The organism is Acidobacteriota bacterium (genome assembly GCA_018001935.1).
GTDB lineage: Bacteria > Acidobacteriota > JAAYUB01 > JAAYUB01 > JAAYUB01 > JAGNHB01.
The window spans coordinates 1-45,383 of record JAGNHB010000047.1 but is presented as its reverse complement, the minus strand read 5'-3'; the positions used below and the strand labels follow the sequence as shown (position 1 = coordinate 45,383).

Sequence of the window (45,383 nt, the reverse complement as noted above, 5' to 3'; positions counted from 1 at the left end):
CCTTTCTATAGAATAAGGCCTTCTTTAGAGGCCGGGCTATAGAGTTTATTACCGCCTCTCCGCGGATGGGGCTGGCCCAATCCCTGACCGTTGCTCTTGGCCTTCTTCCTCACCGGTGCGGAGACCCCGCGATCGACGGCGGCCCCCCGGGCATCAGACGCCCCTGGATCCGGGCCGCCAGGCGCAGTTCCTCCTCCATGGCGCTGCGGGCCCGGAGACGGCGGATCTCCACCCGGCGCACCCCGAAAAGGAGGGCCCCCGCCAGAAGCAGGAGGGCCCCGCGGAACCACCACGTGGTCCAGTACGGCGGCCGGATCTCGAAGTGAACGCTGGCGGGACCGAGGCTCCAGACCCCTTCCGGGTTGCGGGCCATGACCCGGAACGTGTAGCTCCCCGGGGGCAGGAACGGGATCGTGACGACCCGGTGCCGGGTCTGGATCCAATGCTCCGACAAGCCTTCCAGGGTGTAGCGGTAGACCACGCTCTCGGGGGCGCTGTGGTGGATCCCGATGTACTCGAAGCGCAGGTTGTTCTGGTCGTGCCGCAGGGACTCACCATCCCGGAGGGTGTACCCGTTCTCCATCAGTCTCACGGACGTCACGGACACGAGGGGCGGGGTTCGGTTCACCCCGTCGGCGCGGGGCTCGAAGCAGGTCAACCCGGCCACCGTGCCGATCCAGATCCTGCCCCGGCGGTCCCTGAGGCAGGCGCCGAGGTTCACCTCGGAGGAGGCCAGGCCGTCCTCGTAGCGGTAAACCTTGAAGGCGTGCCCGTCGAAGCGGTTCAGGCCGCCGTTGGTGCCGACGTACACCACCCCCCCGTGGTGAACCGTGAAGTAGGCGAAGTCGTTGGACAGGCCGTGGGTGTGGTTCCAGACCCTGAAGCTCTCCCCGTCCCTCCGGCAGATCCCGCCCCCGAAGGTGGTGATCCACAAGCGCCCGTCGGGCCCCTCGGAGAAGGAGGTGACCCGGTTGTCCGGGAGTCCCTCGCGGGTCGTGAAGTTCCGCCAGGACCGCCCGTCGAAGACGGCGGCCCCGTTGTGGTTCCCCGCCCACACCCGCCCCCCCCGGTCGGTGTGGAGGGCGTTGATCACCTGCCGCCCGAACAGGGGGTTCGGCGGCGGCGCCGACCAGCGGCTGCCGTCCAGGATTCCCAGCCCGCGGTCGGTGGCCACCCAGACCCGCCCCGACCGGTCTTCCGCGAGGGCCCGCACCACCAGCCCCGGCAGCCCGTCGGCGGGGCGCAGCCGGGTCCAACGCTTCCCCTCCAGGCAGGCCAGGCCGCCCGAGGTGCCGACCCACAGCCGCCCGCGGGAGTCCCGCAGGAAGCACCGGACCGCGGTCCGGCGAATCCAGTCCGGGCTTTCCCAGGGGCGCCACTTCTCCCCGTCACAGGTGGAGATCCCCCCCGAGTTGCACCCCAGGAGGAGCGTTTCCCCGTCGGGCTCCTCGTGGATGGCCCAGACCATGCCGTCGGGGAGACCGTCCCGCGGGGTGAAATTGATGAATTGCATCCCCTTGAGCCGGGAGAGCCCCGAGATGGACCCGAACCAGTAGTTGCCCTCCCGGTCCTGGTCCATGCACAGGATGTCGTCGCTGAGGAGGCCTTCGTCACGGGTGAAGCGGACCACGCCGCCCGGCAGAAGGCCCGCGGCGCCCGACCCCCGGCTCGTCACCCAAACATTCCCGCCGGCGTCGAGGCGGAGGGAGGTCAACTGGTCGACCCCGGCCGCCCGGAGGGCGTCAACCGGTGACCAGGCGCCGTTCTCGAGGACCGCCGCCCCGTCGTCGGGCGAGATCGCCCACAGGCGTCCCCGCCGGTCGAACAGGAGGCCATTGACGCTGCCCAGGGGCAGACCGTCCCGGCGGCCGGTGAATGACCACCCGCCTTCCCCGAGCCGGCCGACGCCCTGCCCCGCCGTCCCGCACCAGACTTCCCCGCCGGGGCCGACGGCGAGGGAGAGGGCCCCGGCCCCCCGCCGCTCCCCGGGGAAGGGCAATGCCGCCCAACCCCGGGCGTCCCGGCGGAGCAGCCCGGCCGGGGTGGCGGCCCAGATCGCCCCGCCGGGGGTTTCCACGAGGGCGCGAACCTCCCCGCCGGCCCCTTCCCGGGCGAGCTGCCGGGACCAACGGGCCCCGTCGAAGCGGTGGAGACCGTCTTCCGCCGTGCCGGCCCAGACGCCCCCGAGACGGTCCTCGAGCAGGCAGACCACCCGCGACGGCGTGAGGCCGCTCTCCCGGCCGAAGGTCTCGAAATCGAAACCGTCGAAGCGGCAGACGCCGCTCTGGGTGCCGAACCAGAAGAAACCCCGCCGGTCCTGCAGCATGCAGAGGATGGAGGATTGGGGAAGCCCGTTCTCCACGGTGTAGTTGCGGAGCGGGTAGGTGTGGGCCCTCGCCGGCCCGGCCGGGAGGGCGATGAGGATGAAGAGAACCGTCAGGTGGAAGACCCGCTTGTCCATCCCCGTTTGATGGCGGGAACGGACACGCGTTTCAAATTTACTTCAACCGCCTATTTTGCGTACTCGATGAAACGGCGCTCCCGGATCACGGTCACCTTGATCTGCCCGGGGTACTGCAGCTCGTTTTCGATCTTCTTCGTCAGGTCCTTGGCCAGCCAGAACGCCTGCTCGTCGCTGATTTTGTCGTTCTCCACCAGGACGCGGATCTCGCGCCCCGCCTGGAGGGCGTAGGCCTTGGCCACGCCGGTGAAGGAGTCGGCGATGTTCTCCAGCTTCTCCAGGCGCTTGATGTAGGATTCCAGGATCTCTCGCCGGGCCCCCGGGCGGGCAGCCGAGATGGCGTCGGCCGCCTGGACCAGGACTGCTTCCACGGACTGGAAGTCGATGTCGAAGTGGTGAGCCTCGATGCAGTGCAGCACGTCGGGCGCCTCGCCGTACTTCCGCGCGAGTTCGACCCCCAGCTGGGTGTGGGTGCCTTCCACCTCCCGGTCCACCGCCTTGCCGATGTCGTGGATCAGGGCGGCCCGGCGGGCGGTGTTGACGTTGGCCCCGATCTCCTGGGCCATGATGGCCGCCATGTGGGCGACCTCCTTCGCGTGCTGCAGGACGTTCTGCCCGTAGCTGGAACGGTACTGCAGGCGGCCCAGGAGCTTGAGGACCTCGGGGTTGAAGTCGTGGATGTTCATCTCGAAGGCGGCCTGTTCGCCGATCTCCTGGATCTTCTGCTCCATCTCGGCCTTGACCTTCTCCACCACCTCCTCGATGCGGGCGGGGTGGATGCGGCCGTCGGTGATGAGGCGCTCGATGGCGATCTTGGCGATTTCCCGCCGGTAGGGGTCGTACCCCGAGAGGATCACCGCCTCGGGGGTGTCGTCCACGATGAGGTCGATCCCCGTGGCGATCTCGAGGGCGCGGATGTTGCGCCCCTCGCGGCCGATGATGCGTCCCTTCATCTCGTCGCTGGGAAGGTCCACCACGGAGACGGTGGTCTCCACCACGTGGTCCGCCGCGCAGCGCTGGATGGCGGTGGAGATCACCTTCCGGGCGCTGTTGTTGGCCCGGAGCTTGGCCTCGTCCTCGATCTCCTTGACCTTCCCCACCGCTTCTTTGCGGGTCTCCTCCAGCATGGCGTCCAGCAGGGTCTGCTTGGCCTCCTCGCGGGACATCCCGGAAATCTCCTCCAGCCTTTCCTTCTGAGAGCGGACGACTTCCTTGATCTCGAGCTCCTGCTCCTTCAGCCGGACCTCCCGGGAGATCAGCTGGTTCTCCTTGGTGCTCTGATCCTTCTCCTTGCGGGAGAGCTGATCCTCCCGCCGGGCGATGTTCTTCTCCCGCCCGATCAGGTTGTTCTCGAACCCCATCAATTCCTTGCGCTTTTCCTTCGAATCCTGTTCAAACTCCTCTTTCAGTTTGAAAATCTCGTCCTTCGCCTCGTGGATCTTCTCTTTCTTGATCTGCTCGGATTCCCGTTTCCCCTTTTCCAGCGTTTCGGCGGCCTCGCGCTTGGCCTTCTCCAGCATCTCGCGGATGAAACGGGATTTCACCACGTAATACGCGCCGATGCAGGCGCCCCCCGCCGCCAGGATGAACACGACGGACAAGATCAATTCGGTGCCCAGTAGCACGACCATGGCCCATTCTCCTTTCGGTATATTTCAAAGACCGCACGGTCCCGATTCCCGGATCGCGTCGCAACGCACCGGGCGCGTTCGCCCGGCATCAGGCATAGATGCATTCTTCGGGGATGAGAGATCGGCAGGTTCGGAAATAAGGTCCCGCAACGCCGCGGGGCGGTTCGGATTGGCCTGGGGTCACCAGGTGGGGGCCCTGTCAGGCGCTTCAGGCTTCCTTCCCGCGGAAGGCATGCACACCGCGCTGAACTGCGGACCCCCGTTTCTGAAACGTAGGCTCAAGGAAATCACCCCACGAGCGTTGCAGGATCAAAGGATTCCGAGGCCTTGTCCGTCAACTGATCCAGCATCCGGATCATCTCCGTGCTCTTTCGGCCAATGAGGGCGTCCAGTTCACGGAAACGGTTGCGTAACCGGAAGTAGTCGTCCGCGATCTGCAGGGCGGTCAGCACGGCCAGGCGGTGGGAGTCGACGACGCTTCCCGCCCGCTGGATCTCGCGCATCTTCTCCTCGACGTAGGTCCCGAGCTTGAGCATGTAAGCCTCGTCCTCCGTCCCCTGGATCGCGTATTGATGATTGAGTATCCTGATCAGCATCCGTTCCGGCCTCGATATCTTCAGATTCACCGTTCCAGCCCGGCCAGTTCCTCCTGAATCCCGGCCAGTTCCTGCAGGACGGCATCCCTTTCCCGACGAACCTCATCCACGATGGATTGCAAGTCACGGCAGCGTTCCTCCAGGGAACGCGCCCTTCCGTTTGCCTTTCGGATCTCCTCCTCCAACTGATGATTGCGCTTCAGCATATGATTGAACAGCGCGCTCACCCGGAAGATCTTGTCTTCGAGGTGCGCGAGCCTTTCCTTGCTGACGGTCTCGATCTCCTCCATCACGTCCCCGCCCGCTCAACGGACTTCGATTCCCGCCGATCGTTTCAGGGCTTCGGTCAAACGGTTGCGCAGCGCGTCCGCTTCCGCGTCGGTGAGCGTCCCGTCACACCGCTGGAATACGACGCGAACCGTCATGGCGTACCTTCCGGCCGGGATCTCTTTCCCACGATAGATTTCGACGGCATCCATGCGGGTGAGTTCCCCGGCTTTCACACTCTCCGCAACTGCTTTTATTTTACTGAAAGGCACGGCGTTGTCAACGGTAAAGGAAATGTCCCGGGACACGGGCGGGAACCGGGGCACGGGGGTGAAGGCGAACGGCCGGTCCACGGACTCGAAGAGGGGCTCCAGGAGGAACTCCCCGACGAAGACGCTCTGGCGGAACTTCCACGCCGCAGCCACGCGCTCGTCCAGCCGCCCCAGGAACCCGACGGTTTTCCCCCGGACCTGGAGGGCGGCGCGGCTCCCCGCCTGGAGGAAATCCCCCGGGCTTTCCTCCAGGGGCACGATCCGCGCATCGACGGCGTTGAGCCCCTCGAGCAGGGTCTCCACCATCCCCTTGAGGTGGAAAAAGCCGTAGGGCGCCCCCGGGGGCATCGTCCAGTGCGGGGGAAGGGCGTGCCCGAAGGCCCCGACGGCCAACCGGAGGCTCTCCCGGGGCCCGTCGGTCGCCATGGCGTAAACGTCCGCCGTCTCGAACAGCCGGACGTCACGGTTGAAATTGTTCTCGTTGAACTTGAGGGCGTTGAGCAGGCGGTACGTCAGGTTCGTGCGAAGGGCCGGCTCCGCCTCGTCTCCCGGGTTGTCCAGGAAGATGGCCTCCCCCGCGCGGAAGAAGTCGAAAACCCCGTCCTTGTGCGGGTCGACGAAGGAGCTGGAGGTGATCTCCTGGTACCCTCCCGCCACCAGCAGCTTCCGGAGCGTGTCCCGGTCGCGGGCGAAGCGCCGCTCCACGGGGTTCCCCTCCATCCCCGGCAATGCGGACCGGACCCGGTCGTAACCGTAGAACCGCGCCACCTCCTCGATCACATCGACCTCCTGGGTGACGTCGGGTCGGTGCGAGGGGGCGACGACCGACCAGCCGGCCCCGTCGCGGTCCACGCGGAAACCGAGCCGCGGGAGGAGATCCTCGACGAAGCCGTCCTCGACCGGGGCGCCGATGAGGCTCACCATGCGCCGGCGCCGGAGCGGGATGGCCCGGGGGATCGCCGGGCGCGGGTGCGCGTCGAGGAGGGGGGACGCCGGTTCCCCGCCCGCCAGGCGGAGCACCAGCCAGGCGGCGCGCAGCAGGGCGCGCGGCGGGACTTCCGGGTCGGCCCCCCGCTCGAAGCGGTAGGACGCCTCCGTCCCGAGGCCGAGGGCCCGGGCGGTGCGCCGGACGGAGGAAGGCTCGAACCAGGCGCTCTCCAGGAGGATGTCGCGGGTCTGGGCGTCCACCTCGGAGTCGGCCCCGCCCATGACGCCGGCCAGGGCCACCGGCAGGGCGGCGTCCGCGATGACCAGCATGTTCGGAGTCAGCTTCCGCTGCTGGCCGTCGAGGGTCGTGAGGGTCTCGCCGTCCCGGGCCCGGCGCACCACGATCCGGCCCTCCCGCAGCTTCCGGTGGTCGAAGGCGTGCAGGGGGTGCCCCATTTCCAGGAGCACGAAGTTGGTGATGTCCACCACGTTGTTGATGGATCGCTGGCCCACGGCCTCCAGGCGGTCCCGGAGCCAGGCGGGGGAGGGTCCCACCCGCAGGCCCCGGATCACCATCCCGCAGTACCGGGCACAGAGGTCGGGAGCGTCGATCCGGATGTCCACGGGGACCAGGGGCTGCTCCGGGATCCCCTCCACGACGGCCCGGGGCGGGCGGAGCGGCTCCCGGTACCGGGCGGCGACGTCCCGGGCGATCCCCAGGTGGCTGAGGCCGTCGGGACGGTTCGCGGTGATGTCGATGTCGAAGACCCGGTCCTCACCCGAAGGCTCCACGGCGTCCACCGGGAGGCCGAGCATGGAAAGGTCCCGGGCCAGCGCCTCCGGGGTCTCGTCGAAACAGACCAGGTCCTTGAGCCAGTTCATGCTGATTTTCATGTTCTTCCCTCACCGGTGGAACTGCGACAGGAACCGCACGTCGTTCTCCCAGAGCATGCGGATGTCGGGGATGCCGTACTTGAGCAGGGCCACCCGGTCCACCCCCATTCCGAAAGCGAAGCCGGTCCACCGCTCGGGGTCGAGGCCGCAGTTGGCGAAGACGTTCGGGTGCACCATCCCGGCGCCGAGGATCTCGATCCAGCCGCTGCCCTTGCAGATCCGGCAGCCGGTGCCGCCGCAGAAGATGCAGGAGATGTCCACCTCCGCCCCCGGCTCGACGAAGGGGAAGAAGCTGGGGCGGAGGCGCACCCGGGTCCCGGGCGAGAAGCACTCGGACGCGAAGCGCTCGAGGGTCCCCTTGAGGTGGGCCAGGGAGACGTCCTCGCCCACCACGAGCCCCTCCACCTGGTGGAAAATGGGGAAGTGGGTGGCGTCCGGGGCGTCGTTGCGGTAGACCTTTCCGGGCGCGATCAGCTTCAGGGGCGGGGGCACGTTCTGCATGGTCCGGATCTGGACCGGCGACGTGTGGGTGCGGAGCAGCCAGCGCCCCTTGCCGAGGAAAAAGGTGTCCTGGCTGTCCCGGGCCGGGTGGTCGTCCGGGAAGTTCAGGGCCCCGAAGTTGAAGAAATCCGTCTCGATCTCCGGCCCCTCGGCCACCGCGTAGCCCATGGCCCGGAAGATGCCGACGATCTCGGCCTCGGTCTTCTTGATGGGGTGCAGGGTCCCCGGGTAGGGCCGGACACCCGGCAGGGTCACATCGACGCGCTCGGCCTCGGAACGCTTCCGAAGGGCCCGCTCCCGGATGTCGGCCTCGAGTTCGGACAGCGCCCCCTCCACTTCGCGCTTGAGGGTGTTCACGTCGATGCCGAATCGGGGGCGCTCGGCGGGGTCGATGTCCCGGATCCGCTTGAGCTGCTGGGTCAGGATCCCGCGCTCGCGGGAGAGGTACTGCTCCCGCAGCGCCTGGTAGGAGGCGTCGTCCGAAACGCCCCGGCACGCATCCCGAAATGTGTCCAGAATGGTCTGAAGGTCCTCCCGCATGATGGCTCCCTCAAATAAAAACGGCTGGGAATCCGCATTCCCAGCCGGTGAAAATCGTAAATTGTACGTTTCACGCCTGCTGGGCGACGGTTGCCAGCTGGGCGAACGCTTCCGGGTTGGCCACGGCCAGTTCGGCGAGCACTTTCCGGTCGATGGTCACGCCGGCCTTCTTGAGCCCGCTCATGAAGCGGCTGTAGGACAGGCCGTGCTCCCGGACGGCGGCGTTGATGCGGACGATCCAGAGCCCGCGGAACTCCCGCTTCTTGGCCCGGCGATCGCGGTAGGCGTACGCCAGGGCGCGCTCCACCGTCTCCTTGGCGGTGCGGTACAGACGCCCCCGGGCCCCGATATATCCCTTGGCGAGCCCAAGGATCTTCTTCCGGCGCTGCAGTTTCTTGTTGCCTCTCTTGACTCTCGGCATGTCAGTCTCCTTGATTCGATCTTACAGCAGGAGCATTTCCCGGGCGCGGCCGGTGTCCGCCTTGGAGATCAGCGTGGCGTGGCGGAGGTTGCGCTTGCGTTTCCGGGTCTTCTTGGTGAGGATGTGGCTCTTGAAGGCGTGACCGCGAACGATCTTGCCCGACGCGGTGACTTTCATCCGTTTCGCGGCACCTTTCTTGGTTTTCAGTTTCTGCACCTTCGTTCTCCTTTTCTCGATCCCCTTCCGGGCTTGCGAACCGGTTCCGGGAAGCCCGAAAGAATTGGTTATTATACGGAATGGTCGTCGGTTGTCAACGACAAATATCAAAAAAAGTGAGGGAATTCCCGACGCGGGGCGTCCCGGCGCCGGCGGCCGCGAACGACCCCGGGGCCGGGGCAAGGCCCGCCTCCCCGGGGAGAGGGCACCGGCCCCGAAAACAGGACGCCTTGCCGCGAGGGGCCGCGGCAAGGCGAAACCACGGGCGCGGCCCCGCGGGGCCGGGAAACCTTGTCAGAGCTGCTCGAAGAAAACGCCGATGCGCACGCCGAGCGCGCAGGAGATCTTGTACAGGGTCGACACCGAAGCGGAGGTCTTGGCCAGCTCGATCTGCGAGATCAGGCTGACGGAGAGCCCCGTCCGGTTGGCCAGCTGCTTGAGGGTCATGGCCTTGTCCTTGCGGATGGTCCGGATCTTGGAACCGATCTCCTTGTTCACGTGGGAGTCGGGCGCCATCACCAGGCCCTTGTCCCGGATGGCGTTGCGGATGAGTTCGCGGAATTCCTTGGCGGAACAGGGCTTCTTGATGTAGTCGTACGCCTGGCACTTCATGGTGGCCACGGCGGTGTCCACCGACGGGTAACCGGTGTAGACGATCACGCAGATGTCCTTGTCCCAGTCCCGGATCTGCTTGAGCAGCTCGTCGCCGAACTGCCCGGGCATCCGGAGGTCCAGGATGACGATCTGGTAGACCTTGTTCTTCAACTCCTCGAGGACCAGCGACGGGTCCGCGATGGACTTGACCTCGTATCCCTCCTTGGTCAGCAGCGTATCCAGGAATTCCCTCACGTCCGGATCGTCATCGACCACCATGATCTGCACTTTCTTCTGCATGCCATTTCACCTTTGGTTAAATTCCCGATGGGCTCGGGTCGCCGTCAACAATTCTAATTCTACGATGCAAATTACAACATTGCAAGAGGGAAATGCAAAAATAGTAGAATTTCTTAATCCTTATTTGACCGGTATTTACAAATACTGAAGCGCCCGGGTCGCCCGGTCTTTCCACTTGCGGGCCTCGCGCCGGTTTCCGGAGGCCGCCAGGAAATCGCTGAGGGCGAGCAGGCCGACGGGGTTGGAGGGGTCCTCGTCCACGATGTCCCGCCAGGCACGCTCGGCCAGGTCCGGCCGCCGGCGGGAAACCCAGTACCGCCCGAGGTCCATCCGGGCGGAAAAACAGTTCCCCGTCGCGGCCAGGTGGGCCCGGATCTCGGGGAGGGTGAAGGCATTGTGGCGGGAGGCGGCGTCGGCGGCCCGCACCAGGGTGTCATACAACCGGAGCGCCGCAGGGTCCCGGCGGACCAGGAGACGTTCCGTATCGCCCGAGAGGTAGTCCGCGGGAGAGACGGCCCCCCGTTTCTCCGCCTGCCGGGCCAGGGCCGTCCCGGGGTACAGGCAGAGCGGGGAGACGACCGCGTCCTGGAGTTTTCCCCGGCGGAACAGGTCCAGGTCCCCTTCCAGGTCCGCCTCCGCCTGGCCCGGGATCCCGGTGATGAAGTAGGCCGACGTCCGGACCCCGCAGTCCCGGCAGTCCCGGAGCAGGTCGGAGACGCCCCCCGGCGGGAGCGGCTTGCCCAGCAGGCGCTGCAGGGGGGGCGCGGTGGTCTCGATCCCGAACTGGATCTGCTCGCACCCGGCGCGCTTGAGGGCGAGGAGGGTGTCCCGGTCGAGCCCCTCCGCCCGCGACTGGCAGTTCCAGAGAAAGCGCAGCTTCCGCTCGCCGAGGACCCGGCACCACGCGCGAACCCGGCCGGGATCCGCCGAGAAGGAGTCGTCCCGGAAACTGAAGTAGACCAGGCCGTGTTCCCGCTGGAGGGCCCGGATCTCGTCGGCGAGGGGCCCCGGCGACCGGAAGCGGGTCTGCCGGCGCCAGATGGCGGGGGAGTTGCAGAAGGTGCAGGTCCCGGGGCACCCCCGGGACGCCACCACGAAGGGGAATTGCTCCCGGGGGGCAACGCCCTCGAGCCGGCTGAACCGGCGCGGGGAATAGCAGGGGTCGATGTCCGCCAACAGCGGCGGGAGCGGCTCCCGGTGAATCCGGTCCCCGTCGCGGCGGGTCAGCCCGGGGATTCCGTGCCAGGCCCTCTCGCCGCGAAAGACCCTCTCCGCGAGGGCAAGGAGCGGGACCTCCCCCTCGCCGCGGACCGAGAGGTCCAGGGCGGGGATCCGCTCGAGGAGGAGGGCATCCAGGTGCGTCGCCTGGGCCCCGCCCCCGACGATGACGGCATCGGGAACAACCTTCCGGGCGAGCCGGTACAGTTTCTCGCAGGCGGCGTGGTTGAACGTGAAGTGGGAGACCCCCACCACGCGAGGCTGGTGCTGCCGGATCAGCGCCTCCACCCGCGGCCACGGCATGCCGCAGAGGTTGGCCAGGAGCGAGGGGAACCCCCGGTCCTGGAGGTACCCGTGAAGGCAGAAGAGGCCCGAAGGAACGATCCGGGCGTAGGGGTCCCCCGCGTCCCGGTCGTCGCAGCGGTAGCAGAGGAGTACCGGTCTTTCCATCAGGGGCTTGGAAGGCGGAAGTCGGCGCGAACCGCCTGGTTCGGGATCACCTGGACCTGCTGGTTCATGGTCTGCATCCGGTTGTTGGCCTTCGGGTTCGCCCAGAGGATGTACACCATGTACCGCCCCTCGTTGAGCCCGGTGAAGGTGAACCGGCCGTCCGCCGACGTGATCGCCTTGGGGAGGTTGGAGAAGGAGGCGTCTCCCACCGGCCGGGCGTAAGCCGTCACGCCCACCCGTGGGCGCCCCTGGGAATCGGTGACCCGACCCTCGATGGTCCCGGACTTGTCCAGGATCACGGCGATGTTCAGGGATCCCCCCGCCGCCAGCTGGATGTTCTCCTTCCGGTTGGTGAGGTAACCCGGGGACGCGGTTTCCAGGGTCACCACCCCCGGCGGGAGGCCGCTGGACTGGAAGAAGCCGGTCTCGTTCGAGGCGGCGGTCTGGGAGGCGGTCCGCCCCGCCTTCGAGCGGCAGGTGATGACAATCCGGGCCCGGGCGACCGGGGTCCCGGCACGGTCCGTCACCTGCCCCGCGATCAGGCCCCCGCGGTCGATGACGAAGGCCACCGCCTGCTCGAGGCGTTCCGAGACCTTGACGGCCCGGGGCTCGGGCATGACGAATTTCTTGTCCTGGGAGGAGATGAAGATCTTGTACTCCCCCTCGTCCAGGTTTTCCAGCACGAACCGGCCGTCGGGGTCCACGGACCGCCGGAAGTACTGGTCCTTGCCGGCACCGGCCGTCATCTGCACGACGGCCGTCAGGTCTTCCGGGACCGGCTCGCCGGTGCTGGTCTTCACCGTCCCGAGAATCCGGGCGCCGGACTTGAGGGTGATCTCGACGTAGTTCCGCTTCCCGATCTCCACGTTCACCGCCGGCCCCGCCCGCTCGTAACTCCCGTCCAGCATCAGCGTGAGTTGCTGCCGCCCGGCCTGGATTCCGGCCAACTCGAAGTAGCCGTTGCGGTCCGTCATGGCGGAGGCGGTCCCGATCCGGCCCGAGCTCGGCGCGGTCGAGATCCGGACGCTCGGGACCGGCTCCCGGTGCTCGTTCCGCACGTAGCCCACCAGGCCGGCACCCGGCTCGAGGGTGAACACCAGGTCGTTGACCCTGTCGCCTTCCTTCACGGACAGGTCCTTGTACTCCGAAGGGACGTAGCCGTCGGAACGCGCCGCAACCTGGTAGCGGTCGGCCGGGACGCCCTGCATCTCGAAGGAGCCGGTCTCGGTGGTCCTGCAGACGATCCGGAACCGGGGGGAGACGAGGTAGACCACCGCCGGGAAGATCCGAATCCCTTCCGCGTCCACCACGGACCCGGCCACGGAAGCCGTCCCCTTCAGCTGGACGTCGCGGATGACCATGGTCCCCGGTTTCACCGGGAGGGTTTCCCTCACCGGCCCGCAGATGAAGTGGTATGTCTGCGGGTCGATGTTGTGGAAGATGAAGTATCCGTTCTTGTCGGAGTACACCTTGGAGGTGGAGTAGAAGTGGGTGGGCTGGTAGACGGCCGAGGACGGGATGATCTCGACCGCCATGCCCGGAAGCCCCCGGCCTGTCCGGTCCAGGATGTGGCCGGCGATGGCGCCCTTGTCGGGGTCGTTGTACCGCTCCACGCGGTAGGTCGAGCCCTGGGGCGCCAGGGCTAGGATGTCGCGGTCCAGCATCTCGCCGGACGGGGCGTTTCCCGCACCGCCGGTTTCCCCGCTTTCGGCCGCCGGCAGGTCGAGCGAAGCGCCAGGGTCTACGGCAGGACGCCTCGACTTCACCCAGACCCCGACCAGCACCAGGGCCACCACGACCGGCAGAATGACGGCCAGCATCTTTCGATTCATACCCACCTCTCGCGGCCATTGTAACCGAGACGGCCCCGGCGATTCAACCCGTTGCGCGGCCCGCGGGCAAATCCCCGTTGCCGCTCGGACCCGGATACGGTATAATGCGCCGAAGGTGCCGAAAGACGGCCGGAAATCCTCGCACGGGAAAGAACCGACATGACGCCCCGCACACTCCCCCTTCGATGCCTCCTCGTCGTCGCCGGCCTCGCCGGCCTCACGGCCACGGTACCGGCCGGGAAACCCAAGCCGGTCCCGCTGTCGGTGACCGGGACGGCGTGGGAGGGCACCCTGGGCAAAAACCGGATCCAGGCGCGCCTGACCCTGGATGCACCTTCCCCCTCGGGTTGGTACTGGACGGAAATCGAACCCGCCGGGGAGGAGACCGCTCCCGGGACCAGCTGCGGCGAACCCGTCAAGCTGACCGTGAAAAAGGCGGACGGGGAGCTGGTGATGACGGAAAGCGACGCCCAGGGGAACCCCACGGGCATCTTCACCGGGACCCGCGGCGAGAAGGGGGTTATCTCCGGGAACTGGTCGCGGGAGGCCGGCGGCCGGAAGGTCCCCTTCGTCCTGCGCCCCCTGGAGAACGCCCCCCCGCACTTCACCCTGAAGTCGGCCGTGATCGAGGACCACCAGGATCGCCGCGCCCTGTACGACCTGAAGGTGGAGGTCCCCCGGATGTCCTGCCCGACCCGGCCGGCCATGGAGCGGGAGTTCAACGAGCAGGTCGAGACCCTCGCCTCCGCCGGTCTGGACGGCGTCCGGACGGCATTCGAAGAGGCTTACGCCGCCATCCGGCAGTACGACTCCCACAAGAACCTGACGAGCGTCGGGACCCGCAGCCAGTACCTCGTCTCCTACCGCATCGCGTACACCTCTCCCCGGCACGTCGCCCTCCACTTCACGGTGTTCCGCTACGAGATGGGGGCTGCGCACCCGCAGACGAATTCCCTCACCCTGAACTTCGACCTCGCGTCCCTCGCCCCGGTGGCGCTCCCCGACCTGTTCACCCCGGGGTCCCCCTGGCTGAAAACGCTATCCGCCTTCTGCCGGGAAGACCTGCTCGGGACCCTCGAGGACGCGGACGAGGGGTGGGTCAAGGAAGGAACGTCCCTTGACGAGGACAATTTCAAGCGGTTCCTGGTCCTCGGGGACGGCCTGCTGATCCTGTTCGACGCCTACCAGGTGGCCTGTCACGCCGCGGGCGCCCAGGAGGTGAAGGTCCCTTACACCGCCTTCAAAGGCGCCTTGCGGGCCGATTTCAAGCCATGACAAGCCGGCCGCTATCCGGGCCGGGAAGGAGTTCACCATGCGAAAGAGAATCTTCCTGTTCACGGCGCTCTGCCTGCTGGGGGCGGCGGCGGTCGATGCCCAGATCCGGATGGGCCTGGTCCAGACCAATATCGAGGATTACGCCTATTACAACAACGTGGCCTTCTCCGCCGTCACCGGCCACGGGTACGTCACCGACCCGCAGAACAATCGCGTGATCGTCTTCGACCCGATGCGGTCGACCGGCAATATCGTCACCACCGTCCCCACCGGGACCGAGCCCGCGGGAATCTTCATCACCCCCGACGGACAGCGCGCCTGCGTCCTGAACGCGGGAAGCACCAGCGTGACCATCATCCAGCTCAGCGACAACACCGTGAGGACCTACGCCCCCCCCCTCAACGCCCAGTTCAGCCTCTACGGGAACATCGCCTTCACCCCCAACAGCCAGTATGGTTTCGTCTGCAACAACAAGCTCTCCGCCAACCAGGTCTTCATCTTCAACCTGTCCACGGGGCAGCTGACCTCGACCCTCAGCACCGGGGTCGGGCCCGTCCGGACCTACATCAACCCGGCGGGGGACAAGGCTTTCGTCCTGTGCAACGGCCAGTCGACCAACGACCAGATCACCGTCGTCAACATCGCGTCCCCCCCGTCCTTCACGGTCCTGAACACCTTCAACATGGTGGAGGCGGACTTCGACCGGGTCGGGACCAAGGGGGCCTGCCACAACAACATCGTCTTCGCCCCGGACGGCACCTGGGGCTACGTCTGCGACTCCGGGCTCAACGACGTCCTCTCCTTCAACATACCGACCTACTCGAGCCAGTACTTCATTCACTTCTCGGCCGAGAGCCACTCCAACGCCAGCCTCAGCCGGATCGCCATCTCGCCGGACGGGCACTACGTGCTCGCCAGTTCCATCATCCTCAACCGGATCTACGTCATCGACGTCCAGTCCAACCCCCACGCCTTCACCCTGCACAAGGAAATCTACGACAGCTCGGGCGAAGCGGGCTGGGACGGGTACAACAACATCGTCGTCCTGCCCGAGGGAACCACCGCGGCCATCGCCTCCCTCCAGAGTTCGGAACTGGTCTGCTTCGACTGGGTGACCGGGAACATCCTCTCCTACACCCCCACCGGGCCCGTCGGCGCCGGGCCGGAACAGATCACCCTCGCCCCCGACGGCATCCAACTGGCGGCGGTGAACGTGCTGGGCTCGCCCCAGCTCGCCCTGAAGGACTCGGTCGGCCTGATCTGCCTTTACCCCCGGGTGATGAACGCCCCCATCCTGGTGACCGGCACCCCGGAGTTCACGGGCTACGCCATCAGCAATCCCACCCCGTCGGCATCGAGCTTCATCGCCTACGCCATCGACAAGGACGGTTACGACATGCCGGGCGTTTCCAACCCCGCGACCCGGATCCTCGAACCGCAGAGCCAGCTCCCCTTCCTCGGGACCGACCTTTTCGGGCTCACCACCCCGACTACCCCGGCCTGGGTCCAGATCTTCTCCAACTCCTGGGACGCCCGGGGCTTCTTCCTGGAAGCGGACAGCGCCGGGACCTACATGGACGGGACCGTGGCCTCCGACAGCACCTTCCGGGATTTCTACATCACCCGCGTGTCCGAGCTCTACGGGAACGGGGCCTACGCCCGCAAGACGGAGATCACCGTGGCGAACCCCTTCTCCGCCTCCGTGACCGTCGACCTCACTCTCAAGGACGCGTCGGGGGCCACGCTGGGGAACGTCGTCACCGACCGGGCCATCCCCCCGGGGGCCCTCCTCTCCGGTTCGCTCCGCGACCTGTTCTTCCGCGACTGGACCTCGGTGGACGTGTCGGGCGCCTACATCGTCGGGAAGGTCAAGTCCACCTACGGCGCCGTGACGGGCATGGCCCTGACCCGGTTCTACAACGAAAGCCAGACCTGTGTGACCGTCCGGACCCTCCCCCTGTCGGGCAATCCCGGAGTCTCCACCCTCTACTGCCCCCACGTCGCGACCGGCGGCGAACTGCCCGGCTTCACCATCCCCTACGACACCACGTTCTCGGTGATCAACACCGCTGCGGAGGCGGCGACGGTGACCTTCACCTTCCACCGGGACGGCGTGGCGGGACCCCTCGTGGGGCAGGCCGTCATCCCGGCCGGGGGCCAGTACATCGGCTCGGCCTGGAACCTCTTCGCGCTCCCCGACCCGGCGACCCACCCGGCCTACGTGACCGGTTACGCGGTGGTCACCTCCACCCGGAGCGGGTTGATCGGCGATGTCGTCTTCGGGGACGGGGTCAACGCCGTCCCCCAGTTCCAGTCGGCCCTCCCGATGGAGCCCGACACCTACACCTCGTGCGTGTTCAGCCACGTGGCGGCGGGCCCCATCCAGGGGAGCACCCTGGTGTACTTCAACGGGTTCAGCCTGGTCAACCCCGGCACGACCAAAACCATCAGCGTTCAGATGAAGGTCTACAAGGAGTCGGGGTTGATCACCGGGCAGAAGACCCTGTCCATCCCGCCGTCGGGACGCATCCTGAACCTGATCAACAGCCCGGACGTGATCCCGGCCGCCGACGGCCAGATCGGGGGATACGTGACCCTGAGCAGCATCGACCCGTTCCTGGCGCTCGAACTGTTCCAGGACGGGTCCCTGAAGATGCTCTCCGGCATCCCCCGCAACTGAGCGCGCGTCCCGACAACAACGCAGGGAGACGAACACCGTGCCACTCGACGATCTCTTCGCAATCCTGCCGGAAATCACCCTCGCCGCCGCCGGCGTCCTGATCCTGGCCGTCGATCCTTTCCTGAAGCGGCGCTCCGTGGCCCCCGCCCTGACGGCCCTGGCCTGCCTGGCCTCGGGCGCCGCCGCGGTCCTCTGCGCCCTGGAGGGCACCGGGTTTCGCCTTCACGGCACCTTCCGTTCCGACGCGTTTCTGCTCCTGATACGACTGGCCGTTGCCGGCTCCGGGTTGCTCCTCGCCGGGCTCTCCCACCGTTTTCTCCGGGTCGGGCGTCTGCCGCGCTGCGAGTACTTCGCCCTTTTCCTCTTCGCACTCTCCGGCGTGGGCATCATGGCGGGCGCCGTCGACCTCATCCTTCTCTTCATCGGCCTGGAGATCCTCTCCCTGGCCTCCTGCGTCCTGGCGGCATACCGGAGGGAAAACCCCGAATCCGCCGAGTCCGGCGTCAAGTACTTCTTCGTCGGGTCCCTCTCGGCCGCGGTCATGCTCTACGGCATCGCCTGGGTCTACGGGTCGGCCGGCGGGACGCGGTACACGGCCGTCCTGGACGTGCTGTCCGCCTGCCGCTCCTTCCGGGAGGTCCCCTTCGGCCTTCTGCTGGGCCTGCTGATGATCTTCGCGGGGCTTTTCTTCAAGCTGGCCGTCGTCCCCTTCCACGTCTGGGCGCCCGACGTCTACCAGGGCGCCCCCAGCCCCGTGAGCGCCTTCCTGGCTTCCGTCCCCAAGATTGCGGGCTTCGCGGCACTGGTGCGCATCGCCCTCTACGCCACCCCGCCCGAGGGGGCTTTCGTCAAACCGCTCCTCGCGGCGGCCTCCGTCCTGACCATGCTGGTCGGGAACCTCGCGGCGCTCCGGCAGGAGAACCTCAAGCGGCTCCTGGCCTACTCCTCCATCGCCCACGCCGGCTACATCCTCCTCGGGCTCCTGACCGCCTCGGGCCCGGCCTACTCGGCCGTGCTCTTCTACCTCGTGGTCTACGCCGTCATGACCATCGGGGCCTTCGCCGCCGTGACAGTGCTGGCCGGCGAGGGGGACAGCCGCGTCAACCTGGACGACTACCAGGGCGTCGGGTTCACCCGCCCCTTCCTGGGGTCCACCCTGGCCATCTGCCTCCTTTCCCTGGCCGGCATCCCCGCCACCGCCGGCTTCATCGGCAAGCTGTACCTCTTCTCCGCCGCCCTGGAGAAGGGATGGTACGCCCCGGTCCTCGTGGCCATCGTGGCCAGCCTCATCGGGGCGTGGTACTACCTCCGGGTCATTGTGGTCATGTTCACGCGCCAGCGTCCCGACGACGCCGTCGAACCCGACCTCTCGGCCGGCACGGCCACGGTCCTGGCGGCCTGCGGGGCGGTGAGCGTGGCGCTGGGCCTGTACCCCGCCCAACTCCTGGACGTCACCGCCCGCATCGGCTCGGGCCTGGTCGCCGGCCACTGAACGCCAGGGAGCGCCGACCCATGGAACCCGGGACCAAACGTTGCGGCTGGGGCCTCTCCCACCCGGAATACACCGCCTATCACGACCGGGAGTGGGGCGTGCCGGTTCACGACGACCGCCTCCTCTTCGAGTTCCTGATCCTGGAGGGCGCCCAGGCGGGGCTGAGTTGGCTGACCATCCTCCGCCGGCGGGAGGGGTATCGCGCGGCCTACGAGGGTTTCCACCCGGAGCGGGTGTCCGCGTTCGGCCCCGACCGTGAAGCGGCGTTGCTCGCCGACCCGCGCATCGTCCGGAACCGGCTCAAGGTGTCGGCTTCCATCCGCAACGCGAAGGCCTTCCTGGAGGTCCAGGCCGCGTTCGGGAGCTTCGCCGCCTATCTCTGGGGCTTCACGGGAGGCCGGCCCGCGGTGAACCGGTGGGAGACCCTCTCCGAGGTCCCCGCCCGCACCCCCCTCTCCGACCGTTTGAGCGCCGACCTGCGGTCCCGCGGGTTCTCCTTCGTGGGCTCCACCATCTGCTACGCCTTCATGCAGGCCGTCGGGATGGTGAACGATCACCTGGTCCACTGCTTCCGGCACGCCGAACTGGCCGCCCTCGCCGATGGCACGGGGCCCGCTGGGAGCGGCCCGCGATGAAGGACCATCCCGTCAAGACCCGTCTGCCCGAGTGGGCGCCCCCCGGCGGTGGCGAAGGCTTCGCCTCCCGGGTCATGGAGGGCCGGGAGGACCGCCACGACGGCCTGCCCTCCGAGGCCGCCCGGGTGACCCACCGGGTCGCCCCGTCCCGGGTGCACCGGGCCCGGCAGCTGTCCGTGGAAGACTACGTCGGCGGCGTCCTGGCCGGGGACCGGACCACCCTCGCCCGCGCCATCACCCTGGTGGAGAGCAACCTCTCCTCCCACACCGACACGGCCCAGGACCTGCTCTGCCGTGTTCTTCACCGGACGGGTGATTCCCTCCGGATCGGCATCACCGGCGTCCCGGGGGTGGGAAAGAGCACCTTCATCGAGACCTTCGGCTGCTTCCTGGTGGAGCGGGGGCACCGGGTCGCGGTCCTGGCCGTCGACCCCAGCAGTTCCCTGACCCGCGGCAGCATCCTGGGCGACAAGACCCGCATGGAGCGCCTGGCCCGGGACCCCCGGTGCTTCATCCGCCCCTCCCCGTCCGGCGGCGCCCTCGGGGGCGTGAACCGGAAGACCCGGGAAACCCTGCTCCTGTGCGAGGCCGCCGGTTACGACACCATCCTGGTGGAGACGGTGGGGGTGGGCCAAAGCGAGATCACGGTCCGCTCCATGGTGGACTTCTTCCTGCTCCTGATGCTCTCGGGCGCGGGCGACGAGCTCCAGGGCATCAAGAAGGGGATCATGGAGCTGGCGGACGCCCTGGTGATCACCAAGGCCGACGGCGACAACGCCGGCCGGGCCGAGGTGGCCCGGGCGGAGTACGAGCGGGCGCTGCACTACCTGGCGCCCGCCACGGAGGGGTGGGCCACCCGGGCCCTCACCTGCTCCGCCCTGACGGGCGGGGGGGTTCCCGAGCTGTGGGACGTGATCCGGGATTTCCGTGACCGGACCTCCCGCTCCGGCTTCCTCCAGGTCCGCCGGAAGGCGCAAACCCTCGACTGGATGCGCGACATGGTCCTGGACCAGCTCCGGCAGGCCTTCGAGTCGCGACCCGCCGTCCAGCGGATCCTGCGGGAGGTGGAGCGAGACGTCCTCGACGGCCGGCTCCCCGCCGCCGCCGGCGCCAAGCGTCTTCTGGACACGTTCTTCGGGGACTGAACCGCTCTCCCTCTTGAACGGGGCCCGGACTTCTGATACCCTTCATTTCGCCACATGACAACATTGGAGGGAAACCGCATGCGGGAATTCATGGCGATCTGCAAGGCCGTCTCGGACCCCCAGCGGGTCAGGCTTCTCGTGGCCCTCCAGGGGGGCGAACAGTGCGTCGGGACCCTGGTCCGGCTTGTCGGCCTCGCGCCTTCCACCGTGTCGAAGCACCTCTCCATCCTCCAGGGGGCCCGCCTGGTGGAGTCCCGCAAGCAGGGCCGCCGGGTCTTCTACCGCGAGGCGGGCGAGGACGCGCCCGAAGCGGTCACCGCCGCCCTCCGCTGGATCGGGACGGCCCTGGGCGACGACCCCGTGATCCGGGAAGACCGTCTCCGCCTTCAGGACACCGACTTCCGGCCCGGGGGAGACACGTCCCGGCCCCGCGGCTCCGCCCCGCGCCGCCGGGAGATCGACGCCCCTGCCTCCGCCCCCCTGCCCATGGACGAGTGGGTGGACTGATCCCGATGCCCGGGTTCCGTGACCACCTGGAAACGTGTGTCGCCCGGGCGGGGTCCCCGTCGGGTTCCCGCCTGCTGCTCGGGCTCTTCCTCCTCGCCTGCGCCGGTTTGCTCCTGGTGACCCGGCCCTGGTCGGTGCTTCCCGGGACCACCTGGCCCTGCGGGTTCGAGTCCGGCCGCGTAGCTCGCAACCTCGTTGCCGGGTACGGCTACGCCTCCCCGTTCGCCCGCCTTCCGGGGGACACGTTCGAAACCGTCCCCTCCGCGTCCCCCGGACGCCCACCCGTCGAGGGGGACACGGGACCGCCGCCCCCGACGGCGTGGGTCACCCCGCCGAACACCCTCCTGTGGTGGCTCGTCTTCGCCCTCTTCGGCACGTACACCCCGGCGGCCCTGGCCGCGTACCTCGTGGTCCAGGCGATCCTGACGGCGATCTCCATCGAGGTGGCCCGCCGGCTTCTCCACGCCGCGGCCGGGGCCGTCCCCGCCGGGCTGGGCGTACTCTGCTTCCTCGCTTACCCCGGCACCTGGTACTACGCCGTGGCCGACACCCACGGCACCGTCCTCTTCGCCCTCTTCGCCTTCCTGTCGCTGCTGTCCCTGCACCGCCTCGAGGAAACCGGCCGGGACGGCGCCCTTTGGCTTCACGGCCTCGCGTCGGCGCTCGCCGTCCTCTGCGAGCCCGCCTCGCTGCTCTTCTTCGTGGGGTGGGAATCCCGGTGCGCCCTCCGGTGGCGCCGCCGCCCCCCGGCAAACCCGGGACACGCCCCGGGGAGCGCGCGCCCGCGGCGGGGATTGACGGCCACCCGGTTCGCCCTGGTGATCGTCCTTTGCGCCGCCGCCCTCTGGGCCCCCTGGCTCGTCCGGAACCGCCTCGCCCTCGGCGGGTGGGTCCTGTTCAAGTCCAACATGCCCATGGAACTCTATTTCGGCAACAACGCGGGGAGTCGGGCGAACCCCTACGCCGCCCACGCGGAACGCTTCCCCGCCGCGTCGGAGAGCGAGCGCCGTCAACTGCTGGGAATGGGGGAGATCGCCTACGGCCGGCTCTGCGCCTCGCGTTTTGCCGACTTCGTCACGCAGCGGCCGGCCGACTTCCTGGCCCTGACCGCCCAGCGCATCCTCTGGTTCTGGAGCCTGCACCCCTTCAAGCCCAACCCGTTGCGGCCGGCCCTGACGGTCCTCTTCTGGGCCGTCCTGACGTTCTGGATGATCGGACGCCTTCGCTCCCCGGCCCGCGGCGGGACCATCGACCGCGCCTGCCTGTGGTTTTTGGTGCTCTACCCGACGGGCTTCTATTTGAGCCACTTCTTCCTGTACCGCTACCGGCACCCCCTGGAGGCCCTCCTGCTGCTGGCGGCCGCTCTCGTCACGGCCACGCGGGGCCCCACGACTTCCACTCCAGGCACAGCAGAAAAGCGTTGCCTGCACCCCGCGGGTTAGGGTAGAATTCAGCTGCCTGCGAATGAAAAGACTTGAAGCACAATCCGTCATGCTCGGGTATTCCGGAGGCTTCCGGGTCTTGGGTGGCGGCTGAGAGGAAAGGAAGGAAATTCAGGAGGAGGAGGCCCCCATGGCGCACATCATGATCGTGGACGACGACCCGGACATCATCCAGGCTTACCGCATGATCCTCGAAACCAGAGGGTACACCGTCACGGAAGCCTACTCCAGCCAGGAAGCCTGGAACCTGTTGCAGAAATCGACGCCGGACCTCATGGTTCTCGACTGCATGATGGAGGAGTTCACCTCCGGTTTCGACCTCGCCAAGGACATCCGGACCCAGTGGCCTCGCCTGCCGATCCTCATGCTGACCTCGGTGACCGAGCACATGAGTGACACGTGGAAATTCTCCCCCGAACAGGACGGCCACTGGCTGCCTGTCCAGAGATTCCTCGAGAAGCCGGTCGCACCCGACGTGATGGTGCAGGAGATCGAGAAGGCCCTCAAAGAGAGCGAAGCCGGGTCCCCGGGGGCCTGATCGGGCCACCCCGCAACCCCGCGACTCAAACCCGTTTCGAACACCCTTCCATGGCGGTGAGCACGGCCCCCTGTCCGAGGTCGAAGGCGGACAGGAGGGAGTCGAGCCCTTTCTCGACATCCTTTCGGTCCAGGACGAAAGCAATGGCGGAGAAGGACGTCGAGATCGCGAAAACCGGCACGCCGGCCCGAATCAAGGCCTGGTAGGCCACGCATGCCGCCCCCGGGCGCTCCCTGAAATGGGGGCCGTAAACGGCCAGCACGGTGACCTCGGGCCTCGTCCTGTAGCTCTCGAGGTGAAGCCGGTCCTTGCCGGCTTCCCAGAGGCCCGCGACGCGGTTCACCTCGCCCGCTTCGACGCAGAGGGTCAGGAGATGCCGTGAATCGGGAGCGAGGACCTCCGCCGCGAACTGGACGTTGATCCCGTGTTCGTACAACTGGTCGAGGATGAGACCTGTGAATTGGCCGGGGTTCGAGGTCGAAACGGCCTCGAGCTGTCCCAGTTCCTGGATTCTCAGGATCCCGCTGGCCTTCAGACTGCCCTTTTTCACCCTGGCCTCCCTTGCCTTCCGCCTTTACCGATGTCCCGCCGCCGAAACCATGCTTCGGTTTCTCTTTCTTAGTACATCTCTCCGGCTTCTATTGCAAGCCCCACCTTCGATTCGTCCCGGCGCGGGGTCGACCCCCGCCCCCGAGCTCCCACCGGTTCCGGCGAAATGCTCTTGAGAATGATTGAGATTGCGTTATACTGGGAATGGATTCACCGTCAGTTGCAGAGCCGGGTCAGAACAGGGGTGTGGCGGTGGACAGGGAGAGGTGGCGATGCCCTCGTCGACGCATTCCGGCCGAAACCCGTTCAAACCCAAGGATCTGATCGTCCGGGAAACCCTCTTTGAGATGTACGACCAGATCTTCGGCGAGGTGGACCTCTCCAGCGTGCTCCGGAAGACGACCGCGGCGGTCCGGCGCCTCTTCGACGCCGAGCAGGCCACCATCTACCTCGCCCTCGACGACACCCGCGAACTCGAGTCCATCACCACCCTGGACAACATCGCTCGCGCCATCCGCATCCCCATCGGCAAACAGTCGCTGGCCGGGTTCTGCGCGGCGACCGGCCGGGCCTTCGTGATCCCCGACGCCTACGGCGACCTCGGCGCCATCGACCCCGACCTCCGTTTCGACCGGTCCTGGGATGCCCGAACCGGGTTCCGCACCCGGGACGTGGCGTGCGCCCCCGCGCTCTTCCAGGGGGAACTCCGCGGGGTGGTGCAGGTGATCAACCGGAAGAGCGGCATCTTCTGCGAGAGTGATCTTGAGCCGCTCGAGAGCGTTTCCCGTTTCGTGGCGTACGCGCTCCACCACGCCCGCCTCTACGACGAACTGGCCACCCTCAAGTGCCTGGAGAAGGAGAAGTCCGACTTCATGCGGATCATCGTCCACGAGCTCAAGTCCCCCCTGGCCGCGTCCAAGTCCCTGGCCGCCGCCCTTCGCTTCGCGAACGAGGGCAATGCGAACCTCGTGTCGGTCCTGTCCCGGATCGAGTGCCGCCTCGACGAACTCCTCGGGTTGGTGAGCGACATCCTGTCCCTGTCGCGGATCAAGGGAGGCCGGCCCCTGGGCGAGGTGACGGTCTGCGACCTCGCCGCCGAAACCCGGGCCGTTCACGCGGGGTACGTGCAACCGGCCGAGGCGAAGGGCCTTCACCTGGCGGTGGACCTCCCGGCCGACCCGGTGCCGGTCCGGATCGACGTCCAGGCCTTCCGCCTCATCGTTTCGAACCTGGTGGGGAACGCCGTCAAGTACACGGAAGCCGGGGAAGTGCGGACACGCCTGACGAGAGAGGGGGAATGGGCCGTCCTCCGGGTGGAAGACACGGGCATGGGCATCCCCGCCGAAGACATCCCGAACCTTTTCAAGGAATTCTACCGAGCCTCCAACGCACGCCGCAGCCGGGTCCAGGGCACCGGGGTCGGCTTGGCGGGCGTGAAGGAACTGGTGAACCGCTTCCGGGGTCTGATGGAGCTGCGAAGCGAGGAGGGAAAGGGGTCGACGTTCACTGTCCGTCTTCCGCTCTGGCGCGAGGCGGGCGCACCCTGACCCTCCCTCAGGCCAGGAGTTTCCGGACGGCGCCGAGGTCGTCGAAGTAGCAGGCGGGGTACGTCCGGTCGCTGAAGGGCAGCCGGAGCTTCCCGTCCCGTTCCTCTACCTCCACCCCGACCAGGGTCGTCTCGAAGTGGTCCAGCTCCATCTCCACGTTGGAGACGTCGGAGAGGTTGTCCGCCCGTCGGTAGATGAAGAACCAGGCCAGGACGAAGGCGGTCAGGGGGTCGCGGGCGATGCCGTAGACGGGGACCCTCGGCGCGGCCGTGGCCGGTCTCGCGAGGAGGTCCCGCTCGCTGCCGGGCCACCCGACGTACTGGAGCCCGTGAAAAGCATAGGCGGGAACCATGGGGAACAGGTTGGCGGCCAGGGAGTGAAAGCGGTCGACCCGCTTGTCGGACTCGCAGGAGAAGGTGGGCCGGACCCCGAACAACCAGAACGGCAGGAGGAGGTCCCGGCCCACGCCTGCCAGGGCAGGGTCGACCGGGAGCGGGATGCACTCCACGGGGTAATCGGCCGCCCCGTTGAAGAACGTCCGGATCCGGTTCACCCGGGACTCGAGGTCGGGCACTTCCTCGCCCGGCGGCCCGAAGCCGTGACGGGGCAGGTGGAAGGCGTAGGCCTTCCGGCACTCGGGGCAGGCAAAGGCCACGTCGCCCGGTGCGCCGTCGAGCTTGATCCCGCAGTGGCGGCAGCTAATCCTTGAAAAATCCATGGTCGAGCACCTTCACGCTGGGGAGTTCCCCCGGCACGGACCGGGCAGCATCCCGGTACAGCAGGAGGAGGGAAGCGAGCACGAGGAAACCGGCGAGGCCGAAAAAGCTCGGTTTGTAAAGGGAAGCCAGCCAGAACCCGAGCGCGTTCGCCTGGCCGAGGAGGAGGGCCTTCAGGAAAAGCCCGTGCGGCCTCACCGGCCCGCCCACCTTGACCTCGAGGCTCAGGAGTCGCCCCCGGGCCGCGTCCATGAACGCCTCGTAGCGCTTCCCGTCGTGCTTGAGGGTGACCTTCCACAGGGGGCAGTAGTAGACCGCCACCCGGTCGTCCACGATGTCGGTGGAGTAGTCGATGGCGTCGTAGTCCATGCTGGTGGAGGAGAAGACCCCCAACCTCCCCAGCGTCTCCAGGGGGCGGTCCGACGGGTCGAACGACGGGTCCCCCCGCCTCCCCCGGGGCACGCCTTCCACTTCCTCGCGGGTCTTGGTGCGCTGCGTCCGGTACATCTCCCGGCAGCGCGCCTTGACGTCCGCGCAGGACCGGAAGGGCTGGAGCACGATGCCCTCCCGTTCGGCCCGCTCCCGCCGGAAGGGCTCGAGGGGCAGGGAACTCCCGGAGAGGAACCGGCTCTCGTCGAGCAGTTCCCGCAGGCCCCACTGGGTGGACCGCCCGGCCCCCGCGTCCACCGCGGGGATCACCATCCCCACCTCGGACAGCACGACCCGGGTTTCCAGCTTGTACCGGATCTCGATCTGTTCACTGAGCTGACCTTCCCCCCGCTGGTCGCCGGTCAGTTGGACGTGGTGGCGGACGTCCCGCTCCTGCTTGAAGGGGGTGGTGCCCGCCCGGATGGCCGAGTAACGGAAGAAGGGCACGAAGTAGAGCACCGTCTCCGACAGCGTCGCATTCCGCAGGAAGGCCGGGGACACGTAGAAGTGGACGTCCCCGTCGGTCATGACGCCCCCGAGCGCCTTCATCCCGCGCCGGACGCACTCCCCGACCGCCTCGCGCGAGACGACCGGTGGAACCAGGTAAGACGGCTCCAGGTGGTCTGGGGAGAAGAACTTCCCCCCGCAGTAATCGCAACGGGTCACGGTTTCGCCCCGGGCGACGTTCAGGACGCCGCCGCAATCGGGACAGCCGACGTTCCGCACTTCACCGGGCATCGTCACCTCCCCCCCCGTGCAAGATAGCCGATGGCGACGGTGACCCCCGCGACGGCCGGCGTCCACGGGGGCAGCGGCATCAGGGCGAAGGCCACCGGGATGACGAAGGCGGCCGCGCACCAGTAAAGATCCTGCCGCACGGACACGGTGAAGGGGGAGTGCGGCTCGGCGTTGAAGACGGTGGCGTCCATGCCGTCCACCCAGACCTCGTCCGTCTCCGGGTCATCCCCGGGAGCGGGGATCCGGTAGCAGGGGTAGAACAGGACCTCGGGCTTTTCCTGCTCCTCCGGGAGCGTCTCCGGTTCCTCGAAGGACTCGGGGTCCCACTGCGTCCCCAGGTCGTCCTGGCGGAAGCGGATGTCGCCCGCCGGCTTGGCGCGGACCGTGGGGACCCCGGTCAGCACGCCCAGGGAAGGCGCCGCCAGGGTCAGGCGGTTCGCGGAAACCCAGTAGGGCACGAAGCGGACCTCCGGGATGCCCAGGGCCGCCGGGTCCGTCTCGAGGGCTTCCGCGGCCGCCTGCATCGCGCGCCGCCCGTCCGCCAGGGGCGTCACCAGCATCGGCTGGTAGCTTTTCCCGCGCGAGATGACCAGGGAACTCCCGCAGAAGGCACACTGCATGAACCGGTCGACCGGGGAGACCTCCAGGTTCCCCCCGCACTGAGAACAGGGCAGCCTCATTCGCTTTCTCCTCCCGCCATCCCTCCCCTTCCCTCGCCGCCCGGGGCCGGCGTCGTCGTCGGCTTCGCTCTCCCCGGGCCGCTCCCCCGCCGTCTCCCGAATCCGCTTCGGCTCGCTTTGAACCGATTGTACCCGAGCCCGTCCCTTCAGGCAATCGGTTTTGTCTTGATGGCCGGGCGGTTTGCATATAGAATAAATGGATTGGCGGGACGGGGAATGAAGATACTTTTCATCAGCGCATATCTGCCGGGCCGAGGCCTCCACGGGGGGAGCAGCCGAATCTTCGAACTGCTGCACTACCTTCACCGGCACCACGAGATCACCCTCCTCTGCTTCAAGAACCGCCTGGACGACGACTCGCGGCTCAAGGACCTCCGGTCCATGTGCAAGAAGATCTCGGTTTTCCTGACCCGTGAGAAGCTCCCTTTCTACCCCTTCCCCTTCGAACCCTTCATGGCCTACAGCCAGGACGACTTCCGCAAGAAGCTCCAGAAACTGGTCCAGCGGGAGAAGTTCGACCTGGTCCAGTACGAGTACGTCCAGATGGGGATCTACCACAAGGACCTGGCCCACATCCCCTCGGTCCTCACCGAGCACGAGGTGAACTTCCTGGCCCTCCAGCGGAGCCTCCCTTTCGTCAAGGGCCCGCTGAAGAAGCTCAAGGACTACTACGACTCGCTCCAGATGATGAAGCGGGAGCTGGACGTGCTCAACCAGATGGACCGGGTCATCTGCATGAACCGGCACGACGCGAACGCCCTGGTGGGGTACGTTCCCCAGGAGAAACTGGAGATCCTCCCCCACGGCGTGGACACCGCCTATTTCGCCCCCATGTCCGACGTCACCCCCGAGCCCAACGCCATCGGGTACTTCGGGGCCTTCCAGCACTACCCCAACGTGGACGCCGTCCACTATTTCGTCCACGACATCTTCCCCCTCGTCAAGGAACGAATCCCGGACGCCCACTTCTACGTCATCGGCAGCAACCCTCCCGAAGAGATCCGGCAGCTGCATGGCCGCACCGACATCACCGTCACCGGTTTCGTCCCCGACATCCGGCCCTACATGGCCCGTTGCGCCGTCATCGTGGCCCCCATCCGCCTCGGCCTGGGCATGCGGGTGAAGGTGGTGGAGGCCATGGCGATGGGGAAGCCCGTTGTTGCCACGGAGCTGGCCTGCGAAGGCATCGACGTCACGGACGGGGTCGACGCCGCCATGGCCAACACCGAGGAAAGTTTCGCCGAGAGCGTCTGCTACATGCTCCAGGACCATGCCTGCGCCTCCGCCATGGGCGCCGCCGCCCGCAAGCTGGTGGAACGTAACTTCGAGTACCGGGCCATCGGGGAGCGCCTCGACCGGATCTACCGTTCCGTGACCAACCGCTGATTACCACTTGAAAACCGGGCGGCCGCAGGGTAGACTTGCGCCTTTTCGGGGGTGACCATGCTGGGTGGAAAAATGCGGAAAGAACTGAGGGGTCGGGCGCACGGGATCAAGCCCGCCGTCCACGTCGGGAAGGACGGTATCAGCCCCGGCCTCCTCGCCGAGATCGAACGCACGGCCCGCAGCACCGGAATCGTGAAGATCAAGGTCCTCCCCAACGCCTTCCTGTCCCCCGCCGAAGCCGAGGCCGAGCTGGCCGCCGGTCTTCCGGGCGAGTTCGTCGGCCGGGTCGGTCGCATGCTCATCTATTTCCAGGAGGAGGAAGCCGTCCCGCCCCCGGGGCCCGCCCCGGAAAAGGCCGTCCGGGCGCCGCGCAGGCCCGTCCCTCCCCGAAGCACCCCCCGGCGCCCTGCACCCTCCCGCCGCGCCCCGCGAAAACGGCCGTGAACATGACGCCCCGGAAGAAGCGATGGCTGTCGGTGCTGGGGGTGCTCACCCTCGGCGCCCTGGTGGTGGCCCTCTACGACCCGTCCCTCTTCTGGTCCGGCCTCAAGGCGGTGGGCCGCTTTTTCAAGCAGGTGGGCATCGCGGTGGAGGCGTACGCGAAAACGGCAGGGCCTTTCTCCGCCGGGCTGGCCCTCTGCCTGATCGGCTTCTTCGACTCGTCCTTCACCCCGGTCCCCGAGGGAAACGACATCCTGGTCGTCTACTTCTCCATCCACCACCCGGCGTACATGTTGTGGTTCGTCCTGGCCAGCACCGTCGGCTCCCTGCTCGGTTCCTTCATCCTTTTCGCCATGGGTCGGCGGGGCGGCGAGATCCTTGTCCGCCGCCACATCTCGGAACAGAAGTACCGACGGTTCGCGGCCTGGTTCCGCCGCCGCGGGTTCTGGGCCGTCTTCGTCCCCTGCATCATCCCGCCCCCCATGCCGTTCAAGCTTTTCGTCCTGACCGCCGGCGTCCTGAGGCTCTCCTGGCCGGTCTTCACCCTGGCCACCACCCTGGGGCGCATCGTCCGTTACGGGATATGGGGCGTGCTTACCGTCATCTACCGCGACGAGATCCTGTACTTCATGAAGCACCACATGCTCCAGGTCGGCCTCGTCATCTGCGGCGTGATCTTCGTGCTGCTCATGGCCAGCTGGGCCTTCTCGCGCTTCCTTCGCCGGGACCCCGCCGCGGCGGCCTCCCCCGGGGCCCCCGCCGTGGAACTGACCGAGACCGAACCCTGATCAAATTCGTAAAACGCCTAGAAAGATGAGGTTGCGAAATGCGGTTTCCGGTCGATTGGACGGCCATCCCGCCGCCCTCGCCAAACACCTTCAGTCTAAACCGCTAAAAGCCTCTTTTGCTACTTCTCCGGGCAATACTCGTCCGTGAACCCCGAGGCGCGTTCCCGCCCGTCGAGCCGCTCGGGCCCCTCCGGGATCACCCCGAGCCGGACCAGCTGCGCCCGGAACTCGTAGCGGACGTCGATGGCCTGGCAGGGCTCGGGCTCCAGGTCCAGCGCCACACGCTCCACGCGGTTGTCGACCTCGTCGCCCATCCCGGTGGCGGCATACTCCTCCTTCTCGACCCGGGCCTGGCCGGCGGGGGCGCTTCCCGGGGCCGCGGACGACTTGTCGACCCGCTTGCTCTCCGGCGCGGGGGCGGCTGGCGCGGCTTCCGGCGCCGGGGCGTTCCCGGCCGCCGTTTCGTCGGCCCGATCCCGGGTCACCCGGACTTCCTTCTCGTAGAACACCGCGGCGGAGATGATCCCGAGGTTCTCGGTTTTGCCCAGGGCGGCGCCGTAGGAATCCTCCTCGGAGGTGAAAAAGAACTTCCGGGCCGCGCCGCTGCTCACCTGCCATCCGGAGACGGTCACCTCGTCGTGAGGGTCGATGACCCACTTGGTCGCTTCCCTGGCGGAGGTCCGCTTGGCGTCCACCGTGTTGAGGCCGTCCACCGAGAGGGCCACGGCGATCCGGCGCGCCGAGGTGTTGACCAGGCGGATGCTGTACTCCCGCCCCTTCAGCGCCTCGACGTAGGATTTACCCTCGTGGGTGTAGAGGGGGGCGCGGATCCCGTCCACCCAGACCTCCAGCCGGAGGGGGCCGGCCCCCGAGACGGTCCGCTGCACCGCCTCCGGTTCGCAAGCCGCCATCGCCAGAGCGGCCAGGACAATCAGCATCGTTCCACCCACGTTCTTCATGACATCCTCCCGCCATCGATCTCGGGATCTGGACGAGGGCATCCTGCCGGTCTTGCGTCTTTTTTCGATGTCAATCTCCCCGCAATGAACGTTGATGCTCCCTCTAATGATCGCCGATTGGAGATTTCCCGCGAATCACGAGAATGAACGCGAATCAGAAATCAACAATCAATAGATATTATTCGTGTTATAAATTCGCGGATAGTCGCGTTATTCGCGGGAAATCTCCCTTTCGCGACTTTTTGCGACCGCGTCAACTTTTGCGGGCCGCCAGGCTTGTCTTTTCCCTCGCCGTCGGTTATCATGAAGCCATACTTGCCGGAGCCGCCACCGTGTTCTGTCACCAGTGTTTTCGGACCTTGACCCAATCCGGCCCCTGCCCCGACTGCGGCCACGACGCCGGCAGGGAAACCGGCGGAGCCCCGGCGCTCCCGCCCGGCACCGTGGTGGGCGGCGCGTTCCGGACGGGCCTCGTCGTCGCCCGGGGCGACCTCGGGTTCGCCTACGCGGCCCTCGACCTGGGTTCGAAGCAGACGGTGACCCTTCTCGAGTACTACCCTCACGCCCTGGCATCCCGCGGCCCGGACGGGGTCCGGGTCGTCCCCCAGCACCCCGCCTGGTTCGCGCACTGGATGGAGCGTTTCAAGGCGGAGCATTCCCCCGCGGGCCGTGTCAGGCGGGGTGCGCAGCCCGCCGTGCGGTGGGTCGAGGCCGGGGAAACCGTCTACACGGCGGTGGTGGCCGTCGGCTCGACCGCGGCCGCCGTACCCGCCAACGCCGCGGCGGCCCTGCGGGTCGCCGCCACCGGGAGCAGCCCCCAGAGCACCCCCCGCCCGGAACTCCCCCGGGTAAAACCGGCCTCGACCGCCAAGTCCGGCTGCGGCATGGCCGCCGCCATCTTCCTCCTCGCCCTGGTGTTCGTCCTCGTCCTGATCATCCTGGCCAGTCGCCCGTCGAAACCGGTCTCCACCCGGCCGCCCGCCTCGCGCCCGGCGGCGAAGACCGCACCCCCGAAGGGCGGGGCCGAAGGGGCTCCCGAGACCAACACCCTGGGAATGACTTTCGTGAGGCTTTCCCCCGGGCGGTTCGTCCGGGGCTCGTCCCTGGGCGACCCCGAGGAGCGGCCCCTCCACGGGGTGACCCTCACCCGGCCCTTCGCCCTGCAAACCACCGAGGTGACCCAGGCCCAGTGGAAGGTCTTCATGGAAAACAATCCCTCTACCTTCAAGGGAGACGACCGGCCGGTGGAGAACGTCTCCTGGGAGGAGGCCCAGGAGTTCGTCCGCAGGCTCAACAAAGCGGACCCCGGCAAGGGCTACCGTCTTCCCACGGAAGCGGAGTGGGAGTACGCCTGCCGGGCCGGCCGCACCTCGACGCGTTACGGCCTTCCCGACACCATCGCCTGGCACGGAGGGAACGCGGGCGGCACGACGCACCCCGTGGGGACCCGGCGCCCGAACCGTTGGGGGCTTTACGACATGCTGGGGAACGTGGCCGAGTGGTGCGCCGACGGCTACGGCGACTACGGGACGGAGCCCCTCGAGGACCCGGTGGGCCCGGCCGAATCCGAGACCCGGGTGAGCCGGGGGGGCTCCATCCTCGTCGAGGGCCGGGACCTCCGCGCCTCCCGCCGATCCCATCACACTCCCCGGTTCCGCTACCCCGACCTCGGCTTCCGCCTGGCCCGGGACTGAGCCCTTCGAGCCGTGATACGGACCACCGGGGACTGGGTCTCAAGGCCTGGGAGCTTTGGTCCCGCCAGGTTGAGCTTCCGCGCCCCGTTCAAGGGTTACGCTTCCCCGGCCACCGGGCAGAGGGAGAGGGCAACATCCACCATCCGCCAACGCTGTCTCATCTTCGCCACAGAAGTAGCCGTGGTCGACATCCAGATGCCAGTCCCCGACCCGGGAGGCGGTTCTCGCCAATTTTCTTCGGGAACACAATTTGATCTATCTTCCGAAAAACGTTATAATCAATCCCATTTTGAAGGTGTTATGGGAATGTCTTCCTGTGACCCATGGAGGATCAATTGTTGTTCCGATCCGCCGGTTTTATGCTCTGCCTCGTGACCCTGTTAACCCCGACGGCCGCTGGCGTCAACCAGTGGACCTCCATCGGGCCTTACTCCGAAAGGGTTCGTTCCCTGGCCATCGACCCTCAGCATCCAGCCACCGCCTACGCATTAGGCGATCGGTGGCTCTATAAAACAACCGACGGTGGGAGCAACTGGGCCCCCGTTCATTGGGGTGGAAACGCTCTTGCCGTGGATCCCTCGGCTCCGGCCACAATCTACCATGGAGACAGTTATAAACTATGGAAGAGCACCGATGGCGGCGCGCATTGGGATGAGGTCGGAAACGGATTGCCGACGTCAATCGGCTACATTGCCGCCATCGGCATTAGCCCGGCGGCGCCCGCGACGGTTTACCTTGGAACATCGAGTGGTGTTTACCGTTCCTCGAACGGGGGTCAGAACTGGTCACCCGTGAATCAGGGATTGTATTACACGATCACCCGCAGCCTCGTGGTCCATCCGGGCAATGCCGACATCGCCTTCATCGCCACCCAAGGCGGAGGAGTTTACAAAACCAACAATGGAGGCACCAACTGGGTCCAGGTCAACACCGGCTTGACCTACCTCTACCCGGAAGCGCTGGCGATCGACCCGAAGACCCCTTCTACCTTGTATGTCGGGTCGTCCCAGGGCATTTTCAAGACCACCGACGGGGGAGACCACTGGACGGCCGCCGATGGAGGCCTGACGAACAAGGACGTTCATCTCATCGTGCCGGACCCCTCCTCGCCCTCGACCCTGTATCTCGGCGTTGGCAACGATGGGCTCTTCAAGTCGGTCAACGGAGGAAATACCTGGTCACCCGCAAACGGCGGCTTCCCTTCCCCGCTGAACGTGAGCGCGGTAGCCGTGCATCCCGGGTCCTCCTCGACTATCCTGGCGGGGGTAATCGATCACGGCGGTCTTTATCGCAGCCTGGATGGGGGAGAAAACTGGTCGCCCTCGAACCGGGGAATCCTAAACGTCAGCGTTCAATCGATCGCCACCTCTCCGACAACTCCCGCCACTCTCTACGCCGGGACCTTTGGAATCGGTATTTTCAGGACTGAAAACGAAGGGGCGGACTGGACGGAATGCAATAACGGTCTGACCTGGTTCGGTGTGACCAGCCTTGCCGTCGACCCGGTCTCCCCGGTGGAAATCTTTGCCGGGACGGATGGGGGGGGGGCTTTCCGTTCAAAAGACGGAGGGAATCATTGGTCGGAAATCAACGCAGGCCTTCCGGACACCCTTTCATCCATCCTCACCCACCGATGGCTGCCGACGACTCTTTACGCGGCATCCCCAGTAGACCGCGTTTACAAGAGCATCGATGACGGTGATTCTTGGACGCCGAAGAATACGGGCCTCAACGCCGGCAACATCTACTCCATGGTTATGAGTTCATCAGTACCGGCCACTCTCTATGCCGGGACTTTTCTCGGAGTTTTCAAGAGTACCGACGGCGGGGAGTCCTGGTCCAAGGCGGCGAATGGTCTTCCTTCAGCAGCTTTCAATTTCGCCATGGCCATGCCGCCTTCAAACCCGGACCTTGTCTATGTGTGCTACGAAAGCTATGGGATCTACAAGACCACCGACGGGGGTCAGAATTGGAGTTTCGCCGGCATGGGTCTTGATGGGGCCGACGTCCTGAGTCTCGCCATCAACCCGGACCAACCTTCTCGTTTATATGCTGGGACCGATGGTTACGGGGTGTTCAGATCCCTGGACGGCGCCCAGAGTTGGGCCCCTCTGACTTCCGGCTTCGGAAGGGCCGGGGGGACCGCAGTCTTGTCTCTGGCTTTAAAAACCGACGATCCAGCCACGCTTTACGCCGGAAAGGAAAACGAAGGGATTTACATGATCACTTTCTCTCTCGATATCAACCGCGACGGGGAATCGAACGTCGTTGACGCTGTGATGCTATCGGGCTGCCTCGCCTCAACGGTGCTCCTTCCGGAGTGGAATCGTGGCGATATCAATGTGGATGGCCGGCTTGACGCCTCCGACCTGGTCTGTCTGCTGGTCGAATTAACGCATTAGCGCACCCGTTTTCGCGCCCCCCCTCTTGGCAATCCCATGGCCGCCGCCGACGTTCTCACCGCCGCCTCCGCCCGCCGTCTCTTTCTCGGCGCCCAGGGCCTGCTCTCCCCCCCCGTCGATCCCGGGCCCCGGCCTGTCGCTCCTGTCACTGGTCACCCGGCTGGGATTCGTCCAGGTGGACACCATCAACGTCGTCGCCCGCGCCCACGACCTCACCCTTCACGCCCGCCTGGACGATTACCGCCCCGAGCAATTGAAAACCCTCCTGGAACGGAACCGATCCCTCTTCGAGCACTGGACCCACGACGCCTCCGTCATCCCCACCGCCTGGTACCCCCACTGGAAAACCCGCTTCCGCCGCGACCGCCCCCGCATCGAGGCGCACCCCTGGTGGCGCAAGCTCCTGGGGGAGCACCGTGAGAGCGTGTGCGCCGAGGTCCTCGGCCGGATCCGCGCCGAAGGCCCACTCCGCAGCGCCGACTTCGAGCACCGGGGCGACCGGGGCCCCTGGTGGGGGTGGAAACCCGCGAAAGCCGCCCTCGACTACCTTTGGCGCATCGGCGACCTGGCCGTGGCGGGCCGGACGGCCTTCCAGAAGCTCTACGACCTCCCCGAACGGGTCTTCCCCGGCCTTCACGACGCCCCCGAGCCCGATCCCCCGGCCCACGCCGAGTGGGTCTTCTCCTCCGCCGCGGAACGCCTGGCCGTCTTCACGCCCCGGGAACTCGCCGCCTTCTGGGACGACCTCGGGGCCGGCGAGGCCTCCGCCTGGTGCAACGCCGCCGTGCGCGAAGGCCGTCTCGTCGAGGTCCTCGTGGAGTCCGCGGACGACGGGAAGCCCCGTCCCGCCCTCACGTTCCCGGACTGGCCGGACCGCCTTCACCGTCTTCCCCCGCCGTCGGACCGTCTTCGCCTCCTCAGCCCTTTCGACCCCGTCCTGCGGGACCGGGACCGCTGCCGCCGTCGCTTCGGCTTCGACTACTCCTGCGAGATGTTCACGCCCGCCGCCCGGCGACGCTACGGGTACTACGCCCTCCCTCTCCTCGAGGGCGACCGGTTCACCGGCCGGCTCGACGCGAAACTGCACCGCGACCGCGGGGTCATCGAGGTTCGGGGGCTCTGGTGGGAGCACGGGATCCGGGCGACCCGCCGCCGGACCACCCGGCTCCACGAGGCGCTCCATCGCCTGGCCGCCTTCGTCGGAGCACGCGCCGTGGAATTCTGACATCCCCGCCAGAAGTGCCATCGCCCTCGGGGCCATGGCTCAACCGAAGGCGATGCAGACACTTTCCCGTTCGTTTTCCGGGTTCTTATCAATCCCCGAGCCCCGTCGCCGAATCCCGGAGAGGTCGCCCGGGGCGCTCAGCGGCCGGCCTGGAGGGCGGCCAGCACGTCGAGGCAGTCCACGGCGGCGTAGTTGTACCGGTAGGCGGCCACGTGGGCCACGGCCTTCTCGTAGTTGGTCCACTGGGCCGCCTGCTCGGCTTCCGAGCGGTACTGCAGCGTCCCCTCCCAGGCCGTGAGGTCGAAGGGGGGTGTCCGGGGCACGCCGCCCGCCCCGTAGTAGATCCGGTCCCAGGAGGTGCCCCAGAGGTAGAAGTTGTTCTCGTGCACCTTGATGTTCACGTAGACGGTCTCCTCCCCCCGCCAGGGCTCGAGTTCCTCCCGGATCCACTGGGCGGCGTCCCGCTCCGGGTGCTCGTACAGTTTCATCTCGACGTGCTCGGGTCGGATGAAGAGCGGCCCCGCCGTCTCCCCCGGCTCCACCACCCGCCCGTGCACCACGTAAAGACCCGCCCCCATGTTTTCAAAGAGGTCGAGAAGCGCCGTCCCCACCGGGCCGTTCTCGGAGAAACCGGACACCACGGGGGGGGCATACCCTACCCACCCCGCCAGCCACGCGTACCCGCCCGGGCCGTCCCCGGGCCGGCCGGTGGCCAGGTCCAGGGCGTGGGTCTCGTAGTCCAGGAGCAGGGCCTGGAGTTGGTCCGCAGGGTAGGAGGCCAGTCCCAGGAAATCGAAAGTCCAGTAGTAGGGCGAGGGTGGGCGGACGTGGTAGGAGACCACGGCCTGCCGGGACTTTCGCAGCCGGTCCAGCAGCCCGGGCGCCTCCGCGGCGTAGGCCTGGACGACGGGGTCGGTGAGGTAGACATCCACGGGGACGTCGTACTTCTCGTGGATATCCAGGATCCGGTTGACGGTGCGGGCGCTGTCCTGCGGCAGCACCCAGTCGTGGGTGTTGATGGAGAAAAGGACGACGGGCACCTCCGCCCCGCAGTGCGCCTTGATGGATCCCTCGATGGCGCCGTAGGAGGAAAATTCCTGGATGGCCGTCCGCCCGGGGTTCGCCCCGTACACATCCTGCCAGAGGCGAACCGCTTCCGGGTAGGTGACCGACACGATCTCGCCGGCGTCCATAAAGGGCCGGAGGACGCCCAGCATCTCCGCCAGCCGGTCGTTGGTTTCGGCTCCCCCGGCGTCGGGGGTCTTCTTGTCGCGGATGTGGAGCGAGGCGGTGTGCATGGTCCCGTCGGGCAGGTCGCCGCGGCGCAGCTTGTCCACCAGTTCCCGCACGTAGGAGCCCTGGGCCCCGAAAACGGGGGAACCGCTGGCGTGGGTCGCTCCCAGGAGGGTCTGGTCGTGGGGGTCGCCCTGGCCGACGTAGACAATGCCCCGGGCGGGGTCGTGGAGGTAGAAGGTCTCCAGGGTGCCCGGATTCCAGACCCCCGAGGACATCTCGTCGAACCAGTGCCCCGCGAAGGCCGGGACGCTCAGGATCTCCGGGCGCCAGGTCTCCTGGGGGAAGACGCGGCCGTGAACCAGGCCGTCCGCCCCGACCTCGCCGTCGGCGCGCCAGTCCACCAGGCTCAGCAGTTCGCCGCCTGTCCCGCAGGAGGCGTGGATGACCCCGCCGATCACGGGGGCGGGATCGACGCCCAGGTCCCGGAAGAGCCGGGCGATGTCGGCGTAGTTGTACTGGACGAGGTGCCCGTGGGGGTCGGGCGAGAAACCGAGGTCTTCCGCCAGGTAGCGCACGATGTTCTTGCCGTTGGTGGATGCCGTGACCTCCCCCGTGTCGAACCGGGCCACGGCGTCGAGCACCGCCCAGTCGGACTGCCAGTCCAGGACGACGCCGGCGTCGCGGAGCAGGTGGAGCCTTTCCAGGAGGTCGTTCCGGTACTCCAGGTACCCGGAACGGGTGGACACCATGCCCTGCCAGGAGTCCTCGTTGTGGGAGAAGAACGTCAGGTAGACGGGGGTCTGGGGAGAAGCATCGGCGAGGGTGCAGCCCCCGAGCCCGAGCCCGGCGTCGCCCAGGACCGCCAGGCCACCCTGCCCCGCCGTCACGAGCCACCCCTCGGCCCCGGCCCCGAGCGCGGGGAAGAGGCTCGCGAGGTCCACCACGGTCCGGGCCCGCGGAGAGAGTCGGAGGGTGACGCTCCCTCGTTCGCCCTCAGGGGTGACGACGGTCAGACGGACCCGCTGGGTGATCCCCGAGGCGTTGAACAGGATGGGGACCGGACGGTCCGGGCCGCCGCCCAGCGGCAGGGTCAGGCGGTGGGCGGTGCGCCCCGTCAGCAGGGTCTCCGCTTCACCGGCCCCCCCCGCGAGACGGGCGAACAGGCCCCGGGAACCGAACCGGACCACCAGGCCGTCCACCGGGGACCCGGCCGCCAGGAAGGGCTGGAGGTCCACGGAGCCTCGGCCGCCCGCAGGGACCGGCACCGGGACCGGGGCCCCCTCCACGCCGGCCGCCACGGGGATCACCGATGCCGTGACCGCTTCGCCCCAGGGGTTGTCGAGGACCAGGGGCAGGGAGGCCCCGCCGGATGTCGGGAGCGGGAGGGCAACGGCCACCGCGTCCGGGTCGGCCAGGGCCGGCAGGCAGGTGACGGACCCGCCGGCGATGCCGGAGAGGGTGAGCCCGCACAGGGGCCCCGTCCCCGCCGCCCGGATCCGGGCAACGGACGACGTCGACACGCAAAACACCGAGGAGAGCATCACGGCGAACGTGCTCCGGGCCTCCAGGGCCAGCGTCCGCCCGGCCAGCACCGTGCCGTCGGCGGCGACGGCTTCCAGCCGCACCGTGTTCGCTTCGGCACCGGCGTTCATCAGCGCCACGCCGGTCCAGACGGGCGCCGAGGGCCCGGCGGGCATCAGGAACGTGACGTCCCTGGCCAGCCGCTTGGGAAGCGGGCAGGACAGGCTCAGGCCGAGCCCCGTGAACCGGTAGACCACGGCGAGAGAAACCCCGGTCGACGTGCCCAGGACCCGGGCGCACGTGCCCACGGTCAAGGGGATGCGGAGGGCGGTTCCGGCCGGGACGGTGTGTGAACTGGACCGGGGGTCCCCGCCCTCGAAACACTCGATCTGAAGCGCCTGTTCGGCGCCGGTGGTGTTGCAGGCCTCCAGGGAGCTTTCCCACCCGCTGGCACAGGCGATGAAGGGGACGGCGGTCTCGAAGGCCCAGGTGCGGGTCGCTGCCGCTTCCACCCGTTCGGCCATCTGGCGGACGGCCCCGGCGTTCACGATGCCGGAGGAGACGTCCGACGGGTAGCACCACCCGGCGGGGTTGGCCCAGTCGGCGGGCGGGGTGTTGGGGGCGTTGTGCGGGAGGTCGGTCCGCCCCGCGAGGCTGGGAAGCAGCGCCACGAGGTACTCCGGGCCCGGGTTGATCTGGACCCAGGGGCCCCGGGTGCTCCAGCTCTCGAACCCCTGCCGGACGTGGGGTTTGTCGGGACGGCTCTGGACGTGGTCCCGGACCCCGGCCGTGAACATCACCTCCAGGCCGGGCAAGCCGTCGACCGCGTCTTCCGCCAGCCGGACGGCCTCCCGCAGGTCCCAGAAGGCGTCCGCCTCGTCGACGGTCAGGATCGACGCCGGCCAGGCGCCGCCGAAAGCGTTGTTCGCCTCAAGCGCCCGGGACACCGTCCGGGAGTAGACGCTGCGCCCCGCCAGGGTGTAGGCGCCCAGCGGGAAGTCCTCGCCCATCTCCAGCACGCCGTCGAAATCGAGGTCCGGGAGGCTCTCCCCGGTGGCGGGGTTGTAGGCGACGGTGTAGACCCCGTCCCCGTTCCCGTCGTGAAAGACCGGCACCGTCCCGGCCGGGTTGTAACGGATGTCGGCGGTGTAAACGGAGGCCTCGAGGGGGCCGTATCCCTGGTACCGCGGGTTGAGGGCGTTGAAGTCCACGGCGTGGCTCTCGCCGTCGATCAGGCGGTATCCCCCCAGGTCCACGGTGGCGATCTGGCTGGAGACCGGCGACTCCCACTGGATGACGTACCGGAGGACCCCCGCCAACTCGGCCCCGTGGCGGGCCGCCACCGCCGCCACCATGTTCCCGCCGTTGGAGAGACCGATCGCCCCCACGTTGGCGGTCTTCACCGGGACGGGGCAGCGCTGGGCGATGGTCTTGCCCGTGGAGTCCACCGACAGCCCCGCGGCGTAACGGATGACGTCGCAAACGGCCTGGATGGACCGCTCCCCGCGGTCGTCGTAGGTCCCCGAGGATGTGAACGGACCCTGGCGGCCACCGGGAAAGAGGAACGACACCACGACCACATCGTCCAGGGGCGGCGGGAAGGGGTTGTTCAGGTCGCCCGCCGAGGTCCCGCCCTGGCAGACCACGATTACCGGCGCCCCGTCAGCGAAGCGGGCGTGGCCCGCCGCCGGGACGAAGAGCCGGACGGCGAGCGCCCCGCCGGACACCCCGGTGCTGGAGGACGGCAGGCGGAGATCGATAGCGGTCAGCGCGGCCGTTTCGGCGCGCACCGTTCCGGAGAACATCAGGAACCAGAAGGTCAGGGCCCCCACAACCCCCAGGGCCACTCCTTTCAGCTCACGGCTTGATCCGGGCACGACATCGCAACGGCTCATGATTCTCCTCCCACGCACGGTACTCCCTCGGGACCACGAAGCTCCCGCTCCTTCGCTTCAGGTTCCCCGGTCGGAGAGTTCAATCGCGGGTGAGTGCGATTGTTTCAAGGGAAGCGGTGAAATCGAGGGGCGAATAGGGCCCGAAGGACGTAAAGGACCCAAAGGACCCAAAGGACCCAAAGGGCCCAAAGAACCAAAAGGGCCCAAAGGACACAAAGGGCCAAAGGACACAAAGGACCAAAGGACACAAAGGACCAAAGGACACAAAGGACCAAAGGACACAAAGGACCAAAGGACACAAAGGACCAAAGGACACAAAGGACCAAAGGACACAAAGGACCAAAGGACACGAAGGACCAAAGGACACAAACGACATGAAGGGGAAGAATGCTTGAAGGTATGAAGGGCATGAAGGGCATGATAAACCAGATGAGGTCCTAGGCCGAGAGATGCCGTCCTTTATGCTTTTTTAGGCGCTTTAGCGGTTGCGTTCTTCCCAACATGTTGTCGTTTCTGGTTGCCTGCCGAGGCCACTTTTCCGGGCAAAGTCCTGGAAAAAGCCTAGTCCTCTATGCCCTTTATGCCCCTTATGCCCCTTATGCCCTTTATGTCCTTTATGCCCTTTATACCCTTTATACCCTTTATACCCTTTATACCCTTTATACCCTTTATACCCTTTATACCCTTTATACCCTTTATACCCTTTATACCCTTTATACCCTTTATACCCTTTATACCCTTTATACCCTTCATACCCTTTATACCCTTCATACCCTTTATACCCTTCATACCCTTTATACCCTTTATACCCTTCTGGTCCTTTCGGTCCTTTCGGTTCTTTCGGTTCTTTCGGTCCTTTCGGTCCTTTCGGTCCTTTCGGTCCTTTCGGTCCCTTTGATCCCTTTGGTCCCTTCGTCCTTTCCGCCGTAATGCACAGCCGCCGAAGATTGCCCCTTGCCGGGTGCGGGCGCTTCGGGTACGATGGGTCGGCACCGGCGAAAGGAGGACAATCATGTCGAGAGCCATCCCCATCTTCCAGGTTGACGCCTTTACCCACCGCCCCTTCTCGGGCAACCCCGCCGCCGTCTGCCTTCTCGAAGCCGAAAAGGAAACCGGCTGGATGCAGTCCGTCGCCCTGGAGATGAACCTCTCCGAGACGGCCTTCCTCGTCCCCGAGGGCGACGGGTTCCGGATCCGCTGGTTCACGCCGGCGGTGGAGGTCGCGCTCTGCGGTCACGCCACCCTCGCCAGCGCCCACGTGCTGTGGGAGACCGGGACACTCGACCCGGGCCGGCCGGCCCGTTTCACGAGTGCGAGCGGTCCGCTGGGCGCCCGCCGGGACGGCGGCTGGATCGAACTGGACTTCCCGGCCCGCGCGGAGGGCCCGTGTGAAGCGCCCGCCGGCCTCGCGGAGGGGCTGGGCCTGGAACCGGTCTACGTGGGCCGCAACGTGGACGACTACCTCGTCCTGGCGGCGTCCGAGACGGTCGTCCGGGGCCTTGCGCCGAACCAGGCCCTGCTGCGGAAGCTGAACGTCCGGGGCGTCTCCGTCACGGCCCGAGCCGAGACACCGGGGTTCGACTTCGTCTCGCGCTTCTTCGCGCCCGGCTCCGGGATCGACGAGGACCCCGTCACGGGGTCGGCCCACTGCTGCCTGGGACCGTTCTGGGGCAAGCGCCTCGGGAAGACGGACCTCACCGCCTTCCAGGCCTCGGCCCGCGGCGGCGTCGTCCGGGTGCGGGTGGCCGGTGACCGTGTGTTCCTCGGCGGACAGGCGGTGACGGTGTTTCGCGGGGAGTTTGCGGAAGCGGTTTAGGGTGTTGGGTTGTAGGCTGAAGGCTGAAGGCTGAAGGCTGAAGGCTGTAGGCTGTAGGCCCGGAGAGTTTCCCATCGGGGTCGGTATCGGGGTCGCCGTCGCAGTCGCCGTCGCAATCGCAGCCGTGAACGCGGTCGCAGCCGGGATCGGCGGCCCCCTTGGAACCATCATGTAGTGCAAACAATAATATTTACTGTTATAACTAATATTGATGGTTTCGTAAAAAGTCGGAAAACGAACGGGAAAGTGTCTGTAAGACGTTTGTTTGAGCCATCACCCGGAGGGTGATGGTACTTTTTTACGGCCCCATCAATATTATTCAGAGATGTCATGAAAGATCGGGCTTTCGGGCGAATTCAGATCATCAGACGAAACAATCTGTATGATGCTTCAGATAAGCCTTGCTGACCGTAAAGACCTTGTTACAGTTGTGACATCGGAACTCGTGATCATCGGTGTTTCCCGATAGGATGCATCCTCCCCAGTCAATCGTCACGGTTACATCAGTCTTATAGCCGCATACTCCACAGGGAATAACGAATGTTACATCCCGGCCTTCAGCGGCTTCGCTCGTCCCGACAGAAGCCGTTTGCTCCTCACTGTACTTGTTCTCGTCAATTGAATTCGGAGTGGACGAGTTGATTTCACGTTCCGCTCTTTCTTTTTCGTATATTTGACCGAGTGCATATCTAAAATTGTCCACATGCTTTTCATAAGCAGGGTTGTCCAATACAGCTTGAATCTCCTCAATTGCTTTTAGACCAACCAGGGCGGCCAGCGCCTTGCTCTCACGCTTGAAATGCCGCGCCATCACATCTTCTTGCTCTCTTATAGGACTACATACGCTTTGAGGATTGTATCCGATAGTGAATATGCTAGTCTGTTGCCGGAGTCTGTCCATCAGTAATGCTTGAGGGTCGCATCGTAGCTCATTCAACTTTTCACGTGCCTTACATCCGTTTACATGGCTCTGAATCGCAAGCGCCACCAACCCGCTCGCAGCCGCCTTGTTCCCGATACATGCAATTGATAGAGACAAATCATCCATCTCTTGGATGCTCTGGCATTCTGCCAGCATTTTCAGGAGGGTCGCCCAGTCTCCGCTTTTTTTGGCCTCGTCCCTGGCTAAATCTTTGCTTTCTTTTGCGCCAGCATTAATCAGTGCGGTGACAACTTCAGGCTTTGCATATTTGCAGTACGCAATAGTTAACGGTGTATAACCATCACTACTCTTTTCATTGACGTTAGCACCAGCCTTGATTAATGCCCTGACAACACTACTGTTTGCCCCGTTTATCAAGGCCATCATCAGAGGCGTTATTCCATCTTCATCCTTTGTGTTTACATTTGCGTCGGTGTTTATCCGTGCTATCACAATCTCATAACTTGCGCTTTTCTTTAGCGCTCTCATTAAAGGCGTAGACCTGGGCCGCGCACGGAGATAGAACCACAGAGATATTATGCCGAGTGCACTAAATACTACCCCAACAATGCAATATGATAGTATCTCCCTCTTGTCGGACCCTCCGTTGGGGGCGTTGAAATGCATAATGCCGATTATCGCCACCACAAAGCATAGTACCCCACTCCCGATCCCAAACACCATCCCCCACACAGCGAGGGCCACTCGTGACTGTTTAGATTGATGCGTTGCTTCCATGAGTTTCGCTCCTGATAATCTGCCGGCGGCAGGGATGCAGCCTCACACAGGCACAGGCTGGATATGTGTCTCCGCTGAATTGCCTGTATTCACAACTCAATTATCTCATGAGCCTTTTCTGATAAAAATAGATAAGACCCATCTTCTTCAGTCCGGCCGGCCATTCAGGTATGAGGGGAAACGCAACCACGGAATTATCAAGAGGCGGCAGGATCGCGAGGGGAGTAAATCAGTTCCCTGGAGCAAAACCCGGTGCCAAACAAAATCTCCTCAATTTTATAATAAAGAAATAATAGCGCAAATTTCATGGTGACTATTGGAGGTCGCGATGTTCTTTCGCGAGAAACGTTGTGGTTCGTACCGATACCTGCAAATCGTCTAGAATACCTGGGGCGGCGGCAAGACCCGGCAGCGGGTCATCGGCACCCTGGGACGGGTGGAGCATCTCCAGGACGAGGGGAAGCTCGACGCGCTCCTGGAGTCGGGTGCCCGGTTCTCCCGCAACATCCTCGTGCTCAACGCCCACCGGGAGGGGAAACTCGAGGAGCAGGGAAAGTGGCGGACCGGGGGGCCGCTCGTGTTCGACCGGGTCTGGTCGGAGACGGGATGCGCGGCGGTGATCCGTAAGCGCTTAATAAACCCCATATGGAAAGAGGGGGAGGGATGGGGGAGGATGAGGCATCTTCGAGAGGAGGTGCTTCATGAATGACGGGACGATGAAGGCCAGGGCGATGTCGGGGGCGGCATGGGGCGGTGATTATTCCGAGAACGCCGGGGTGGATTTCGGCGAGGCCCGGCTGAGCCAAACGGAAGAGGAGTGGCATCCGGGGTCGCCGGTTTACGGGACGGAGGAATGCGGCCGGGTGG

Annotated in this window: 34 protein-coding genes, 1 other RNA gene and 2 pseudogenes; 17 read left to right on the top strand and 20 right to left on the bottom strand. The window is 66.4% G+C overall.

Annotated elements, in window-relative coordinates:
- Positions 1-109 precede the first annotated feature (109 nt).
- The 12 genes and pseudogenes from KA419_15765 to KA419_15710 all read right to left on the bottom strand — a co-directional run bounded on the left by KA419_15765 (position 110) and on the right by KA419_15710 (position 13,120).
- On the bottom strand, positions 110-2,461 hold the full coding sequence (locus KA419_15765) for a hypothetical protein (GenBank protein MBP7867390.1): 2,352 nt from the start codon (positions 2,459-2,461) through the stop codon (positions 110-112).
- A 50-nt stretch (positions 2,462-2,511) separates the two neighbouring features.
- Positions 2,512-4,092: a ribonuclease Y gene (rny, locus tag KA419_15760; GenBank protein ID MBP7867389.1), complete on the bottom strand. Its 1,581-nt coding sequence runs from the start codon at positions 4,090-4,092 to the stop codon at positions 2,512-2,514.
- A gap of 137 nt (positions 4,093-4,229) precedes the next feature.
- Positions 4,230-4,405, bottom strand: a non-coding RNA gene (ssrS, locus tag KA419_15755) — 6S RNA.
- A 34-nt stretch (positions 4,406-4,439) separates the two neighbouring features.
- Positions 4,440-4,688, bottom strand: a pseudogene (locus KA419_15750) (cell division protein ZapA).
- A gap of 26 nt (positions 4,689-4,714) precedes the next feature.
- Positions 4,715-4,978: a hypothetical protein gene (locus KA419_15745; GenBank protein MBP7867388.1), complete on the bottom strand. Its 264-nt coding sequence runs from the start codon at positions 4,976-4,978 to the stop codon at positions 4,715-4,717.
- 15 nt (positions 4,979-4,993) lie between these two features.
- Positions 4,994-7,048 carry a phenylalanine--tRNA ligase subunit beta gene (locus tag KA419_15740; protein MBP7867387.1) on the bottom strand — a complete coding sequence of 685 codons (2,055 nt, stop codon included), beginning with the start codon at positions 7,046-7,048 and terminating at the stop codon, positions 4,994-4,996.
- A gap of 9 nt (positions 7,049-7,057) precedes the next feature.
- Positions 7,058-8,089 carry a phenylalanine--tRNA ligase subunit alpha gene (gene pheS, locus KA419_15735; protein ID MBP7867386.1) on the bottom strand — a complete coding sequence of 344 codons (1,032 nt, stop codon included), beginning with the start codon at positions 8,087-8,089 and terminating at the stop codon, positions 7,058-7,060.
- A gap of 70 nt (positions 8,090-8,159) precedes the next feature.
- Entirely contained in the window at positions 8,160-8,510 is a 351-nt protein-coding gene (rplT, locus tag KA419_15730; GenBank protein ID MBP7867385.1) for a 50S ribosomal protein L20, read from the bottom strand.
- Between the two features lie 21 nt (positions 8,511-8,531).
- The gene (gene rpmI, locus KA419_15725) at positions 8,532-8,726 is read right to left on the bottom strand and encodes a 50S ribosomal protein L35 (protein ID MBP7867384.1); all 195 of its coding nucleotides are present in this window, start codon (positions 8,724-8,726) and stop codon (positions 8,532-8,534) included.
- Between the two features lie 294 nt (positions 8,727-9,020).
- Positions 9,021-9,620: a response regulator gene (locus KA419_15720; GenBank protein MBP7867383.1), complete on the bottom strand. Its 600-nt coding sequence runs from the start codon at positions 9,618-9,620 to the stop codon at positions 9,021-9,023.
- Between the two features lie 135 nt (positions 9,621-9,755).
- Positions 9,756-11,288 carry a radical SAM protein gene (locus KA419_15715; protein ID MBP7867382.1) on the bottom strand — a complete coding sequence of 511 codons (1,533 nt, stop codon included), beginning with the start codon at positions 11,286-11,288 and terminating at the stop codon, positions 9,756-9,758.
- Positions 11,288-13,120, bottom strand: coding sequence for a carboxypeptidase regulatory-like domain-containing protein (locus tag KA419_15710; GenBank protein ID MBP7867381.1), 1,833 nt, complete (start codon positions 13,118-13,120; stop codon positions 11,288-11,290). The genes KA419_15715 and KA419_15710 overlap by 1 nt, the downstream gene beginning before the upstream one ends.
- A gap of 159 nt (positions 13,121-13,279) precedes the next feature.
- On the opposite strand from KA419_15710, the gene KA419_15705 reads away from it, so the two are divergent.
- The 8 genes from KA419_15705 to KA419_15670 all read left to right on the top strand — a co-directional run bounded on the left by KA419_15705 (position 13,280) and on the right by KA419_15670 (position 22,834).
- Positions 13,280-14,395, top strand: a complete 1,116-nt coding sequence (locus KA419_15705; GenBank protein MBP7867380.1) for a DUF3298 domain-containing protein — start codon at positions 13,280-13,282, stop codon at positions 14,393-14,395.
- Positions 14,396-14,432: 37 nt separating this feature from the next.
- Entirely contained in the window at positions 14,433-17,075 is a 2,643-nt protein-coding gene (locus KA419_15700) for a YncE family protein (GenBank protein MBP7867379.1), read from the top strand.
- 37 nt (positions 17,076-17,112) lie between these two features.
- Entirely contained in the window at positions 17,113-18,567 is a 1,455-nt protein-coding gene (locus KA419_15695; protein ID MBP7867378.1) for an NADH-quinone oxidoreductase subunit N, read from the top strand.
- Positions 18,568-18,587: 20 nt separating this feature from the next.
- Entirely contained in the window at positions 18,588-19,202 is a 615-nt protein-coding gene (locus tag KA419_15690) for a DNA-3-methyladenine glycosylase I (protein ID MBP7867377.1), read from the top strand.
- A complete protein-coding gene (gene meaB, locus KA419_15685) occupies positions 19,199-20,347 on the top strand; it encodes a methylmalonyl Co-A mutase-associated GTPase MeaB (GenBank protein ID MBP7867376.1) in 1,149 nt (382 codons plus the stop codon). The genes KA419_15690 and meaB overlap by 4 nt, the downstream gene beginning before the upstream one ends.
- Positions 20,348-20,425: 78 nt before the next feature.
- Positions 20,426-20,854, top strand: coding sequence for a winged helix-turn-helix transcriptional regulator (locus KA419_15680; protein MBP7867375.1), 429 nt, complete (start codon positions 20,426-20,428; stop codon positions 20,852-20,854).
- Positions 20,855-20,859: 5 nt separating this feature from the next.
- The gene (locus tag KA419_15675) at positions 20,860-22,296 is read left to right on the top strand and encodes a hypothetical protein (protein ID MBP7867374.1); all 1,437 of its coding nucleotides are present in this window, start codon (positions 20,860-20,862) and stop codon (positions 22,294-22,296) included.
- Positions 22,297-22,426: 130 nt separating this feature from the next.
- Positions 22,427-22,834 (top strand): response regulator, encoded by a 408-nt coding sequence (locus KA419_15670; GenBank protein MBP7867373.1) that lies wholly within the window; start codon positions 22,427-22,429, stop codon positions 22,832-22,834.
- A gap of 25 nt (positions 22,835-22,859) precedes the next feature.
- Here KA419_15670 and KA419_15665 read toward each other — a convergent pair whose 3' ends face one another.
- Positions 22,860-23,384 carry a hypothetical protein gene (locus KA419_15665; GenBank protein ID MBP7867372.1) on the bottom strand — a complete coding sequence of 175 codons (525 nt, stop codon included), beginning with the start codon at positions 23,382-23,384 and terminating at the stop codon, positions 22,860-22,862.
- Positions 23,385-23,655: 271 nt separating this feature from the next.
- Between KA419_15665 and KA419_15660 the strand changes: the two genes are divergently transcribed.
- Positions 23,656-24,930, top strand: a complete 1,275-nt coding sequence (locus KA419_15660; GenBank protein MBP7867371.1) for a GAF domain-containing sensor histidine kinase — start codon at positions 23,656-23,658, stop codon at positions 24,928-24,930.
- Between the two features lie 7 nt (positions 24,931-24,937).
- Here the strand turns inward: KA419_15660 and KA419_15655 are convergent, their stop codons facing one another.
- Genes KA419_15655 through KA419_15645 form a run of 3 tightly spaced genes read right to left on the bottom strand, consistent with a single transcriptional unit; the run spans position 24,938 to position 27,493 of the window.
- Positions 24,938-25,648, bottom strand: coding sequence for a hypothetical protein (locus KA419_15655; GenBank protein ID MBP7867370.1), 711 nt, complete (start codon positions 25,646-25,648; stop codon positions 24,938-24,940).
- Entirely contained in the window at positions 25,629-26,813 is a 1,185-nt protein-coding gene (locus KA419_15650; protein ID MBP7867369.1) for a hypothetical protein, read from the bottom strand. The genes KA419_15655 and KA419_15650 overlap by 20 nt, the downstream gene beginning before the upstream one ends.
- Positions 26,814-26,815: 2 nt before the next feature.
- A complete protein-coding gene (locus KA419_15645; GenBank protein MBP7867368.1) occupies positions 26,816-27,493 on the bottom strand; it encodes a hypothetical protein in 678 nt (225 codons plus the stop codon).
- Between the two features lie 216 nt (positions 27,494-27,709).
- On the opposite strand from KA419_15645, the gene KA419_15640 reads away from it, so the two are divergent.
- From KA419_15640 to KA419_15630, 3 genes are read left to right on the top strand one after another with little or no spacing between them, the layout of a single operon-like run.
- A complete protein-coding gene (locus tag KA419_15640; protein MBP7867367.1) occupies positions 27,710-28,879 on the top strand; it encodes a glycosyltransferase in 1,170 nt (389 codons plus the stop codon).
- A gap of 57 nt (positions 28,880-28,936) precedes the next feature.
- Entirely contained in the window at positions 28,937-29,323 is a 387-nt protein-coding gene (locus KA419_15635) for a YhbY family RNA-binding protein (protein MBP7867366.1), read from the top strand.
- Positions 29,320-30,108, top strand: coding sequence for a VTT domain-containing protein (locus tag KA419_15630; protein MBP7867365.1), 789 nt, complete (start codon positions 29,320-29,322; stop codon positions 30,106-30,108). Before KA419_15635 ends, KA419_15630 begins: the two co-directional genes overlap by 4 nt.
- A gap of 119 nt (positions 30,109-30,227) precedes the next feature.
- On the opposite strand, the gene KA419_15625 is transcribed toward KA419_15630, so the two are convergent.
- Positions 30,228-31,067, bottom strand: a complete 840-nt coding sequence (locus KA419_15625; GenBank protein ID MBP7867364.1) for a hypothetical protein — start codon at positions 31,065-31,067, stop codon at positions 30,228-30,230.
- A gap of 359 nt (positions 31,068-31,426) precedes the next feature.
- On the opposite strand from KA419_15625, the gene KA419_15620 reads away from it, so the two are divergent.
- The 3 genes and pseudogenes from KA419_15620 to KA419_15610 all read left to right on the top strand — a co-directional run bounded on the left by KA419_15620 (position 31,427) and on the right by KA419_15610 (position 36,388).
- Positions 31,427-32,761 carry a formylglycine-generating enzyme family protein gene (locus tag KA419_15620; GenBank protein MBP7867363.1) on the top strand — a complete coding sequence of 445 codons (1,335 nt, stop codon included), beginning with the start codon at positions 31,427-31,429 and terminating at the stop codon, positions 32,759-32,761.
- Positions 32,762-33,096: 335 nt separating this feature from the next.
- Positions 33,097-35,163 carry a hypothetical protein gene (locus tag KA419_15615; GenBank protein MBP7867362.1) on the top strand — a complete coding sequence of 689 codons (2,067 nt, stop codon included), beginning with the start codon at positions 33,097-33,099 and terminating at the stop codon, positions 35,161-35,163.
- A gap of 36 nt (positions 35,164-35,199) precedes the next feature.
- Positions 35,200-36,388, top strand: a pseudogene (locus tag KA419_15610) (YcaQ family DNA glycosylase).
- Positions 36,389-36,525: 137 nt separating this feature from the next.
- On the opposite strand, the gene KA419_15605 reads toward KA419_15610, so the two are convergent.
- Together KA419_15605 and KA419_15600 are read right to left on the bottom strand one after the other, a co-directional pair.
- The gene (locus KA419_15605; protein MBP7867361.1) at positions 36,526-41,040 is read right to left on the bottom strand and encodes a hypothetical protein; all 4,515 of its coding nucleotides are present in this window, start codon (positions 41,038-41,040) and stop codon (positions 36,526-36,528) included.
- A 561-nt stretch (positions 41,041-41,601) separates the two neighbouring features.
- Entirely contained in the window at positions 41,602-42,066 is a 465-nt protein-coding gene (locus tag KA419_15600) for a hypothetical protein (GenBank protein MBP7867360.1), read from the bottom strand.
- Between KA419_15600 and KA419_15595 the strand changes: the two genes are divergently transcribed.
- Positions 42,053-42,856, top strand: coding sequence for a PhzF family phenazine biosynthesis protein (locus tag KA419_15595; protein ID MBP7867359.1), 804 nt, complete (start codon positions 42,053-42,055; stop codon positions 42,854-42,856). The two genes, KA419_15600 and KA419_15595, sit on opposite strands and share 14 nt — an antisense overlap.
- Positions 42,857-43,220: 364 nt before the next feature.
- Here the strand turns inward: KA419_15595 and KA419_15590 are convergent, their stop codons facing one another.
- Positions 43,221-44,516: an ankyrin repeat domain-containing protein gene (locus KA419_15590; GenBank protein MBP7867358.1), complete on the bottom strand. Its 1,296-nt coding sequence runs from the start codon at positions 44,514-44,516 to the stop codon at positions 43,221-43,223.
- Between the two features lie 436 nt (positions 44,517-44,952).
- Here KA419_15590 and KA419_15585 point away from each other — a divergent pair, with 436 nt between their 5' ends.
- Positions 44,953-45,225, top strand: coding sequence for a hypothetical protein (locus tag KA419_15585; GenBank protein MBP7867357.1), 273 nt, complete (start codon positions 44,953-44,955; stop codon positions 45,223-45,225).
- The last annotated feature ends 158 nt before the right edge of the window (positions 45,226-45,383 follow it).

Coding starts and splice junctions, on each gene's coding strand:
- KA419_15670 (MBP7867373.1), top strand. CDS start 22,427: ATGGCGCACATCATGATCGTGGACGACGACCCGGACATCATCCAGGCT.
- KA419_15600 (MBP7867360.1), bottom strand. CDS start 42,066: ATGGCTCTCGACATGATTGTCCTCCTTTCGCCGGTGCCGACCCATCGT.
- rplT (MBP7867385.1), bottom strand. CDS start 8,510: ATGCCGAGAGTCAAGAGAGGCAACAAGAAACTGCAGCGCCGGAAGAAG.
- KA419_15605 (MBP7867361.1), bottom strand. CDS start 41,040: ATGAGCCGTTGCGATGTCGTGCCCGGATCAAGCCGTGAGCTGAAAGGA.
- meaB (MBP7867376.1), top strand. CDS start 19,199: ATGAAGGACCATCCCGTCAAGACCCGTCTGCCCGAGTGGGCGCCCCCC.
- KA419_15590 (MBP7867358.1), bottom strand. CDS start 44,516: ATGGAAGCAACGCATCAATCTAAACAGTCACGAGTGGCCCTCGCTGTG.
- KA419_15640 (MBP7867367.1), top strand. CDS start 27,710: ATGAAGATACTTTTCATCAGCGCATATCTGCCGGGCCGAGGCCTCCAC.
- KA419_15625 (MBP7867364.1), bottom strand. CDS start 31,067: ATGAAGAACGTGGGTGGAACGATGCTGATTGTCCTGGCCGCTCTGGCG.
- KA419_15715 (MBP7867382.1), bottom strand. CDS start 11,288: ATGGAAAGACCGGTACTCCTCTGCTACCGCTGCGACGACCGGGACGCG.
- KA419_15660 (MBP7867371.1), top strand. CDS start 23,656: ATGCCCTCGTCGACGCATTCCGGCCGAAACCCGTTCAAACCCAAGGAT.
- KA419_15745 (MBP7867388.1), bottom strand. CDS start 4,978: ATGGAGGAGATCGAGACCGTCAGCAAGGAAAGGCTCGCGCACCTCGAA.
- KA419_15635 (MBP7867366.1), top strand. CDS start 28,937: ATGCTGGGTGGAAAAATGCGGAAAGAACTGAGGGGTCGGGCGCACGGG.
- KA419_15700 (MBP7867379.1), top strand. CDS start 14,433: ATGCGAAAGAGAATCTTCCTGTTCACGGCGCTCTGCCTGCTGGGGGCG.
- KA419_15680 (MBP7867375.1), top strand. CDS start 20,426: ATGCGGGAATTCATGGCGATCTGCAAGGCCGTCTCGGACCCCCAGCGG.
- KA419_15705 (MBP7867380.1), top strand. CDS start 13,280: ATGACGCCCCGCACACTCCCCCTTCGATGCCTCCTCGTCGTCGCCGGC.
- KA419_15690 (MBP7867377.1), top strand. CDS start 18,588: ATGGAACCCGGGACCAAACGTTGCGGCTGGGGCCTCTCCCACCCGGAA.
- rny (MBP7867389.1), bottom strand. CDS start 4,092: ATGGTCGTGCTACTGGGCACCGAATTGATCTTGTCCGTCGTGTTCATC.
- KA419_15655 (MBP7867370.1), bottom strand. CDS start 25,648: ATGGATTTTTCAAGGATTAGCTGCCGCCACTGCGGGATCAAGCTCGAC.
- KA419_15740 (MBP7867387.1), bottom strand. CDS start 7,048: ATGAAAATCAGCATGAACTGGCTCAAGGACCTGGTCTGTTTCGACGAG.
- KA419_15710 (MBP7867381.1), bottom strand. CDS start 13,120: ATGAATCGAAAGATGCTGGCCGTCATTCTGCCGGTCGTGGTGGCCCTG.
- KA419_15675 (MBP7867374.1), top strand. CDS start 20,860: ATGCCCGGGTTCCGTGACCACCTGGAAACGTGTGTCGCCCGGGCGGGG.
- KA419_15765 (MBP7867390.1), bottom strand. CDS start 2,461: ATGGACAAGCGGGTCTTCCACCTGACGGTTCTCTTCATCCTCATCGCC.
- KA419_15595 (MBP7867359.1), top strand. CDS start 42,053: ATGTCGAGAGCCATCCCCATCTTCCAGGTTGACGCCTTTACCCACCGC.
- KA419_15645 (MBP7867368.1), bottom strand. CDS start 27,493: ATGAGGCTGCCCTGTTCTCAGTGCGGGGGGAACCTGGAGGTCTCCCCG.
- KA419_15720 (MBP7867383.1), bottom strand. CDS start 9,620: ATGCAGAAGAAAGTGCAGATCATGGTGGTCGATGACGATCCGGACGTG.
- KA419_15650 (MBP7867369.1), bottom strand. CDS start 26,813: ATGCCCGGTGAAGTGCGGAACGTCGGCTGTCCCGATTGCGGCGGCGTC.
- pheS (MBP7867386.1), bottom strand. CDS start 8,089: ATGCGGGAGGACCTTCAGACCATTCTGGACACATTTCGGGATGCGTGC.